Origin of the sequence: Psychrobacter nivimaris, assembly GCF_043419765.1 — a bacterium.
In the GTDB taxonomy this organism is placed as follows: Bacteria; Pseudomonadota; Gammaproteobacteria; order Pseudomonadales; family Moraxellaceae; genus Psychrobacter.
Genome location: NZ_JBHOFX010000001.1, coordinates 498,386 through 556,056 on the forward strand (window position 1 = coordinate 498,386; position 57,671 = coordinate 556,056).

Annotated in this window: 46 protein-coding genes and 1 pseudogene (2 of these 47 running past the window's edge); 16 read left to right on the top strand and 31 right to left on the bottom strand. The window is 43.6% G+C overall.

Features of this window, described 5'->3' with window-relative positions; all coding sequences use genetic code 11:
- The 4 genes from ACHEVO_RS01715 to ACHEVO_RS01730 form a co-directional block, all read right to left on the bottom strand.
- Window positions 1–118 carry the beginning of a CaiB/BaiF CoA transferase family protein gene (locus tag ACHEVO_RS01715; protein ID WP_394123675.1) on the bottom strand. The gene continues 1,022 nt to the left of window position 1, outside the view, so 118 of the gene's 1,140 nt are visible here — the first part of the coding sequence; the start codon lies at window positions 116–118; its stop codon lies off the left edge, out of view.
- Entirely contained in the window at window positions 111–2,300 is a 2,190-nt protein-coding gene (locus tag ACHEVO_RS01720; protein WP_394123676.1) for a 3-hydroxyacyl-CoA dehydrogenase NAD-binding domain-containing protein, read from the bottom strand. The genes ACHEVO_RS01715 and ACHEVO_RS01720 overlap by 8 nt, the downstream gene beginning before the upstream one ends.
- A gap of 72 nt (window positions 2,301–2,372) precedes the next feature.
- Entirely contained in the window at window positions 2,373–3,581 is a 1,209-nt protein-coding gene (locus ACHEVO_RS01725; RefSeq protein WP_394123677.1) for an acetyl-CoA C-acetyltransferase, read from the bottom strand.
- A 62-nt stretch (window positions 3,582–3,643) separates the two neighbouring features.
- Window positions 3,644–4,795, bottom strand: a complete 1,152-nt coding sequence (locus ACHEVO_RS01730; protein WP_394123678.1) for an acyl-CoA dehydrogenase family protein — start codon at window positions 4,793–4,795, stop codon at window positions 3,644–3,646.
- Window positions 4,796–5,175: 380 nt separating this feature from the next.
- Between ACHEVO_RS01730 and ACHEVO_RS01735 the strand changes: the two genes are divergently transcribed.
- Window positions 5,176–5,814: a TetR/AcrR family transcriptional regulator gene (locus tag ACHEVO_RS01735; RefSeq protein ID WP_394123679.1), complete on the top strand. Its 639-nt coding sequence runs from the start codon at window positions 5,176–5,178 to the stop codon at window positions 5,812–5,814.
- A 178-nt stretch (window positions 5,815–5,992) separates the two neighbouring features.
- On the opposite strand, the gene ACHEVO_RS01740 is transcribed toward ACHEVO_RS01735, so the two are convergent.
- From ACHEVO_RS01740 to ACHEVO_RS01760, 5 genes and pseudogenes are all read right to left on the bottom strand, one after another.
- Entirely contained in the window at window positions 5,993–6,628 is a 636-nt protein-coding gene (locus ACHEVO_RS01740; protein ID WP_394123680.1) for a hypothetical protein, read from the bottom strand.
- A gap of 396 nt (window positions 6,629–7,024) precedes the next feature.
- A pseudogene (gene acuI / locus ACHEVO_RS01745) lies at window positions 7,025–7,984 on the bottom strand (acrylyl-CoA reductase (NADPH)); the annotation flags it as partial.
- 104 nt (window positions 7,985–8,088) lie between these two features.
- A complete protein-coding gene (acuR, locus tag ACHEVO_RS01750) occupies window positions 8,089–8,721 on the bottom strand; it encodes an acrylate utilization transcriptional regulator AcuR (RefSeq protein WP_394123681.1) in 633 nt (210 codons plus the stop codon).
- Window positions 8,722–8,818: 97 nt separating this feature from the next.
- Window positions 8,819–9,403 (bottom strand): alpha/beta hydrolase family protein, encoded by a 585-nt coding sequence (locus tag ACHEVO_RS01755; RefSeq protein ID WP_394123682.1) that lies wholly within the window; start codon window positions 9,401–9,403, stop codon window positions 8,819–8,821.
- Window positions 9,404–9,460: 57 nt separating this feature from the next.
- Complete coding sequence (locus ACHEVO_RS01760; RefSeq protein WP_394123683.1) at window positions 9,461–10,375, bottom strand: hypothetical protein; 915 nt, start codon at window positions 10,373–10,375, stop codon at window positions 9,461–9,463.
- 721 nt (window positions 10,376–11,096) lie between these two features.
- Between ACHEVO_RS01760 and ACHEVO_RS01765 the strand changes: the two genes are divergently transcribed.
- The 3 genes from ACHEVO_RS01765 (at window position 11,097) to ACHEVO_RS01775 (ending at window position 16,119) form a co-directional block, all read left to right on the top strand.
- The gene (locus ACHEVO_RS01765; RefSeq protein WP_394123684.1) at window positions 11,097–12,296 is read left to right on the top strand and encodes a sugar transporter; all 1,200 of its coding nucleotides are present in this window, start codon (window positions 11,097–11,099) and stop codon (window positions 12,294–12,296) included.
- 367 nt (window positions 12,297–12,663) lie between these two features.
- Window positions 12,664–13,941 carry an MFS transporter gene (locus ACHEVO_RS01770; RefSeq protein WP_394123685.1) on the top strand — a complete coding sequence of 426 codons (1,278 nt, stop codon included), beginning with the start codon at window positions 12,664–12,666 and terminating at the stop codon, window positions 13,939–13,941.
- Between the two features lie 324 nt (window positions 13,942–14,265).
- A complete protein-coding gene (locus tag ACHEVO_RS01775; protein ID WP_394123686.1) occupies window positions 14,266–16,119 on the top strand; it encodes an autotransporter domain-containing protein in 1,854 nt (617 codons plus the stop codon).
- 150 nt (window positions 16,120–16,269) lie between these two features.
- Here ACHEVO_RS01775 and arfB read toward each other — a convergent pair whose 3' ends face one another.
- The 6 genes from arfB to ACHEVO_RS01805 form a co-directional block, all read right to left on the bottom strand.
- Entirely contained in the window at window positions 16,270–16,683 is a 414-nt protein-coding gene (arfB, locus tag ACHEVO_RS01780; protein ID WP_201570157.1) for an alternative ribosome rescue aminoacyl-tRNA hydrolase ArfB, read from the bottom strand.
- Between the two features lie 357 nt (window positions 16,684–17,040).
- A complete protein-coding gene (locus ACHEVO_RS01785; protein WP_394123687.1) occupies window positions 17,041–17,883 on the bottom strand; it encodes an HpcH/HpaI aldolase/citrate lyase family protein in 843 nt (280 codons plus the stop codon).
- A 218-nt stretch (window positions 17,884–18,101) separates the two neighbouring features.
- Window positions 18,102–18,863: an SDR family oxidoreductase gene (locus ACHEVO_RS01790; protein WP_101205627.1), complete on the bottom strand. Its 762-nt coding sequence runs from the start codon at window positions 18,861–18,863 to the stop codon at window positions 18,102–18,104.
- Between the two features lie 174 nt (window positions 18,864–19,037).
- Window positions 19,038–19,820 (bottom strand): SDR family NAD(P)-dependent oxidoreductase, encoded by a 783-nt coding sequence (locus ACHEVO_RS01795; RefSeq protein ID WP_394123688.1) that lies wholly within the window; start codon window positions 19,818–19,820, stop codon window positions 19,038–19,040.
- Between the two features lie 3 nt (window positions 19,821–19,823).
- Window positions 19,824–20,831 carry an NADP-dependent oxidoreductase gene (locus tag ACHEVO_RS01800; RefSeq protein WP_394123689.1) on the bottom strand — a complete coding sequence of 336 codons (1,008 nt, stop codon included), beginning with the start codon at window positions 20,829–20,831 and terminating at the stop codon, window positions 19,824–19,826.
- 22 nt (window positions 20,832–20,853) lie between these two features.
- Entirely contained in the window at window positions 20,854–22,659 is a 1,806-nt protein-coding gene (locus ACHEVO_RS01805; protein WP_394123690.1) for an acyl-CoA dehydrogenase, read from the bottom strand.
- A gap of 181 nt (window positions 22,660–22,840) precedes the next feature.
- Here ACHEVO_RS01805 and ACHEVO_RS01810 point away from each other — a divergent pair, with 181 nt between their 5' ends.
- Entirely contained in the window at window positions 22,841–23,863 is a 1,023-nt protein-coding gene (locus ACHEVO_RS01810) for a GlxA family transcriptional regulator (RefSeq protein ID WP_114700239.1), read from the top strand.
- Between the two features lie 19 nt (window positions 23,864–23,882).
- Here ACHEVO_RS01810 and ACHEVO_RS01815 read toward each other — a convergent pair whose 3' ends face one another.
- Window positions 23,883–25,160: an LD-carboxypeptidase gene (locus ACHEVO_RS01815; protein WP_394123691.1), complete on the bottom strand. Its 1,278-nt coding sequence runs from the start codon at window positions 25,158–25,160 to the stop codon at window positions 23,883–23,885.
- A 203-nt stretch (window positions 25,161–25,363) separates the two neighbouring features.
- Between ACHEVO_RS01815 and ACHEVO_RS01820 the strand changes: the two genes are divergently transcribed.
- Window positions 25,364–25,843, top strand: coding sequence for a YkvA family protein (locus ACHEVO_RS01820; RefSeq protein ID WP_394123692.1), 480 nt, complete (start codon window positions 25,364–25,366; stop codon window positions 25,841–25,843).
- A 109-nt stretch (window positions 25,844–25,952) separates the two neighbouring features.
- Here ACHEVO_RS01820 and ACHEVO_RS01825 read toward each other — a convergent pair whose 3' ends face one another.
- Together ACHEVO_RS01825 and ACHEVO_RS01830 are read right to left on the bottom strand one after the other, a co-directional pair.
- Window positions 25,953–26,258 carry a hypothetical protein gene (locus tag ACHEVO_RS01825; protein ID WP_394123693.1) on the bottom strand — a complete coding sequence of 102 codons (306 nt, stop codon included), beginning with the start codon at window positions 26,256–26,258 and terminating at the stop codon, window positions 25,953–25,955.
- A 103-nt stretch (window positions 26,259–26,361) separates the two neighbouring features.
- A complete protein-coding gene (locus ACHEVO_RS01830; protein WP_394123694.1) occupies window positions 26,362–26,907 on the bottom strand; it encodes a hypothetical protein in 546 nt (181 codons plus the stop codon).
- 349 nt (window positions 26,908–27,256) lie between these two features.
- Between ACHEVO_RS01830 and dnaQ the strand changes: the two genes are divergently transcribed.
- The 8 genes from dnaQ (at window position 27,257) to ACHEVO_RS01870 (ending at window position 36,555) form a co-directional block, all read left to right on the top strand.
- Entirely contained in the window at window positions 27,257–28,915 is a 1,659-nt protein-coding gene (gene dnaQ / locus ACHEVO_RS01835) for a DNA polymerase III subunit epsilon (RefSeq protein WP_394123695.1), read from the top strand.
- A 147-nt stretch (window positions 28,916–29,062) separates the two neighbouring features.
- Window positions 29,063–30,745, top strand: coding sequence for a hypothetical protein (locus ACHEVO_RS01840; protein ID WP_394123696.1), 1,683 nt, complete (start codon window positions 29,063–29,065; stop codon window positions 30,743–30,745).
- A 267-nt stretch (window positions 30,746–31,012) separates the two neighbouring features.
- Window positions 31,013–31,957, top strand: a complete 945-nt coding sequence (gene nudC / locus ACHEVO_RS01845; RefSeq protein ID WP_394123697.1) for an NAD(+) diphosphatase — start codon at window positions 31,013–31,015, stop codon at window positions 31,955–31,957.
- Window positions 31,958–32,214: 257 nt separating this feature from the next.
- Window positions 32,215–33,060 carry an RnfABCDGE type electron transport complex subunit B gene (locus ACHEVO_RS01850; protein ID WP_394123698.1) on the top strand — a complete coding sequence of 282 codons (846 nt, stop codon included), beginning with the start codon at window positions 32,215–32,217 and terminating at the stop codon, window positions 33,058–33,060.
- A gap of 120 nt (window positions 33,061–33,180) precedes the next feature.
- Complete coding sequence (nth, locus tag ACHEVO_RS01855) at window positions 33,181–33,876, top strand: endonuclease III (protein ID WP_394123699.1); 696 nt, start codon at window positions 33,181–33,183, stop codon at window positions 33,874–33,876.
- 489 nt (window positions 33,877–34,365) lie between these two features.
- Complete coding sequence (metK, locus tag ACHEVO_RS01860; RefSeq protein ID WP_057760687.1) at window positions 34,366–35,532, top strand: methionine adenosyltransferase; 1,167 nt, start codon at window positions 34,366–34,368, stop codon at window positions 35,530–35,532.
- Window positions 35,533–35,608: 76 nt separating this feature from the next.
- Window positions 35,609–35,965 carry a DUF3144 domain-containing protein gene (locus ACHEVO_RS01865; protein ID WP_102078350.1) on the top strand — a complete coding sequence of 119 codons (357 nt, stop codon included), beginning with the start codon at window positions 35,609–35,611 and terminating at the stop codon, window positions 35,963–35,965.
- A gap of 233 nt (window positions 35,966–36,198) precedes the next feature.
- Window positions 36,199–36,555 carry a hypothetical protein gene (locus ACHEVO_RS01870; RefSeq protein WP_394123700.1) on the top strand — a complete coding sequence of 119 codons (357 nt, stop codon included), beginning with the start codon at window positions 36,199–36,201 and terminating at the stop codon, window positions 36,553–36,555.
- A gap of 143 nt (window positions 36,556–36,698) precedes the next feature.
- Here ACHEVO_RS01870 and ACHEVO_RS01875 read toward each other — a convergent pair whose 3' ends face one another.
- The 13 genes from ACHEVO_RS01875 to ACHEVO_RS01935 form a co-directional block, all read right to left on the bottom strand.
- Window positions 36,699–38,351: a BCCT family transporter gene (locus tag ACHEVO_RS01875; RefSeq protein ID WP_057760694.1), complete on the bottom strand. Its 1,653-nt coding sequence runs from the start codon at window positions 38,349–38,351 to the stop codon at window positions 36,699–36,701.
- A gap of 242 nt (window positions 38,352–38,593) precedes the next feature.
- On the bottom strand, window positions 38,594–40,246 hold the full coding sequence (locus ACHEVO_RS01880) for a BCCT family transporter (protein ID WP_394123701.1): 1,653 nt from the start codon (window positions 40,244–40,246) through the stop codon (window positions 38,594–38,596).
- Between the two features lie 243 nt (window positions 40,247–40,489).
- On the bottom strand, window positions 40,490–42,133 hold the full coding sequence (locus tag ACHEVO_RS01885) for a BCCT family transporter (protein WP_394123702.1): 1,644 nt from the start codon (window positions 42,131–42,133) through the stop codon (window positions 40,490–40,492).
- A gap of 189 nt (window positions 42,134–42,322) precedes the next feature.
- Window positions 42,323–43,579, bottom strand: a complete 1,257-nt coding sequence (locus ACHEVO_RS01890; protein ID WP_394123913.1) for a PQQ-dependent sugar dehydrogenase — start codon at window positions 43,577–43,579, stop codon at window positions 42,323–42,325.
- 228 nt (window positions 43,580–43,807) lie between these two features.
- Window positions 43,808–46,405, bottom strand: coding sequence for an ATP-dependent chaperone ClpB (gene clpB / locus ACHEVO_RS01895; RefSeq protein ID WP_394123703.1), 2,598 nt, complete (start codon window positions 46,403–46,405; stop codon window positions 43,808–43,810).
- Between the two features lie 309 nt (window positions 46,406–46,714).
- Entirely contained in the window at window positions 46,715–47,296 is a 582-nt protein-coding gene (locus ACHEVO_RS01900) for a L,D-transpeptidase family protein (RefSeq protein WP_394123704.1), read from the bottom strand.
- A 110-nt stretch (window positions 47,297–47,406) separates the two neighbouring features.
- Window positions 47,407–48,198, bottom strand: a complete 792-nt coding sequence (locus ACHEVO_RS01905) for an SDR family NAD(P)-dependent oxidoreductase (protein ID WP_394123705.1) — start codon at window positions 48,196–48,198, stop codon at window positions 47,407–47,409.
- A gap of 77 nt (window positions 48,199–48,275) precedes the next feature.
- The gene (locus tag ACHEVO_RS01910; protein ID WP_394123706.1) at window positions 48,276–49,997 is read right to left on the bottom strand and encodes an AMP-binding protein; all 1,722 of its coding nucleotides are present in this window, start codon (window positions 49,995–49,997) and stop codon (window positions 48,276–48,278) included.
- A 304-nt stretch (window positions 49,998–50,301) separates the two neighbouring features.
- Window positions 50,302–51,432: a DNA topoisomerase IB gene (locus tag ACHEVO_RS01915; RefSeq protein WP_394123707.1), complete on the bottom strand. Its 1,131-nt coding sequence runs from the start codon at window positions 51,430–51,432 to the stop codon at window positions 50,302–50,304.
- Window positions 51,433–51,646: 214 nt separating this feature from the next.
- Entirely contained in the window at window positions 51,647–51,931 is a 285-nt protein-coding gene (gene ppnP / locus ACHEVO_RS01920) for a pyrimidine/purine nucleoside phosphorylase (RefSeq protein WP_394123708.1), read from the bottom strand.
- 61 nt (window positions 51,932–51,992) lie between these two features.
- A protein-coding gene (prfB, locus tag ACHEVO_RS01925) for a peptide chain release factor 2 (RefSeq protein WP_102078362.1) occupies window positions 51,993–53,088 on the bottom strand; the annotation gives its coding sequence in 2 pieces (ribosomal slippage) (window positions 51,993–53,015 and window positions 53,017–53,088; 1,095 coding nt in all).
- Between the two features lie 124 nt (window positions 53,089–53,212).
- Window positions 53,213–53,914 (bottom strand): HAD family hydrolase, encoded by a 702-nt coding sequence (locus ACHEVO_RS01930; protein ID WP_394123709.1) that lies wholly within the window; start codon window positions 53,912–53,914, stop codon window positions 53,213–53,215.
- Window positions 53,915–54,072: 158 nt separating this feature from the next.
- On the bottom strand, window positions 54,073–54,609 hold the full coding sequence (locus ACHEVO_RS01935) for a gamma carbonic anhydrase family protein (protein WP_160021317.1): 537 nt from the start codon (window positions 54,607–54,609) through the stop codon (window positions 54,073–54,075).
- Between the two features lie 502 nt (window positions 54,610–55,111).
- On the opposite strand from ACHEVO_RS01935, the gene carA reads away from it, so the two are divergent.
- Both carA and carB read left to right on the top strand, forming a co-directional pair.
- The gene (gene carA, locus ACHEVO_RS01940; protein WP_394123710.1) at window positions 55,112–56,353 is read left to right on the top strand and encodes a glutamine-hydrolyzing carbamoyl-phosphate synthase small subunit; all 1,242 of its coding nucleotides are present in this window, start codon (window positions 55,112–55,114) and stop codon (window positions 56,351–56,353) included.
- 153 nt (window positions 56,354–56,506) lie between these two features.
- On the top strand, window positions 56,507–57,671 hold the beginning of the coding sequence (carB, locus tag ACHEVO_RS01945; RefSeq protein WP_394123711.1) for a carbamoyl-phosphate synthase large subunit. It continues 2,099 nt past the right edge of the window; 1,165 of the gene's 3,264 nt are visible here — the first part of the coding sequence; it begins with the start codon at window positions 56,507–56,509; its stop codon lies beyond the right edge, outside the window.

Consider the following 57,671-nt stretch of genomic DNA (forward strand, 5'->3'; position numbering starts at 1 on the left):
AATCTGCTAGCAAACGTGTGGCAAAAGGCCCAGGTAGGTTACGAGTCAGATCGACCACTCGTAACCCTTGTAGACAGTCTCCCATTTGATCATGATTTGATACATGCACATCAGTCATCAGAGAACGCCTCACCTTTGGCTGCCATATCTAGCAATATCTGAGCAGGCTCAAAACGCTCGCCATATTTCGCCGAGAGCTCACGACTACGTTTGATGAATTCATCCATGCCCATTGCATTGATAAACTGTAGCGTACCACCATGCTGCGGTGCGAACCCCCAACCAAAGATAGCGCCTATATTGGTATCGGCAACTGAGCGTACGACATTTTCCTCATAGCATTTAGCAGATTCATTGGCTTGAATAAACATCAAACGATCCACCAGATCTTGCTGCGACGGTTGCTCTGATTTTGGTGGGTATAGATTTATCAGCTCAGGCCATAGATGTTTATCACCCTCTGTTGGATAGTCATAAAAGCCCTTGCCATTTTTCTTACCTTCGCGCCCATGCTCATTGACCAGTGTTTTTAGTATGTCATAAGAAGGACGCACTACGATTGGTTTACCTTCGGCTACCATATCCGCTTGCTGCTGCTCGCTGACATGTAATGCTAAGCTTAATGACACCTCATCTTGCAATGCTAGCGGCGGCATCGGCATCCCTGTTTTTAGTCCGGCGACTTCGATGCTACGCGGATGCACACCCTCTCCTAGCATCGCAATGCCCTCTGACACATAGGTACCAAATACCCGCGAGGTATAAAATCCGTGGCTGTCATTGACGACGATAGGCGTTTTACCTATTTGCACGACATAGTCAAAAGCTTTGGCCAATGTTGCATCGTCGGTTTGCTCGCCCATGATAATCTCAACGAGCGGCATCTTATCTACGGGAGAGAAAAAATGTAGACCGATAAACTGGTTTGGTCGCGTACTGGCTTTTGCCAGTCCAGTAATAGGTAGCGTTGAGGTATTAGATGCATAGACGGCAGTGTTTGAAATCACTGCTTCACTTTGCTGGGTACACTTGGCTTTAATTTCTCGGTTTTCAAACACCGCCTCGATAATAAGATCACAGTCTGATAAATCACCATAAGAAACTGTTGGCGTGATGCGTTCTAAGAGAGCTTGTTTTTTCTCTTCGGTAGCACGCTTTCGGCTAATGTCTTTATCCAAAATACTAGCAGAATACGCTTTGCCTTTTTCAGCATTGGCAATTTCTGTGTCCAATAAGACAACGTCTATCCCTGCTTTGGTAGTGACATAAGCAATGCCTGCGCCCATCATGCCAGCACCCAAAATACCAACCTTTTTAGTTCGGGTTCGCTCAAACCCTTGAGGACGAGACTGACCTTTTTTGATGCTATTTAGCTGAGTCCATAAGGTGTTGATCATGTTTCTAGATTCAGTGGACAGTACGCAAGCGGCAAAATAACGCGACTCAATTTCAAGCCCTGTATCAATGTCTACTAAGCACCCTTCAAACACACAAGACATAATATGAGTGATCGCTGGATAGTTGCCATGTGACTTTTGATTGGCCATGGCTGGGGCGATAGAGAATATAGGCACTACCTTTGGATGCTTACTATCGCCGCCAGGAATTTTAAAGCCTCTCTTATCCCATGGCTGCTGCGCACTTGGATTATTTTGAATCCAGTCTTTTGCTTGCTTCAGCATATCTGCTTGATCAGTAGCTGTTGCATCAATAAGCCCGATGTCTTTTGCGGCAGCAGCGCGAAGTTCTTTGCCTTGCGTCATCAGCTCCAGTGCTGCTTGAATACCGACCAATCGCGGTAAGCGCTGAGTACCACCGCCGCCAGGTAGCAAGCCCAGTTTCACCTCAGGCAAACCAAGCTTGGTCTTAGGTGTATCAATGGCAATACGATAATGACAGCCAAGTGCAAGCTCTAAACCACCGCCTAATGCGGTTCCTGTCAGAGCAGCGACGACAGGTTTACCTGACGTTTCAAGCTTGCGCAAACTACCTTTTAATTCTTCAGTCAGTGAAAATGCTTGCTCAGCTGTTTTTATCTGGTTCAATTGATCGATATCTGCGCCAACCACAAAGGTTTCTTTGGCCGATGTGAGAATTAAGCCTGTGGCGGCGTCATCATTGATGAAACTATCAACTATCGTGGCGAACGACTCCGTAAAGCCGTCACCGATGACATTCATTTTGCGTTTGCTTTGGTCAATTGTGACAGTGACGATACCGTCGTCATCACGCTGGGCAGAGAAGTTATCTAATTCATTAATGGCTGTTACGCTATCTGCTGTCTGGTTATTTGTCATCATTTTTATCCCTTAAATGATTCTTTGTATACTGCGTTTTAGTCTAATTAGTTTTTAGGTCCATTTTAGAAAAAGTTAAACACGCTCGATAATAGTGGCAATTCCCATACCACCGCCTACACATAGCGTAATCATCGCGGTCTGTAGATCGCGTCGTTCTAGCTCATCAAGGACGGTCGTCATGAGCATCGCGCCAGTTGCTCCAAGCGGATGACCCATGGATATCGCACCACCGTTGACGTTGACGATATCAAACGAGATGCCAAAATCATCAGCAGTATTCATCGGCACAGCAGCAAATGCTTCGTTGATTTCCCAAAGGTCTATATCAGAAGCTTGCATGCCTGCTTTATCGAGGGCTTTTTGGCAAGCTGGCGTTGGACCTGTGAGCATAATGGCAGGCTCTGAGCCAATGACTGAGGCCATTGTGATTTTGGCGCGTGGTTTTAGCCCTGCTTTTTGACCAGCTGCCGCGCTACCGACCAAACAAATAGCAGCCCCATCGACAATGCCTGAAGAGTTACCCGCATGATGCACATGATTGACGGTTTCAATCGTGGTGTATCTGTCCAAGATAACGCTATCGAAGCCCATCTTGCCTGGCATGATAAAAGAAGGTTTTAGACCCGCTAAGGTTTCGACATTGGTATTAGGACGGATGGTTTCATCTTTATCTAACAGCATCATGCCATTGATATCGGTGACAGGAACGACAGACTTATCGTAATAGCCACTCTCCCATGCCTGTGCCGCGCGGCGATGCGACTCGGTGGCAAAGGCATCGACATCACTACGACTAAAGCCTTTGAGCGTTGCGATGGTATCTGCACCCACTCCTTGTGGCACGAAATGCGTCGCTTCATTCACACGCGGATCCATGTACCAAGCACCGCCATCAGAGCCCATCGGCACACGGCTCATAGACTCCACACCGCCTGCCACTACCATGCCTTCCATACCTGACATAACTTTTGCAGCAGCTAAATTAATAGACTCTAAACCAGAGGCACAAAAACGAGACAAGGTTAATCCAGCCACACTCTGTGCCCAGCCAGCATCGATAGCAGCAATGCGGGCAATATCAGAGCCTTGCTCATCCACTGGCGTCACACAGCCAAGTACCACATCATCGACCAAACTGGTATCTAAATTATGGCGCTGCTGCATCTCTTTTAGTAAAGTTCGCGTCAGCCAAATCGGTGATGCCTGATATAAGGAGCCGTCCTTTTTTCCTTTGCCACGTGGCGTGCGGATCGCATCATAAATATAAGCAGTCTCAGTCATAAAAAATCCTTTTTTTATTTTTTAAATAAACAATAATTATCGTAGTCTTATAATATAAGCATCTACATAAAGCGTGACGCCAGCTCTTTCATAATCTCATTGGTGCCGCCATAGATTTTTTGCACGCGCGCATCAGCATATAAACGTGCGATAGGATACTCTGTCATATAGCCATAGCCACCAAATAGCTGCACGCATTCGTCGATGACTTCGCACTGTTTTTCAGTGACCCAATATTTGATTAATGAGGCATGTGGTACAGATAGTTTGCCATCTAACATCGCATCTACTGCCGCATCACACATGGTGCTAGCAGCTAGATAATCGGCATAGCATTCTGCCATCTTAAAGCGGGTATTTTGAAACTTCCAAATAGGTTTGCCAAAGGCTTCGCGCCCTTTTACGTAATCTAAAGTTAAATTGATCGCCAACTTCATCGAGCCAACCCCTGATAGCGCAATGATTAAACGCTCACGCGGCAACTCCTGCATCATTTGGATAAAGCCCATACCTTCTACCGTACCCAGTAGATTTTTTTGTGGTACACGGACATTGCTAAAGAAGAGCTCTGAGGTATCCTGCGACGTCAGACCAATCTTGTCGAGATTGCGTCCACGCTCAAACCCTTCTACTTTGTCCGTTTCTACGATGATAAGTGAGACGCCTTGTGCGCCTTTTTCACGGTCTGTTTTGCATGCTAATAGGATAAGATTGGCGTGTTGACCATTGGTGATAAAAGTCTTAGAACCATTGATAATGTAGTCATCACCATCTTTTACCGCATAGGTTTTGATGTTTTGTAGGTCGGAGCCAGTACCAGGCTCGGTCATGGCGATGGCACCGATATATTCACCTGTTGCCATTTTTGGTAGCCATGCTTGTTTTTGTTCCTCAGTACCATGGTCTAAAATATAAGGCGCGACAATGCCTGAATGCACCATACCGCCAAACCCCGATTGGTTGGCCTCAGTCTGTGCGTAGATAAGCGCCGCTTCGTGACCGAAATCGCCGCCGCCGCCGCCATACTCGCTTGGTATCGCTGCACACAGAAACCCCATCTCGCCTGCTTCTTCCCACGCAGCGCGATCGATCATGCCATTTTTGCGCCATTGCTCATCTTTGGGATCCCAAGATTGAAACATTTTTAAGGCGCTGTCATACACCATCTGATGCTCTTCGGTCATCCAGTTTGGGGTAAATTTTTCGATACTCATGATGTCTATCCTTGACAAGGTGGAGTGAATAACAAATATATAGTCAAGTCTATATAAATCCGCTACATCGTCATCCTCGCTAAGCATACTAATGTATAACCTGCACTCGGTTTCCTTGTATCGAAATTATATTGAACTGACTATAGCTAAGTCGCTTTAAAAAATTTATGGTAATTTATATTACCATTATAGATATACTATAAATTCTTTGTATTTATTAATATACGAGTCTTATACTAGGCTACGAAAAACCACTTCGCAATCAATTAAATAAAAATGGTAATATTCATTACTTATTGAATTAATCACGTTAAATTATCGAGCAAATCATTTAACTGGTAGAACGTATCAAATAACCAATACTTTAAGAAGTGATAAATATGAAAACCTCTCATCATTCAGATAGCCTCACGCAAACTCGATCTCTAGCGCCCCTATTCGATATGCGGCCCGCAACTTTGGATAAAATTGAGCAAGCTGTTCGTAAAGTCTTTGCAGGATTTGATGCTAATGAGGTAACGATGGCGCAGATTGCAAAGTCTGCAAACGTCTCTTTGCAAACGCTCTATAAGTACTTCGGGGATAAGCAAACGCTGTTTTATACCATTATGGATATTGTGCTTGGCAGATTGGCCGCTAGAATTATGGATCATCTGCAAGGGATTGATAGCGTACAAGATCGTCTACGCAAGACACTGTGGGTCTGCTTTGATTTTGTAGACTCGCACCCAGATGCGGTGATGGTGCTGTCTTCGGTCTCTGCCTCGCGTATACGCAATATCGCAATCTATGAAAACAAAGAGTTAATTGGCGCGTTTTTGGCGGTATTAGAAGATGGACAAAATCGTGGAGTGCTCAATGACACTGTCCCACTACACATACTCTTCGATGTGTTTATGGGGTTTATCAGTCGCCTTGGTTTAATGCATACCATTCGCCAAACAGAAACACCGTTAAATGCAGAGTTTGACGCGCTATTTGTGATTTTATGGCGCGCCATCTCTAAACCTGAAGCCTAAAGCTTAAAATAAATTTTATAAAACTGATATTTAGCAGTTTCGACTCTTACAAGAAAACATAACGTAAAAAACCAAAAAGCCCCACGATAAAGTGAGGCATTTTTATATTTTTTTCGGTCAATGTGATTATTCAATCAATGTAATTAACAGCTCACGCTACTTATACGCTCAAAAAATTTTAGATACTGCTAGATTTTGGCAATCCATACTTTGCATGGTCGACCACGTGGTTGTTTTGTTCAATAGTCAGTCGATAGCCTTTGATGATACCATCGTATGGCAAACTGCCCTCATACTGCTGATAATGCTCGCAGATGCTGTCTTGAATCACTGATTTACGTGCAGCATCGTCTAATTTGGCAAAACCGCTAGGCAGATGTACTTGCGCAAAACGTGAAGCCGCGCCACGAGACATCCAGTTATCAGCACTCGCAAATGTGAAATCTACTTCCGCTCGTAAGCTATATCTAGGTAGCGTATTAGAGTGGTTCTCCAAGTCGTATTTAATTTGCGCAATATCCTCTGCGAATGGCTGATACGGTATCTCAAGTACGGCAAACAGTTTTGCTAAAAACTCATCAGCGGTAAAATGCTTGTCCATATAGCTACCATCAAGCCCAAGGAATTTGCTCGATAGTACATGGCGCAGGCGGTCATAGGCTGGAATAGTATGTTTAAGAGGATAACCCATTTGCTTGACGATATCTTGCGGGCGCAGCTCAAGCGACTCTATTTGATTGATAATATATTGCGCTAGAGAATGACGTGGATGATAACGACGGGTATATTTAGATGGGTTAGCAATGTGGCTCATGATATTGAACACCTTAGACTCCTGTTACTCCGACGAAAAAGTATGATATACGCCCAAATAGGCAAAAAATCAGGCACAAATGAGGTTGTCGGAGTACAGGCTCATGCGCTTTACCAGAGTTGTTTTATATCGTGCTGGAAGTTGCAAGGTTTGTCACGCCGCCATTAGACTATTGTCATGGTCGGCAATAACAAAACTGTTAAACCCACGATAGTTCGTTCAACGATGATAGCACATCAGATGACAAAAAATAAATACCGATATTTGTGACCGTTTGTGAATAATTCTTTTTCATGTTGATCATTCAATCTTAGGCTTTTCGATGCATCATTTATTCATGTATCAAATAAAGGCTCAACATCGAAACTTTAACGTTGAAGTATTAAAAATTAACGCTTAGCGATTGACGTCAACGACTATTCGACCACGAACTTTACCATCCAACAATTCACTTGCTGTCGGAATGACTTCGCTTAGACCAATCTCTCTGGTGATTGCATTCAATTGCGTTATATCCAAGCTTGTGCTCAAACGCTGCCATGCTTCTACACGCTCATCATAAGGTCGCGTCACGCTATTAATACCAAGTAAACTAACACCGCGTAAAATAAAAGGCGCAACAGTAGCAGGGAAATCCATGCCTTGAGCCAATCCACAAGTAGCGACTAAACCATCTTCACAGGTACTGGCACAAACGTTGGCCAGCGTATGACTACCAACAGAATCAATTGCGGCAGCCCATCTCTCCTTACCAAGAGGACGTCCAGGACTACTCAGTTCCGCACGGTCAATGATCGTCGTTGCACCGAGGCTCTTTAAGTATTCGGCTTCTTCTAGACGTCCCGTAGAGGCGGTGACAGAGTAACCTTGGTTTGCTAGAAGTGCGATGGCAAAGCTACCAACGCCACCATTAGCACCAGTCACCAATACTTGGCCACGCTCTGGTGTGAGTCCATGACGCTCTAATGCGATTAGACAAAGCATCGCAGTATATCCTGCTGTGCCAAGTGCCATCGCCTGACGTTCAGTCATCGATTCGGGGAGCGGGATAAGCCAGTCACCGTTTAATCGCGCTTTTTGTGATAGACCGCCCCAATACTTCTCGCCCACACTCCAACCATTCAACAACACTTTGTCACCAGCTGTATAGCGAGGATGGCTACTTATTTCGACGGTACCCGCTAAATCAATTCCTGGAACCATAGGGAATGTGCGTACCACAGGGCTACGACCCGTGATGGCCAATCCATCTTTGTAGTTAAGTGTGCTATATGCCACACGAACCGTAACGTCCCCTTCTGGCAATTGCGTGTCCTGTATCTCAGTCAGATTGGACTGAGATACATCATCATTTTTTCAATTAATATTGCATTAAACATAGTAGCTCCTATTTAGACCAATCGTCTATAAATTAGTAAAAAATAATTTAGACCGGTCGTCTATAAATATAGATAAAGAAATTACTTCTGTATTCCTGCTACAAAACCTCGGAAAAAAGTATCTAATGGGCTGACATCTTGTACTAACTTAGCACGCAGAACCGCACCTTCCCAACCAATCCAAAAGAAAGCAGCCAGCTCATCACAATCACTATGAGAATGTATTTGTCCTTGTTGTACTGCAAGCCGCAAGCAAGCCGCTAAACGCTCCTGCCAATCAAGTAATACACCTTCTAACTCACAACGAAAACTCTCAGGCAACACGACAATCTCTTGACCCAAGTTGCCTACCAAACAGCCGCGGCGAAATTCATGCTTGATCATTCCTGACTTTGCATCTTCAACGAAGTCACTAATACGCTGCATGGGAGATACTTGTTCGTTTAAAAAACAATGATCTAGCTTGCGAGCAAAATACAACGCATACTGCCGTAATACTTCCTGTCCAAATGCTTCTTTGTTTTTGAAATAATTGTAGAAAGAACCTTTAGGCACATTGATACGTTTGAGTATGGCATCGATACCAGTGGTCGCAAAGCCTTGCTCTGTCAGCATCTCCATCCCAGATCTCAAAAGAGCTTCACGGGTATCCGTAAACTCTCGTTCGACATTGGGTGGACGCCCTCGACGGGCTTTTGGCTTAGTAATCGTCATGCACAAATATTATGACCGATCGTCTTTAATGTCAATCAATTATTTTTAGCGGTTCATTTATCCATCAGTCGCGACAGTTTTTTGAATGTCTTTGCTATTAATCTTCATCATGATACGTCGCCTCATCCATCCAAACGATAGGATCTTCGCACAAATGCATTAAGTGATACCAGATATCACTACTACGAGCGATACGGTGATGACCGCCTGCAAAATAATCGACGTCCCAGCTATCAGGTAGATTAACTAAGGTTCGTCTAGCCACTGCCACATCTAAGCTTTCATCATCGACTTCTACCATAACTCGTACTATCTCGGTATTGGTCGTGGGGAAAGACAGCTTCATATCAGCCACTACTGGGATACGGTCAACCAATACCTCACTTGGATAGATACAAGGCGCAATCAACAGCGCGCGCAAGTTATATTTATGGGCAAAATGATTGGCAAACCAGCCGCCAAGCGAATGCCCTGCCAACACTACTCGAGGATACTGTGACATTTTCTCACGAATCAAAGCATCATAAATCTCAAATATTTCTGCAAAACTCTCTCTATAATTGACCGTTTGGCAATATTTAGGCTCACGTGTGATACAGGTATATTTACTGGTCTCATTGCTTGAATCAAGGCCATGAAAAAACAATAAAAACGTATCATTATTTTCGATAGGGCACATCATAAGGTTCTCCTTTTTTAATTATTATTTAGGTTTTTTCTTGATAATTTGGCTTATAAATTAAACCGATTTTTGGCTAGCAATCTGCGCTTGATACAGGCTCAAAAGCTCCTCACAAGCCTGCATTGAGATATTTTTTGCAAAGCCTTCATTAAACCAAAAGTCATAAACCGCTTGGACAATAGCTTTCACCGCTTTTGCATTTTCTGACTTTTGTTCTGTTAGTTTCATCGCAATGTCTTGCGCCTGTATATCCGACTCGCTATAAGGCGCGCTCCAGCCCACGCCATAACGATAAAGCACATCATTTATCGCTAATATGAATATGGCGTTTGATATGCCAAATGACCCGATAAGCCTGTCAAGCATTGCACAGCGCTCTTCATAAATACTGGCCTCTATCGGCATATCAGCCCGCTCAGACAGACAGTCACAACTCACCATGTGCGAGGGTTTACTAAAATCATCCCACAACAATGGATAAGTTCCTCGAATCCCGCCCTTTTCCACTACATTAAATTGCCAAATTGCATAATGCGTATCTGGCCCCTTATAGGGCACATGTATAAAACACTGCATCATCGCATCACTGTCATACATGATATGAGTACTACCAATTCGCACGCCCTGCTTAGGTAATACATCCTGATATATGCTGTTCATGTCATCACTATAGACCGTCACTTTACGTAAGTTTTTATCACTGGTATCACCTAACTTTGCTCTTGCTTCCTCTATGTTTCGATACGGTTTAAACGGCGCTACCCAACTGAGTGTCTTATCGGTATTGTTAACAAAATAAACATCATCTTCATAACTGTCTATAGAAACCGCTTCGAGGTAAAACAATGGCTGTTTTCGTACTCGATCTTTCTCATCACTTGCCAGCGCCGTTATCCCAGAAAGTTTTGAGCCATCCGACCACTTAAAATTATCTAACCGTTTTTGTTCAAACTGATACGTTAATCTCGTCATATTTATATCCTTATTATTTTGATTTTAGTTTGCATGTCGCTTCATTTTTATTGTCTGGTCTGAATGCTTATTTCAAGCCAGCCGAATCTATTCGCCATTGTTTAAATGACGTCATTATCTATAAAGTTAAGTAAATTAATCGACTTGGTAAGGTAGTAGGCTTTAATTCTGATAGGCTTTTTAGCCACAGTTTTTCGCTGTTACATTGCTAATATTTTTGCAACGCCAACGAGCTTTTTTCTGCTAGGTTTTTTGTTTATTAATAAATATGGTTTTTTGGGCTTGTACAGGCGAAGGTGTTTAGGATTAAACAAAAACAACATAACTAAAATAGTGTGTTAAAGACAGCTCTGTTAAGAAGTGAAGCGTTGCGCTCCGAGGGTTAACTGTTTGCCCTGTTATTTTTGCTTGACTCAATAACTATAATATAAACCCCTATAAAAATAAAGCCGCTTAAAACCTTCTACGACAACTGGTGTCGCTTCTTTTTAAATGAATTGTAGTTTGGTCATTAGCAAGTATCCCAACGCATTAAATATGATTAACGATAGTTTCATATTACTCAAGTATCCTCAATAAACGTCCAATTAACAATCCTTATCAAAAAACACCTTTCACGATCGACGTGGGCTTGCTATCTTGCCCTGCAACTCTTGTATTCTAATTAAGCTTGCCCCACTTTGACCTATCACACGTAGTATTCGCATCTGTATTGGATTTTATGACACATAACCTTGAGGCTAGCTCAAACGCTCGCCGAACTCAGTATTTTCAAGTATTTTTGATGGGCGTTAGTGCCTTTATTATGAACACCACAGAATTTGTCCCTGTGGCGCTGTTGAGCGACATTGCCCAAGACTTCTCCATTACGACGGCAGAGACTGGCTGGATGTTAACACTCTATGCTTGGATTGTCGCTGCGATGTCATTGCCACTAATGCTATTGACCAGTCGATTTGAGCGCAAGCGATTGCTCTTGGGTCTTTTTGCCGTATTCATTGCCAGTCACGTACTGTCCGTATTTGCATGGAGCTTTGACGTGCTGCTCATTAGCCGAGTTGGAATTGCGTTATCTCATGCGATATTCTGGTCAATCACAGCTGCAATCGCGATACGCGTCGCACCTGAAGGCAAAAAAGCCATGGCGCTTAGCGTACTAGCAACGGGTACGTCATTAGCGATGGTATTGGGTGTGCCATTGGGTCGTTTGGTTGGGCAATGGTTTGGCTGGCGTGCGACCTTTGGCGGTATTGGTGTCATCGCCTCAATTGTATTTATTCTACAAGCAAGGCTATTGCCCACGTTGCCTAGTATGTTTGAAGGGTCTTTTAGAAAGATTCCAGAACTCCTTAAAAACCCTTTATTGGTTTGTCTATACTTGCTTATTTTATTGGTCTTTACAGCACACTATACGGCTTATTCTTATATAGAACCATTCATGCGCCAAGTCGGTAATATCAGTGAAAACGCTGCGACTTTTGTACTGTTACTATTCGGTGCAGCTGGAATTGTAGGCAGTGTTATTTTCAGTCGTTGGGGCGATCGGTTCAATACCAGATTGATGCTAATATCGACCATACTGATGCTCGTGTCTATGCTGACGCTGTTGCTAGCAGTGACCTCTGTATGGGCGCTCAGCTTTATTGCCTTACTGTGGGGCGCGGCGCTCATGCTACTGATTATCTCCATGCAGGCCAAAGTCATCATGGTCGATGTCAATGCACAAGACATGCTGATGTCGATGTTCTCAGGTATTATTAATTTGGGAATTGGTACGGGTGCACTATTCGGTGGTTATGCCGTGACACACATCTCACTATCTAGCGTAGGATATACAGGTGCGGCTATCGCAGTTGTGGCGTTACTATTAATGCTGTTTATGATTAAACGCTTTCCTGAATTGAGTAAACGACTTGGCTAGCTAATAAGTCGCTATTAAAGGATAGCCAAAAATAGCAGTCGGGAAGGAACCGTTAGAATAATAAGCAGAATGCCAGCCATATAAATGGGCCGGCATTTTTTTTGTTTGTGAATACAACACTGTAGCCTATGAATCATAACGATGATTGCTTAGATACTCATTGAACGAACGTTCAAGTACAGTTATACTAATTTTATTGGACATGAGTATGCTTAGGCTATAAGTATATTTAATAAAGGCCTGATAGGGATTAAGCACAAAAGGATGAGTGTGAAATGGATAATATTCAACACAAGGAAGTCATTACCACCGGTCTAAATTTGGTGACGGTATATATTGCGAATTTTCAACTTGTTGGAGATTCGTGATGCCTGATGGAATGACTCAGCAAGACAGTCCAGATCAAGGAAATCAAGATAACACTGCGCCTCTTAGGCTAGGCAGGTTACATTATGCTTGGATCGTTGCTGCGACAGGCTCTATAGCAATGTTCTGCGGACTTGGGTTAGGACGATTCGCATTTGGCATGTTACTGCCGTCCATGTCGGCTTCTTTAGGGTTAAATTATACTCAAAGTGGAATCTTGGGATTCACTAACCTGATAGGATATCTGGTTGCAGTGCTTCTAAGCCCTTTTATTCTACCTTGGTTGGGTACCCGAACGACTGCGACGGCAAGTCTCCTCCTCATTGCTGTCTCTATGCTCGGTATGGCTTTTACCATCAGTTTTCCAATACTCTGCGCACTCTATGTGCTGACTGGTATCGGTAGCGGCGGCGTGGTCTTACCAACGATGAGCGTCATGTCGCATTGGTTTTTTCCTTCGCACCGCGGGCTCGCTTTAGGATTAGTCATGGCGGGACCCGGCTTTGGTATCATTTTATCAGGCTTCGTCGTACCCAAACTCTTACCCTTCTCTACTCTATTGTCTTGGCAAACAGGTTGGCTAATTTTCGCCGTGATTAATATTGCGGTAGCTTGGCTTACTTTTACTTTGATTCGCAATCATCCAGACGATGTCAGACAAAGCCCTTTTGGGCGCGCACCTACCTTACCTGTTAAAAATAAGAAAAAGCTAGAACGTAGCAATATTAAGCTACTCGTACATCTAGGTGTCATCTTTGCTATTTATGGCGCTACTTATATGGTTTACGTTACCTTCATCGTGACCAGCATGGTTAGCTCGTATCAGCTGAGTGAAGCGATTGCTGGTGGTGTTTGGGCATGGATTGGACTGCTTAGCATGTCCTCAGGCATGTTGTTTGGCTGGATTTCTGACCATATTGGTAGACGCCTTGGTCTGGCGTTGGCTTTTTTCTTCCTTGCCATCGCTTATCTGTTGGTCGGACTTACTGATTGGAGTTTGGGACTGTATTTGTCAATTATACTGTTTGGCTTAGTGGTGTGGAGTGTGCCTGTCATTATGGCAGCTTCGGCGGGCGATTATTTCGGGCCTGCGGCGGCGGCAAGTGCGCTCGCAGCGCTGACCTTTGCTTTTTCAGGTGGGCAAGCTCTTGGGCCAGTAGCCGCAGGTTATCTTGCAGAAATCACTGGAGATTTTAGTATCAGTTATATGATATCTGGTATAGCCGCTTTTGTAGCGCTTGGACTTGCCTTATTATTACGTCCACAAAAACAAGCTTAATTTCAGTTTTCATAGTATTGGATACTGTTAGCTATACTTACTCTTGCCACCAGTGACGTCTGTATGCGCATTTGGCCTGATTATCTTATTATGGAATGCTGCTTTGATACTATTTATGATTGAGCAGTTGCTTAGGCTAAATAAGCAATTATGTGAGCGAGACAGTATGATTTCTCAATACTTGAACACCCCTTTTTTATGCTCTAAAAACTTGTTTAAATAAGGCAATATTCTTGCAATTTTGCAATCAAAACGATTGCTAGCTTTCTAAAAAGTGGTTACACTCGGTTGACAAACTATTACATTGATGACAAGGAAGTCGCTATGCCTCGTAATACCTCACGTTCTAAAATTAGCCATACCACTCTTAAAACTTTTACCAAAAGCATGCTTGCTATCAGCCTATCTATCGCTGGTATTTCTCACGCAAATGCTTATGACAGTGTCACCTTTTTCGGTGACAGCCTGACCGATGGTGGCTATTTTAGTCAAGTTGTACCAGGTCCTGCTCAGTTTACCACCAACCCTGACAACACCTGGGCAACCTCATTCGCTGAGCAGCTAGGTACCACAGCTGTTCCCGTTGTATTCGGTAGTCCTCAAACTGGTAATAACTACGCTATCGGCGGTGCAAGAGCAGGCGAAGAAGCTGTCTTCCCTGGTGGTATTCCTATTGCTTCTGCCAATAGCCAAGTCGATAGCTATCTCGCCAATAACAAAGTAGATCCTAATGGGTTATATGTGGTGTGGGCAGGTGCAAATGACTTGCTTGCAGCGGCTGAAGATCCTGCTAATGCCCAAGCGACCATACTTGGAGCAGTAGCTAGCCAAACCGAAACGATTAATGCATTAAAAGACAATGGTGCTAAATATATCTTGGTACCTAATATTCCCGATGTCGGTCTAACCCCTAGAGTTATTGATCAAGGGCCTGTAGCACAGGCGCAAAGTACTGGTGCTACTAGCCTATACAATCAATTCATGCTTAGTGCCGCAGCAAATACTGGCGCTAATATCATACCGCTAGATATGTTTAGCTTAACTCAAGAGATCATTGCCTCTCCTGCTCAATATGGTTTCACTAACGTCACCGATGAAGCTTGCGGTGACAACAACAGCTCTCTAACTTGTGGACCTGATACTCTTGTAGAAGCAAATGCCAACGAAACCTACTTCTTCGCTGATGGCATACATCCAACAGGTGCTACTCATCAACTGATCGCCGACTATGCAAATGCTGTTGTCACTGCGCCTAGCTTAATCGGTGTGCTGCCACATATTGCAACGACAACCGGACTTGCAACCAATGAGCGCTTACAGTCACACGTAAACCAAATCCAAAGCAGTGAGCAAAAACCTGCCCGTGCACTATGGGCCGTCGGTGAAGTCGCTAACCAAGAAATTGCAGGGTTTGATGGTGATAATAATACCCAAGTATTGCTTGGCGTAGATTTTGCTCATCCTAACTCAGCCAATGCAGTGACAGGCTTATACGGCAACATCACTCAAAAAGACTTTGAAAACTCAGACGTTGGCACAGGTTTGAGTGATATTGATCTAGGAGAGTTCGGTTTTGGTGTCTATCATAGCAACAAGTTTGGCGGTTTACAGATCAATGGTGCTGCAGGATTTGGCAACATGGATGTCGATGTCACACGTGCTGTCACACTTGGTAGTAACCAACAGCAGTTTAAGTCAAATGCTGATGGCAAGCGCTTTTATGCCAACTTGCAGGCAGGCTACCCAATGCAAGTGAGCAATATTGCCGTTACGCCTTATATCGGTGCCACAGCGAGCCGCGTAAAAATTGACGGACTCAAAGAAAAAGAGATGTCTGGCATTGCTATGCAGTTCGATGAGCAGAAATACTCTACGACATATGGCAAGCTTGGCCTCAAAGCCAATCATAGCTTGATGGAGAACCTAAACTTATTTGGTGATATTCATTACCAAAAGCAGCTGAGTGACAATCGCGAAGCGGTAACCGCACGTTTAAATACGCTACCAAATATCAGCTTTGAGACGCCTATGGTCGAAACTGATGATGATAACGTTGCTATGACACTTGGCCTATCTAGACGCTTTGGTCTATTGAATGCTAATGCTGGTGTCACACATTCACAAGGTAATGACGACGACTCAACCAGCTTATTCGTTGGACTTAATGGTGCATTCTAAATAAGTCGTTAATCTAGAAGAATGGTATAGGCAATTAATCGCCTATACCATTATAAATTCAAAAACCTCTGCAATATACTATATTGCTTTTGCTCTATAAATTTTCTGCCGCACAACTTGTCAACGACAAAACCTACTATCACAAACTCTCTAAAAATCTACTTTACCGCGTAAAGCCTTTGTCTTACCGCGCTGGGTCTTTTTATCCACCCGTTTACGTTTGGCATTTCTGCTTGGCTTGGTCGGCCTTCTCGTTTTATTAACGTAAGTGGTTTTGGTGATAAAGCTTTGCAAACGCTCAAGCGCATCTATTCTATTGCGCTCTTGCGTTCGAAACTGTTGCGCCTTGATAATCAGCACGCCTTCCTTAGTTATTCGGCTATCTTTACTATTTAGCAGTCGCTGCTTGTACTCATCGCTCAGACTTGAGTTGTTAATATCAAAACGCAGGTGAATGGCAGAAGATACTTTGTTGACATTCTGCCCACCTGCGCCTTGCGCTCGTATGGCGCTGATCTCTACCTCATTATCATTGAGGCTAATATTATTATTAATAAAAATCATAGTATGCTGTTATCGAATGTGAATGGATATGGTTTATGATAAAGCATTATATAGTCAATCCCATATAAATTAGGTACGGTGTCAGTCTCGCTTAGTATACTGCTTGTAATACTTTCACTCGGCTTTCTAGGGCGTGTCCTCATTTTAAAAATGGGAATAAAAATGAGATAAATCGCAGTCAAACAAGGAAAATAGCGCAGATAATATCGAGATATTAGTCAGTTATTTGACGCCATTTGGCAAGATTTAGCCATTTTTAACCCAATTAGATAACTATCGATTGAATTGAGGACACGCCCTAGTATCCAAATTATATTGAACCGACTGCTTATATTTAACTAAACATGGACTGGTCTGCTACTTTGCCAACAGTTGACGACTGCGTTCAATCACTGGCGCATCTACCATTTCGCCATCTATTTTGAATACTGCTTGCCCGCTGCGCTCATACTCCTCAACTACACGCTGTGCAAATAACAAAGTCCCATTTGTTGGTTGCAATGCTTGCTGGACGACAGCCACTTGTTTAGGATGAATACACAGCATTCCTGACATGCCCATTTGTGACCATAGCTGTACTCGCTCGCTCAGTCCAACTTCGTCATTAAAGTCAGGATAAATAGTATCGATAGGCGACGATAACTGATGTACTTTTGACGTCAGGATTAGTTGATAGCGGATTTGATTGGCGATGATATCAGTAGCAGGCGTTCCTACTTGCACTTGCAAATCATTGCACAGATCTAAAAATCCATAACTAAATGCAGCCAAGCCGACTGCTGTTGCCATACTATCGATTTGATACAACCCCATCGCACTCTCAATCAGTGCAATCACGGGTAAATTGGTAAGCTGATGCACGCTTTCTATATCATCTACTTGCTCAGCTTTGGCCAAAAACACACCAGCTAAATTAGGCATCTTCTGACAAAGCACTATGTCTTTAAAGAATTCTTCGCTACCAGCCTTATTAATACGTATCCAAATCGGCTGATAACCTGCACTGTCGTGATATTGCTGTAATGCTTCGCGTGCGGATGCTTTATCTTCTGGCGCCACGGCATCCTCTAAATCTACAATAACCGCATCTGCTCCACTAGCAAATGCTTTTACCACTCTATCAATGCGAGTCGCTGGCACAAACAGCCATGTTTTATTTTGAGATATTGTATTTATTTTATTGTTGATAACTGAATTCATGCGTGACTCCATCATATTGTCCAAGTAGCTATTAGCATATTTATTATGCCACTATACAGCTGATGCTCATTTAAAATTAGCAATTTATTCGATAGTGCAAAACCAAGATTACTTAAACATTCCATCAAAAAACCAAATCAAAAAAACCGCATGAAAATAAATCTCATGCGGCTCTTCATAGTAAGTTACTCTTGAACTTATATGCTGTATTTTGCTAATTAAGCTAACATACCACCATCGACAACGATTGTCGCGCCTGTGGTATAGCTTGAGGCATCCGACACTAGATACAATACGGTACCAGCCATTTCATCAGGCTCAGCCACACGTCCTAGCGGAATCGAGTGTAGTGCCATTTTTAAGACTTTATCGTTAGTAGTCAATGCAGAGGCAAACTTAGTATCCGTCAAACCTGGCAATAGCGCGTTGACACGGATATTAAGTGGACCACATTCTTTAGCAAATGCTTTGGTCATGCTAATGACTGCCGCTTTGGTAATTGAGTAGATGCCTTGCTTATCGCCTGCTACTAAGCCGTTAACCGATGCAGTATTCAAGATGACACCGCCGCCCTGCTCTTTCATCATTTTGCCAGCAGCCGTTGACATAAAGAAGTAACCACGGATATTAACTTCAACCGTTTTATCAAAAGCTGCTAAATCTGTATCTAAGATATGGCCATAGTAAGGGTTGGCTGCAGCGTTATTAACTAAGATATCGATTTGACCAAATTCACTTTTGATATGCTCAAAAATTGCGTCAATTTGCTCCATGTCTCCTACGTGACAAGCAAAAGCACTGGCCTTATGACCGTCAGCTTTGATGCTATCAGCGACTGCTTGGCAAGCATCAATCTTACGACTAGAGACAATCACATGTGCGCCTCTTGATGCCAATAGACGGGCAATAGACTCACCAATACCACGGCTAGCACCAGTTACTAGAGCCACCTTACCGGTTAAATCAAATAAATCTTTCATCGTTATTCCTTATATTTTTATAAACTTTATATTTTCAATAATTTTTGAGCGCTAAATTCATATATTTAAAACGTGTATCTAAAATCAGATAACTAAACGCAGATAATCGCTGTCATAACTAACAGCGATTATCGAGCACTAATGAACTGAACAAAGAGCACTCAACGATCACGGTTACGCTAGCATACCACCATCTAAGGTGAAGGCATGACCATTCATAAAGCTGCTTTCATCGCTGGCAAGCCATGCAATCGCACTAGAGATTTCACTGACGTTTCCTAGGCGGCGCAGTGGACTGGCCTTAATCGTTGCTTGCTGCGTACGCTCATCCATGGTTGCCATGGTATTGCGTACCATTGGCGTATCAATGAAGCTTGGGCATACCGCGTTAAAACGGATATTGGCACGAGCATACTCATGGGCAGCGGATTTGGTCAGACCCATAACCCCATGTTTGGCTGCACTGTAAGCTGAGATCATAGGCGCTGAACGCAGGCCTGCAATAGATGCGACATTGATCACATGACCACCACCGTTAGGTATCATACAATTGACCGCAGCGCGCATACAGTGCCAAACACCTTTTAAATTCACGGCGATATTGCGATCAAAGTCGTCATCGCTCAGCTCATGCATTGGTGAAGGCTTGTGGTCGATACCAGCGTTATTTACCACAACATCTAGGCCACCAAGCGTTTCAACTGCAAAATCAAACAACGCACGTACTTCATCACCACTGGTCACGTCTACTTTTTTAAAGACGATACTGTTGCCAGTATCTTGACCTTGTTTGGCAACTGCTTCGCCCATCTCTTCTGCCATATCACCAATGACGACTTTTGCGCCGCGACTGGCTAGTAGTAATGCACTTGCTGCACCGATGCCTGACGCACCGCCCGTGATCAAAATTCGTTTGCCAGCTACATCTGATGCAATTCCATTTGTATTCAGTGTCATGATCTATCCCTCTACCTTAAGTACTAGTTTGCCGAAGTTTTCACCGTTAAAGAGCATCATTAGAGTATCAGGGAACGTCTCGATACCTTCAACGATATGGTCTTTCACTTTCATATCACCTGACTGAATCCAGCCAGCAATCTCTTTCATAGCGATTGGGTATTCTTTGATATTATCAAACACCACGATGCCTTCCATACGAGCACGATTGACCAATAATGATAAATAGTTCGATGGGCCTTTTACTGCTGTGGTGTTGTTATATTGGCTGATAGCCCCGCAAATAACGATACGCGCATGCAAATTGATCTGAGTAAGCACGTCATTTAAGATATCACCGCCTACATTATCAAAGTACACATCGACGCCGTCTGGGCAGGTTTTCTTTAGTGCTTTTTTCACATCTTCGTTTTTGTAATCAATCGTCGCATCAAACCCAAGCTCATCGACTAAAAATTTGCATTTCTCAGCGCCGCCCGCGATACCAACGACACGGCAGCCTTTAATTTTGGCAATCTGACCAACTAAGCTACCAACTGCACCAGCAGCTCCTGATACCACTACCGTTTCGCCTGCTTTTGGCTGACCCGTTTTTAGAAGACCAAAATACCCTGTCATACCCGGCATACCGAGCACGCCTAAGTAATAAGATAGCGGCGCTAGGCTTGGATCAACTTTATGCAGGCCTGTACCATCGCTGACTGCATATGACTGCACGCCGTCGTGACCTGCGACATAGTCACCTACTGCAAATTTCTCATGCTTACTTTCAATCACTTCACCCACAGTACCGGCGCGCATCACTTCACCAATTTGTACTGGCGCGATATAAGATTTGGCATCGTTCAACCAACCACGCATCGCCGGATCGATAGAGATGTATTCAACCTTAATCAGTAGCTGACCATCGGTAATACTCGGTATTTCTGTCTCGGTATAATCCCAAGTTTCAGCGCTTGGCTCACCTACTGGTCTTGCTTTTAATCGCCATTGTTTGTTTATCGTTGTCATGTCTCTTTCCTTAGAGTTGTCCTTAGAACCAGTCCGCTTGCATGTCAGTGCAAACCGAGTTGGTGTTGGTTAATAATTCGATGTCGCGTTTAACTAATGGTAGTTCCCAATCGATGAAGTATTTGGCCGCTTGTATCTTGCCTTTGTAAAAGTTTTGCTGCTCGACATCTTGCGTCGTACTTAGCAGCTGCTCAGCTTTACTGGCTTGGCGAATCCAAATCCAGCTCAGTACAATTGAGGCAAAAATATTCATTAGTGCTTGAGCATTACCAGTCAATGTCAGCGCTTCTTCTGTCTGCAACACTTTGCCCAAATGCACGAGCACTTCATGCAACTGACCCATATAAGGCATCAGCTTGCCTGCAAGTTGCGCGCTCTCAGGCGTAGTGATGCTTTCTAAATCTTTTGTAATTTCACGTTTTAGGATTTGAATGCCTAACCCACCTTTTTGCCATAACTTGCGGAATGACAAATCTAGCGCCTGCACACCGTTTGTGCCTTCATGGATAGGATTTAGACGATTGTCACGCCAAAATTGCTCAGCCTGATATTCACGCGTATAGCCTGCGCCGCCCAATACTTGAATACCTAAGTCATTGGCTTTTGGGCCATACTCAGATGGCCATGCTTTTAGCACTGGCGTTAGCAAATCTAATAGTTCGGTTAGCTCATTTTTTAGCGTTTCGTCTTCACAGGTATTGATACGGTCAATTAGGTTTGAACCATATAGACATAATGAGATGCCGCCTTCAGAGTAGGCTTTTTGCGCTAATAGCATGCGCTTTACGTCACCATGCTGAATAATGGCCGTTGCATCATCTTCAGGCTTATTGTTTGGCGCAATGCGACCTTGTGTACGGTCTTTGGCATAATCTAGCGAGTACTGATAGCCGCGATAACCAATCATAGAAGCGCCAAAACCAACTGCAATACGTGCCTCATTCATCATCTTGAACATATAGCGCAAGCCAAAATGCTCTTCGCCGATTAAATAACCATGACAATCGCCTTCGTCACCGAAGCTCAATGCCGTAGAAGTCGCACCTCTATAACCAAGTTTATGAATCAGTCCAGTCAAATGTACATCGTTACGCTCGCCAACAGACAAGTCACCGTTTAAACGATACTTAGGCACAGCAAATAAAGAGATACCTTTGACGCCGCCTGGGCCGCCTGGTACTTTGGCCAATACCAAATGCACGATATTGTCAGACAGCTCATGATCACCTGCTGAGATATAAATCTTGCTGCCTTTAACGCGATACGAGCCATCGTCTTGTTTTACGGCGATGGTTTTGATATCGGCAAGCGATGAGCCTGCATGTGGCTCGGTCAGTGCCATGGTGCCAGTAAATTCACCTGTCAGCATGCGCGGCATAAAGGCTGCTTTAATCTCATCACTAGCAAAATGCGAGATGACGTTGATTGCCGCAGTGGTCAGAAATGGATAGGCAGTCGTTGATGGATTGGCTGCCATAAAGTAGCCTGCCACAGCAGTCATCACCGTCTCAGGTAACTGCATGCCACCATCTTCGAAGCTATAACGACCTGCGACAAAGCCAGACTCACGGAACGCATCAAAAGCGACTTTCACATCGTTTATCATGCTGACTTTTTTACCATCGAACTGCGGCTCGTTCTTATCTGCAATATGGTTGTGCGGTAAAAATAAATCTGTCGCAATCTTATTTGCCGTCTCTAATACAGCATCAAATGTCTCGCGGCTATGTTCGGAGAACTTCGCGTGCTCGGTGAGTGATTCCGTGCTTAGCACATCATACAATTGGAAAGGTAATTCAAAATCGTTTAGGAGGGTATCTGCGGCCATAGTATTCTCGTTAACTGATTAAATGTGGTTATCAATTGATATTAGTCTAATTTGATACTTGTCCGTATTGTCATTTATGACATAATTATGGTCAAATAAGACACAAACAGAGTATCTAAGCAGTTGAAATCAACCAAGTAATGGCTATTTTGGTAAGCACAGCAAAGGAAACGAGTGACCTATGCCCTATTTCAAACCTTTTAAAATGATTATTCTTGGCTTCGATGGTGTACTTGGCAGCGTACTATCTGGCGCATTGGACTTGTTTTCATTCACGGGGGTCAGCTGGCAGCGCTTTTCGAATGAGTCTGTAGAGCCTAGATTTAATGTACAGATTGCAAGCTTGGGTGGCGGCGATATTAGGTGCAGCAATCGGTTAATCATGCAAGCCCACTGTGATATTCGAGACGTGACAGAGTGCGACTTATTGCTTGTGCCAACCATTGGCGATTCTATTGATAAGGTGTTGACGCAAAACAGTGAGCTGCTGCCACACTTAGTACGACTTGCGAATACCAAAGCCGATATAGCAAGCAATTGTAGCGGTGCATTTTTTTTGGCAAAGGCGGGATTGTTAGATCATAAGATAGCCACCACACACTGGGGCTATGCCAATAAGTTTAAGGCAGACTTTCCATTGGTGGACCTACAAGAGAATCAGTTTGTGACCCATTCAAGAAGCGAGTCAACGAACCAGTCAGGCAATATATTTTGTGCAGCTGGCGGCAGCGCCTTTTATGATTTGGGGCTATTATTGATAGAGCGCTACTGCGGACGTGAGATCTCTACGCAAGTGGCAAAAACCCAAATTATCGATAGCAAAAGAGGCAGTCAAAATAGCTATACCAATGTGACCTTGCACAAGCCGCATTCCGACCATTTGATTAAACAAGTACAAGAATATATCGAAGAGAACTTTCAGCATTCTTTACAGGTCAGTAGTTTAGCCGCTATGGTAAATATTACCCCGCGCACTTTAAACAGGCGCTTTCAGTCCTGCGTGGCGATGCGACCGATCGAGTATATTCAGGCCGTCAGGATTGAACAAGCCAAACGCTTACTTGAATTGGGCGATGTATCGATAAAGTCACTTGCCGATCAAGTAGGTTATGATGATATCTCTTCATTCACGCGTCTATTTAAACGTGCGACAGAGCTGACACCTAAAGAATATCAAGATAAGTTTTCGCGGTTGGCTATTTAAAAAGGACAGTGATTAACGTTTAAGCAGTCTGCCACAACCCTTCTGCGTGGATAGCATCAGCCTTGATCGTTGGATAATCGGTAAATGCCAACTGATAGCCGCCATTTGTATTAGGTATAAGCTGGCAAGTTGCTCCCAGCGGAAAACTGTATTTTTTGCCGATATGACCAAAAGGCATACCACTATATATTGGCAACCCTGTTAGTTCATGCAATTGACGAATGACTGTGGCGACATCATAACGTTTGTCATAACTGTCCTCGCCTGTACCAGACAATGCCCCAAATACAATCGCTTGCTGATTTTTAAAGACACCTGCGAGATATAAGTCATATAACATGCGCTCAATACGATACGCCTGCTCGCCGACATCTTCTAAAAACACAATGCCACCATCGATACGCGGTAAATACTCACTACCTGCTAGTGCCGATACGACACTTAGGTTGCCACCCCAAATCGTACCAGTTAATGGTTTTGGCTCACCCTTTGTCAGTATGGCAGGTAGCTGCTGACTGGTTAAGGTAGCATCCTGTATGCTGACAGTTAGATTAGGATTGGTCAGCACTTCAACAAACTGCTGACAGCTGACCTTATCAGGCGCAGTTTTGCCAAACTCGCTATAGAGCATCGGTGCGGCAAGCGAGCTCATTGACCCTTTTGCCAATAGCGCACACTGAATAGCCGTCACATCACTAAAGCCTGCGAGTATCGTGCCACGCTCCTTCATAATCCGTCCTAGTGTCGACCAGTCCACCATAGGCAATATGCGCATGGCACCGTAACCGCCGCGCACACCTAGCAGCAGCTTTGGCGCGGCTATTGCTCCAGTGGCAAGGTTTTGAAAATCGCTAGCACGCTGTGAGTCCGTTCCCGCAAAGCGTAAGTACTGACGATTGGTAATAGCAGGATTCTCTACTTTAAATCCAGCACAAGCCACACGATCTAATGCTAACTGATTACGCTCATCACTACCACCGACATTGGAGCTGGCAAAAAGTCGCGTCTCAATCGTAGGCGTGATACAACCTGCCTGCGTCAGTGACTCATGTGACATTTGTGATGATGAGTGTCCCTCTAACAACGAAGTTGGCAGATCATCTTTAGTCAGCTGCGTACTATGATTAGACTCGATAGGACTGGCTGCAAATGCTTGAGAAATACCTTGGCTCGCTAATACTGCTGTGCCTGCACTCACACCGATTCGACGTAAAAACTGCCGACGGTTTAGCCCAGATAATGTTTCAGTTGCATGACTATTTTTATTATCTGTCCATGCCTGACGCTTAATCCCCATATCTTACTGCTACCTTATCGCTTTTATTTTTATGACTTGTGTTTTTAGACCTTATGGCAGCATATTGTAGACGCTTTTCTGACACTGATGGTTGCCTAATCTTTACCGATATTTACTTTTTCGCTACTGAGACACACAATATAGGTCGATCATATTTGTTACTGTAAATACAAATTCATCGCAAAAAACAAAAGGTAATAATTATGTTTAATAAAAAAACCGATAAAAACAAGTCACTTGACTCTAATTTGGAATACTTGCTGGGCAAAGAAGACAAGCTAAAAGAAAAGTTAGAGGACAGCGGTTATCTTGAGCCGTTTAGTGATGATTTAATGCTATTTATGAGTCTTGTCAAAGACTATTATAAAGGTGACTACCGTAAGATTCCTTTTAAGACTATTTCAGCTGGCGTTATTGGTGCGCTCTATGTGCTAAATCCAATTGACCTCATTCCTGATTCTATTCCGTTTATCGGCCATATCGATGATGCGCTAGTACTTAAATTTTGTTTAAAGCAGGCCAGAAAAGATTTGCAAAAATATAAAGAATGGAAGCAGCAACAATTAGCTACTAAGGATAAGTTAGAAGTTAAGAGCGACACTAGTAAGACTGATAACGATAAAACTAGTAATGATGAGAAAGACAGCGACGAGACTGGTACCAATCTGAAGAAAGCCTCATAAATATTAATACTTTCAGCTATTAGAAAACTGCACTATCGAAAAAGCCACGACCTAGAATTAATACTTCGGTCGTGGCTTTTGTTATTCACAATTCATTCAATACTGTATTTTAATCAGGCACTTCATAATTAGCTTTTTCTGGATTGAGACCAAACGAGTAGACGAATGTCGCAACGAGGCTGTTGACAATAATGAAAGGTAAATCAATCGCAGCATGACCAAGTGCATAGCGACCAAGCAGCCAAGAGACGATCAACATGATAATAAAAAATGCACCCAAATATGCCAAAATCGCAGGGTGTTTTAGATTATGAGGCTGCTCAGGCGTTGGTTGTTTGTCTAATACATATGTCCTTACCGCCCAACCAGCTGCATAAGAAAACCCGCCTAACACCACGTAACTGAAAAAATTCATATTGCTTAACTCTAATGGTATGACTGTTTATAACAAAATACTGTCTATGCAAATATCATCGACTAACAATGATATTTATCTAAAGGCTATTATCAACGCTTACTTAAATACTTTCATCAACATTATCGATAACAAGATTAGCATGTGGGTTGGCTAAAATATCAGTATTCACCTCATCACATTCCACGCGGTAGATCGTATTCGCACCTCGGTAAATATACGACAAGTACTCACTGTCTAAGAGCGGATCAATATTTGCGTAAGCTGGTTTGACGTGCGCCAGTACCAGCACTCGATCAGGACGACCAATAACCGCATCGACATTGTCTGGATCGATAGAGAAGAACTGCGGTATGTCGCTATTTTCAATCACTTCTAACGGCTCTGGAGTATCCCAGACGCGCTTAGCAGTGACGGGTTCTTTCATCTGCATCACCCAAGTGTCGTCTTGCTGGCTGACCTTTATCTGAGCAGGCTCATCTTGACTCACCGTATAACAACCTTCAAAGACAGACAGATCGGACGCGACTTCGGTATCTGCTTGAGGGCTAGTATCATTACAAGCGCTCAGAAAAATCGCGCTGCTGGCAGTCACACTGAGCATCAAATAGGTCAGTCTCTTATTAAATAAATTCGAGCGTAAGGACATAATGGGGTTATCCTGCAATCATGCATTAAAAACTTTTATTAAGTGTACTATTGTCAAAAAACCATCAAATAGCAGATACGAAAAGTGCGCTTGGGCATCTTTGTAGCTAAGACAGCTCTGTCATTAAAAATCAGTGGCTTTCAGCGAGCTTCGCTATTTTAACAGAAAACCAAGACGTTACTATTATGTTATAAGTTACCGTAAGGGTTTTCTGACTTTGTGCGTCACGACTGCCCATATTTATGATAGATTTGCTATACTCACAACGTCATCATCATCGTTCGAATAACATAAACGAGATGCTCTAGTACTACCCTATGCTTACCACTTATCAGGTCCATACTCTTTTATGTCAGACAACCGTAATTCAATGCCAAACACTCATAAAGATAACGCGATTGATCCATTGGCTGCTAAAACAAATACCACTGTGGCCTATACTGATGGCGCCTGCAAAGGCAATCCTGGCGCTGGCGGCTGGGGCGCCCACCTTATATTTAGTGATGGCAGCACGCAAGATTTGTACGGCGGCGACAAAGAAACCACCAATAACCGTATGGAACTAATGGGTGCGATACAAGCCCTGACCCATAGCCCGCATGAGCATACTCTTGAGATTTGGACTGACTCCAGTTATGTCAAAAAAGGCATAACTGAATGGATTGAAGGTTGGAAGAAAAAGGGCTGGAAAACTGCCAGTAAAAAGCCAGTCGCCAATCAAGACCTATGGCAACAATTGGATAAGCTCTGCCAACAGCGTGATGTCAGCTGGCATTGGGTCAAGGGTCACGCTGGACATGCTGGTAATGAAAAAGCAGATGAGCTGGCAAACTTAGGTGTTACCTCAAACAGCGGGCATTCAGCCATACTTAGTGAAGCAGATACGACTAAAAAAAAAGACCACATAGCGACTGATATTAATCCTAACATTGATACTAATACTGACACTAACATTGATACCTTGCAAAAATCATCTAGCGCTGACTGGCTAAGTTTCGATCCATTGGGTTTAGATATGATAGAAGATGAGTTTGATGAAGAGCTCTTAGAACCTGAGCCGCTAAGAGAAGATAATCAGAGCACACCTGACAACCTTCAAACAAACGAAAACATTGCTGTAGAATCTAACAGCCATCAAGACAATACCTACAACCCGACGAGTACCAAAGCTATGCCAGATATTCAAACGCACCTAGATGATACCGTCGACAATGATATATTGCCAAGTGTAGAATCTGACGCCCCTAAGTTCGATGGGGATACTAGCCGTGCCAACCCATATTTCAAGCCGCTATTACCAAAGCCGATACACCGCCATGAAGCAGATCGTCAGCTTATCATGGATACAGAAACCACAGGGCTTGATGCACTAAAAGGCGATCGTATTATCGAGGTCGGTATTGTGGAGCTGGTCGGACGTAAGTTTACTGGTGAGAAGCTGCACGTTTATATCAATCCGCAGCGTGGCATGGATGACGAAGTCATTCGTATTCATGGTATCTCTGAAGCATTTTTGACCGACAAGCCGACCTTTGATCAAGTGGCTCAGTCTTTGTATGACTTTATGGACGGCGCTGAGATTATCGCTCATAACGCTACTTTTGATATGAACTTCTTAAATATGGAGTTTGCAAAAGTTGGTCTGAATGACTTTGCTAATCGAGTGCAAGTAACCGATTCACTGGCGATGGCCAAGCAGCAATACCCTGGGCAAAAAAACACGCTAGATGCCCTCGTGCGTCGCCTAGATGTTGGTAAGCAAGACCGTACTTTTCACGGAGCATTACTTGACTCAGAGATTTTAGCCGAAGTTTATTTGGCGATGACTGGTGGACAGGTCACGCTTGCCATTGAAGAGGATACAGATACCGATGGCGGACAAACCGCTCATGCAAGTTTCGCCAATTTAGCGAATTTATTGCTGGCATCAACGGCGGATGAAACTGCTGACCAAAGCTGGTATGCCGCTTTGGCAGAAGATTATCCTGCCCTAAAAGCTAGCATATAATTGTCGTTCGAATTTTTATTGAACCGACATTTGTATAATTTAGTCTTGATTATTATGATAGAAAGCGTTAAAACATCACTAGCTAATACTTTCTAAATCAACTTTACACCATTGCTATTCTCATCAGTACATTATGGAAAAATACTTATGGACCAGTCTGCGCAAATGAAGTTAACCGCCCCAACACTTAGTGTTACTGATTTTAACCTACCATCACTTCATTTATTGCATGATGAGGTTATAGCAACGCTTAAAGACACCGAGATTCATTTGAGTGAGTTCAACGATGATAGTAGTCAGGCACCTTTATTGTCGGACTCTATCGAAGTGCTAAAGCAGCTGTCTTGTATTTTCAAACTAATTTCTTTGGTCGGTGCAGAAGCATTGAATGATGCTATTGTTGGTGGTCTACAGAGACTGTATGACAATGGTGATAATAACGATACTGATTTGATCATGGATCTATCAGAAGCCATCATGACCTTGGATCGTTATGTCGAGTTTGTACTATTGACTGAATCGGTAGAGCCTACTCTACTGATACCTGTCATTAACAAGCTTAATGCGCATAGTCAAAAAGCTCCTATTACAGCAGACTATTTTTCTGCATTTGGTAGCAGTAGTGTCATCATCGCCAATCCTGAACAAAACTTTGAATCTCTAAGCGCACTTAATCTAGACACAGAGCTGCTGACCAACGCGTATCGTAGTGGCCTTGCGGTTGCACTACTCAATCAAGATGGCAAAATTGACTCTGCGGATCAGCAAAAGCTGGATGCTATGAGTGCAGCTTGTGCATTAATCGCTGCAAATACTGATAGTTTGTTTTGGCAAGCGGCGACTGCTGCCGTGACCGATATCGCAGCAGTATTACCATTAAACCTAAGTCAAAAGCACACACTTATCTATTTAGAGCAGCAATTTCAAAGCTATTTACCAGTCATGGATACCCGCTTTGCAGATTTAGTGAGCTTTGCCTGTCAACGTGATAACGAGCAAGCGCATCAACTACGTGAACAGTATGCAAGCAATCATTTAGAAGGTGCTCAGCTAGAACAAATGAAGCGCTTTTTATTCGGTCCTAACCGCGAACTTACCGATACGTTGAACACAATTATTCAAAATCAGATCAATAACATTAAAGAACACGTCGATAGTTATGCACGTGGCGATTCAATTAACCCTATTGACATGCAGACAGCGCAGATTATTAAAGAGCTGACTGAACTGAGTTCGGCATTACGTTTATTAGGTCTGTCCAACGCAGCCAATAGTCTTAGCGAAGCAGCAGAAGCTGTGAGCCATTGGCAAGCGCCTTCTCCTGAAGATTTTGATCATTTGCTACTAGCGCTAATGCATGCAGAGAATGCCACCATTGCTATGGCAGAGATGCATACACCAGGGGCAATCTATCTACCACTGAATAACCCGCATATCTCATTGCATCAGCTTAATACGGCCAATGATACTTTGATACAAGAAAGCCGAACTGCTATTGCTAGTGCTGAGCAAGCCATCAATGATTATTTGGCGGAGCCTGAACGCGATATGCTCAATATCCAAAATATTCCTGGGATGATGCGTCAAGTAGCAGGCGCGGTACGTTTCTTACAACTGGCCACACCTGCCAGCATGCTGAGTCAGCTAGCCAACTACATCGAACAACGTATCGAAGGCGGACGACGTATCGAAGACAGTACGTTAGCCTGCATCGCTGATGTTATCATGGCGGTCGATCATCACTTAGATGGTTTTGAGAATAATCGCCCTGTCAGCAAGCAAGCGCTTGATGTGGGTCAACAGAGCTTAAGCCATCTACTTGCTGCTTAACTTTTCTCATTGTCATGTCATGGTCATTATCTCTTAGCCATGACATCTCATTTACGTATAGATAACTCAAGATAATATAGGTACAAGTCAGGCATGTGAAAGCGCTACAGTCATTAGGTTAAACTAGCCTAGTCATTAGGCTGAACCAGCCTGACAATATATATGGATATCTGGGTATCTAGTTTATATAGAATTGATGATACTTTACTCTAAAACAGTCTGTGTCTACCTCGATGCGGACTTACTTTATAATGTTTGGAATTTTATATGGCCCATGCTTTTGTATTAAGTGATGACAGTATCTTATGCCGTCAAATGCCAGATGGTTGGTGGCCTTTACAAGTTCAGTTATCGCCCGATAGTAATGACTCAAATGAGCAAGCTTATCAGGTTGGTCACGTAACGCTGCACGAGAGCCTAGCACCAAATCATTGGTTATCAGACGACAGCAATAGCACTGGCAACCATGCAGATGATACGGTTAATGCCAATATGGCTCATAGCTTTACTGCCCAAGCGACGAGCGCCATGACTTATGACTATGCAGTTGCTCATAACGTGACGCTACCAATTATTGCTGAAAGTAGTGGTAACACTTTTGTTCCTTATCGAAAACTGATGACTCATTTGCCAGTCGCTTTGTCGGATCAGATTAGCCAAGCAATACAACTATTAAGCTGGCAAGCAGATACGCAGTTTTGTAGTCGCTGTGCTAGCCCTACTGTACATGCCGACCAAGGCGAACGTGCCATGGTTTGTCCAGTATGTCGATTGCGCCAATACCCTCGCGTACAACCGTGCGTCATTACTGCTATTACTCGGCCAAATCCAGTAACGGGTGAGATGCAAATCTTATTGGCTCACCATCATCGTCATGGACAGCAAAATTTGCCGCCAATGTATGGTTTGATCGCAGGGTTTGTAGAAATTGGAGAGAGTCTGGAGCATGCCGTAGTACGTGAAGTCGCAGAAGAGGTCAATATCAGCGTAACAGATATCCGCTATGTGAGTAGTCAGCCATGGCCATTTCCCTCTAACTTAATGCTTGGTTTTCGTGCATCGTATGCCAATGGCGATATTATCTTGCAAGAAGATGAGCTAGCACATGCTGATTTCTTTGATCTCTCAAACCTACCCAGAATCCCACCGAAGGGCAGTATCGCTCGCGATTTGATTGACCAAGTGGCTAAAGAACAAAATATAGATTTATAATCAGTACTTATCTATAAACACCACATTACGCTATAGTATTGTATTTTCAATCTCATCTCTTTAAAATCGCTGCTCCTGTGATAAGCGTTTTACTTTAAACTTTATTTTTTAATAAGTAACACGCTAACCTGAGCAGTAAAACGCTGACAGAGCAGATGCTCTTATAGATACTGTTTTACAAAGACCGCTTTCTCAACACTTTATCTCTATTTATACTAATACCTATTCTTACGACTGGTATTAAGGTCCTTAATTAAATGCAAAGTAGCACCAATATACGCTTAGTCAATCTACCCATCTTATTCGATGCATTACACATTGATACTTTGCCCGCTGACATACAGGCAAAAATTGCACGTGTGGATGCTTGTTTGCCACAGACGCAATGCGGACTATGTGAGCATCCAGATGGTTGCCTGCCATATGCCGCTGCGATTGTATTAGATGGCGAGCCGTACAATAAATGCGTGCCCGGTGGTCAGCCAGTCACGGACGCGATTGCTCAGACTCTCGATATAGACACTTCTAACGCTATGCTGACGGCAGTGCCTTCACAGTGGCCAATAGATGCTACTTCCGAACGTCCGACCGAGGTTCGTGCGGTTATCCGTGAAGATGACTGTATCGGCTGCACCAAATGCATCCCTGCTTGTCCAGTCGATGCTATCGTTGGTACTGGTAAGCATATGCATACGATTTTTACAGATTTGTGCACGGGCTGTGAGCTATGTATCGCGCCCTGCCCTGTTGATTGCATCGACTTAGTTACGATTGAGCGAGAAATATCTGAGCCTGAGCGAATAGCAGAACAAGAGGATTTGAGACAACGCTACCATACCCATTTGAAACGTGTCACAGAACAGCTTGCCGATACGAGCAATAGTAGACCTGTCGTTAGTATGGTAGAGGCCAAGCTCAATAATGCAGCAAGCCAGTCTCTAAACATCAGTGAGTCGCAAGCGAAAAATACCATTGCGGCTGCCAAGCTCCGTACCAAAATCAAAAAACTGGAAAAGCAACTGAGTGTGCGTGCAAACGATAAGAAACAAGCAGAACTCGAATCCTTACAAGCCGAGCTTGAGTCATTGCAAGTAGCGTTATAACGGTAATAGCTGATTACGCAATTAATGCGTTAATAAATTGATACTTTAATCATTAACATGAATGCTAGCGCTAGCATATAATTTGGCACCATCATTCATCAAAATAATAGTCAAAATGCCATGAGTAAAACGGTCAAACATAAAACAGCTGACACGCCGCCCTCTAGACGAATGCCCAATCGTAACGTGCGTCCATTCTTTGAAAAGCTGGCAGCGACTATTGATGAACCTGTCACCGAACTCAATTATGGCAGTAATTTTGAGTTACTTATCGCGGTAATTCTGTCCGCACAAGCGACTGATGTCAGTGTCAATATTGCTACCAAGCAATTGTACCCTGTGGCCAATACACCTGAGGCAATACTGGCGCTAGGAGAAGACGGTCTAAAATCCTATATCAAAAACATTGGTTTATATAATACCAAAGCAAAAAACGTCATCAAAACCTGCCGTGATTTGATTGAGAAATTTAATAGCACTGTTCCTGATAACCGCAAAGACTTAGAATCACTGGCAGGTGTCGGCCGTAAAACTGCCAACGTTGTGTTGAATACGGCCTTTGGCCAGCCGACCATGGCCGTTGACACGCATATCTTTCGTGTGGGCAATCGTACTGGGCTTGCCACTGGGAAAACCGTACTTATCGTCGAAAAAAAGCTGGTCGAGCGCATCCCAGAGGACTTCATCGTAGACGCCCATCATTATCTTATCTTACACGGCCGCTATACTTGCCAGGCTCGTACACCCAAATGCGGCGCCTGTCCTGTCTATGAAGAATGCATGTTCAAAGATAAAGCTGCATTTTTAGAGTTGTAACGTATTGTTCATTTCAAGCAGACGCTACTGCTAGCTAATCACTCAGCTAGCTAAACCGCTATCCAGTAACCAGCTTTAATTGCAGTGAACTGCTTGTTGAGCATTTCTTATAGTAGAGCAAGTGTTGCTCACTAGAGTTTTATAACGTTTCAAGGTAGAATAACCCTATTTTGCGTTAAGAGATTTTGGTCATTACCCTGCTTCTGATAAGGCAATCTGCACATTAGCGTTGTCTATTAGGGCAAGTACTGCTTCAACTCATTATCGCCAAGACCATATTAGAGCGAGGCAGTATCATTTTATATATTGATTAAATGATAGTCCGCTCACCCTTTGGTCATATTTATTAGCAAAGATTTTAGTCAAAACCGATTTTAAATTAAGAAATACCGATTATCTGCCGCGTAAATGCGTGGTCAAAATTAATTAGAGCAGCACCCAGATGTGCTGCTTTTCCTACCCTTATTGATTCAATTAAGCGATCCCATTATGCGTGAATACAACTTATTTACCTCAGAATCTGTGAGCGAAGGCCATCCTGACAAAATGGCTGACCAAATATCAGACGCTATCCTTGACGCTATCTTACGTGAAGATCTGCACGCACGTGTGGCATGCGAAACCTTAGTAAAAACAGGCGCAGTCATACTTGCAGGTGAAATCACCACAACGGCAAATATTGATTTAGAGCGTCTGGTTCGTGACACTGTAAATGGCATCGGCTATCACCATTCAGACCTAGGCTTTGATGGCGAGACTTGTGCAGTCATCAACATGCTAGGCAAGCAATCTCCTGAAATCGCGCAAGGCGTCGATCGTAGCGACCCAGAAGAGCAAGGTGCAGGTGACCAAGGCTTGATGTTTGGTTATGCTAGCAATGAGACCGAAGTCCTGATGCCAGCGCCTATCGAGTATGCCCATCGTTTGATGGAGCGTCAGTCGGAGCTGCGCCGCGCAGGTGAGTTGCCGTGGTTGCGTCCAGATGCCAAAGCGCAGGTGACCTTGAAATATGATGGTAATCGTCCTGTCGCCATCGATGCTGTTGTATTATCAACACAGCATGATCCAAGCATCTCGCAGTCAGATCTACAAGAAGCGGTGATGGAGTCTATCATCAAGCAAGTGCTACCAGCTGACTTACTGCACGCTGGCACACGCTATCATATCAACCCAACTGGTAAGTTTGTGATTGGTGGTCCTGTTGGTGATGCTGGTTTGACTGGTCGTAAAATTATTGTTGATACTTACGGCGGTATGGCACGTCATGGTGGCGGTGCGTTCAGTGGTAAAGATCCTTCAAAAGTCGATCGTAGTGCTGCTTACGCGGTACGTTATGTTGCCAAAAACATCGTAGCAGCAGGTCTTGCTGAGCGCTGTGAAGTACAGGTCAGCTACGCGATTGGTGTCGCTGAGCCTACCTCTATCTCTGTTAATACCTTTGGTACTAGCAAAATCAGTAACGATGAGATTATCCGCTTGATTCGTACTCACTTTGACCTACGTCCTTATGGCATTACCCGTATGTTGAACTTACTACAACCAATGTATCAGCAGACTGCTACCTTTGGACACTTTGGTCGTCCAGGTTCAGAGACTGCCTTTACGTGGGAAAAAACAGACAAAGCTGATATCTTAAAAGCAGACGCTGGTTTATAAGAGTCACTACTTTAAAACGTTTACCAACCATTTTCATATACTAAAAACTACTGACACTTATTATTAGGAGTTGCTTATGTCTCAAGACAATATTCAAGACCAAAACGCTGATGCTAACATCGAAATTACCCCTGAAATGCAGGCATTCTATCAACGTGCTGATGCTATCATTGGTATCGCCAACAGTCAGCTAGGTCCTGAAGCACATTCAGGTCAAGTAGGTGCTTCTTTATTGTATGCTGCAGCACGTTATAGCGCATCAGTTGCCTCTATTGGCTTCGTCAAAGGCGATGATTTCGCCAAAGAAAAAGACGATATCGTCGAGTTTTATGTCAAACAGTATCGCCAAATGCTGAGCGATAATTTGACTGATTATGCTCAAAACTTTGACAAGTACGTTCAGCTAAATCAAGACGACAAACCAGCTGAATAAGCGAATGTCGTTAGTCTAGATGTCTTTGATTTAGACATACTGTTGTAAAGTCAGTATTCGATTGCAGAAAATAAACCCCCAAGCTTAATTGAGCTTGGGGGTTTTTGTATGGTGTTTAAGTAGATAGCTACTGATAAATGAGCTACCATAAATGCTTAAGCGTTTAGCCTCAGTAGGCAAATCAATCATCGATAACAGGACGCTATCAAATATTATGAATAAGGACATTTCTTATGAAACAAACTCTATCCAATCGTCGATTTTCCACAATTAATCAATCTTCGTTCAAACCATCATCACTTGTATTGATATTAGTTCTAGCTTTAACTGGCTGTAGCTCTATGTCTGATATCGGTACGTCTGGTCAAACACCTACCCCATCCAGTCCTGATATCAGTCAGCAATTTGAAGGTGCTCTGACTCAATGTCCGCCCGCTAACCCTGCCAATAATATCTGTACGGCACAATATGAACCCGTCTGTGTAAAAACAAAAATTGGATCAGTGATCAGCTACCGAGCGGCTAGTAATGCCTGCTCAGCCTGTAATATCCCTGAGGCCGTTAGTTATGCAAAAGGCGAATGTAGCTGATCTACAAAGTAGTTGTATCGAAATCTGCTGTACTGAAAGCTGCTGTATTGAAAGCTTTTTTATTAAAAATATTGAACATCCATAAAAATACCCAGCTTATGACAAGCTGGGCATTTTTGTAGCCAGAAAATAAACTCTAAAGCTTAAGCATCTTTCTCAAGTGCTGGTGGGCCTTTTAGTAACTCTTCATCACGGAATTCATTGGCCGAGTTGTGCTCTGCTGACTCTTCTGTGGTAAACCATTGCTGATTACGATACAGTATCAAACGATCTCGACTGAGACCACGCAATAGAGAATACATCATCACGACGATCACAATAGCGAAAGGAAATCCTGAGACAATCGATGCCGCTTGTAGTGCACTCAAACCACCTGCTGCCAATAATACAGCTGCGATAACACCTTCAGAACCTGCCCAAAATAAGCGCTGAATCTTTGGCGGATTGGTATCACCACCTGAAGTCAGCATATCAATGACAAAACTGGCTGAATCTGACGAGGTAACAAACCATAATACAATCATCACCACAATGAGCAAGTTAACCGCACCCGTTAATGGATAAGATTCCATCAACTTAAAGATAGCGCTACCTGTATCGGCTTTGACCGCTTCGATCAGACCTGGACTAACTATGTTAGGGTCTGCTGCTGCCACCAACTCCATATTTACCGCAGAACCACCAAAAGCAGTAAACCACAGGAACAATATCGTGATAGGAATTAATAATACGCCTAATATAAACTCACGGATGGTACGGCCACGAGAGATACGTGCAACGAATACCCCAACGAATGGTGACCAGCTAATCCACCATGCCCAATAGAAAATCGTCCAAGAGGCTTGCCAGTTTTCTTCGCCTCTATAAGACTCTGTCCACAAACCTAATGGCACGATTTGATGCAAATAGTTGCCGATGTTTTCTACGAAGCTATTAAAAATAAACTGCGTAGGCCCAAAGATAATCACAAAACTTAGCAATATCACAGTGAACAATATATTGGTATCACTTAGACGCTTGATGCCTTTATCCAATCCCATAAACAGAGATAACCCTGCTAGCATGGTGATAAGGCCAATCAAAATAATCTGCACCGTAATATTATTGGGTATACCAAATAACGTCTCAAGGCCTGAGTTGATCTGTAAGACACCAAGACCTAACGTGGTCACTACCCCAAACATCGTACCAAATACGGCAAGTGTATCTACCGTATGTCCCCAACCGCCGTAGATTTTTTTACCCAATATTGGGTAAAGTGTCGAACGGATAGCCAGTGGCAAACCTACTCGATAATGAAAATATGCGAGCGATAGCGCAACCATGCCATATAGCGCCCATACATGTAGACCATAATGTAAAAACGAGATATTCATCGCTTGTTTGGCAGCGGCAACTGTCTCCGCCTCGCCTAATGGTGGTGCCATGAAATGATACAGCGGCTCAGCGGTGCCCCAATAAAGCAGCCCGATACCGATACCTGCTGAAAACAGCATACCAATCCAAGAAACCATATTGTACTCTGGCCTTTCATTCTGATGACCGAGTCTGATATCGCCGTAGCGGCTAAATATCATATAAATACTCATGACCAATGTTAAATTGACCACGACAATAAAGAACCAACCGAAGCGTAAAGAGACAAATGCTTTTGCTTGGTTAAATACGACTTCTGCTTGTTCATTGAATAAAGCGCCAAAAATAATGAACGCCAGTATCAAGATTGCTGAAGTCAAAAATACAGGTTTACTTACCCGCGGAAAAGGGCCTAATCGGCCAACTTTTACATGATCCATAGGTATATCCCCAAAAAAGTGCGTAACCATACCAAGGTATGAACGAATTATCAAATATAACACCTTGTAAATACTACCGAATGTATAGAAATGGTAGTAACATTTCGGTAATAATTTTCAACAATCCGAATTTGTCCTGAATAAATTTAAGTATTTTCACCCAATAAAGAAGCCCCAACTTAAAAATAAATTGGGGCTTCTTCTATCAAAAGCTTAAATAGCAGTCTTACTTTTGCCCACTTTTAGTCACCTTTAACAATCTTAGGTGGTCCTTTTAGTAGATGCTCATCAGCAAATTCATCTGCCGAGTTGTGATCTGCTGACTCTTCAGTAATATAGTGCTGCTGCGCTCTATATAATATCAATCGATCGCGACTCAAACCACGCAGTAGCGCATACATCATGGCAAATATAACCAAAGCAAATGGCAATCCTGCTACGATAGCGGCTGCTTGTAACGCGCTCAATCCACCAGCAGCCAACAAAACAGCAGCAATGACGCCTTCAGTGCTTGCCCAAAATAAACGTTGAATCTTTGGCGGATTGGTATCACCACCTGCGGTCAGCATATCAATGACAAAACTTGCTGAATCTGATGAGGTCACAAACCACAATATAATCATAATCACAATCATGAATGTGATGGGTTGCGCCAATGGATAGTACTCAACCAATTTAAAAATGGCACTACCAAAATCTGTTTGTACCGCCTCGACCAGTCCAGGACTAACCAACGCTGGATCAATAGCAGCGAGCAGCTCCATATGGATAGCAACACCGCCGAAAGTTGAAAACCAAAAGAACAATATGGTCATAGGGATAAGTAATACCCCAAGTACGAACTCTCTAATCGTACGACCACGGCTGATACGAGCAATAAACACGCCGACAAATGGTGCCCAACTTACCCACCACGCCCAATAAAATATCGTCCATGCTGACTGCCAGTTTGCCTCACCTTCATAAGACTCACCCCACAGACCTAATGGCACAACCACTGAAAGATAGTTGCCGATATTTTCTAGGAAGCTATCAAAAATGAAAAGCGTCGGCCCTAAGACGACCATAAAACCAAGCAGAATAGCCGTTAAGCCGATGTTTACATCGCTTAGACGCTTGATACCCTTATCCAAGCCCATCATGACAGAACATGCGGCCAAAGCAGTAACAAAGGCAATCAGAGCAATTTGTATTGTGAGATTATTAGGAATACCAAATAATTTCTCAAGCCCTGAGTTAATTTGCATCACTCCAAGACCGAGTGACGTCACCACACCAAACATCGTACCGAATACGGCTAAGATATCAACGGCATGACCCCACGAGCCATATATCTTTTTACCCAATATAGGATAAAGGGTTGAGCGAATCGATAGTGGTAAGCCACGGCGAAAATGGAAATAGGCTAAAGATAGCGCTACAATTGCATACAATGCCCAAGCATGTAAGCCCCAATGTAAGAAGGTAATATTCATCGCCTGCTTGGCGGCTTCTATCGTTTCGTTTTCACCGAGTGGCGGTGCCATAAAGTGATATAAGGGCTCTGCTGTACCCCAGTAGACAAGTCCAATACCGATGCCAGCAGAGAACAGCATGCCGATCCACGAAAATAGACTGTACTGTGGTGTCTCAGTTTGAGCACCAAGGCGAATATCGCCATAACGGCTCATAGACAAATAAACACAAAGTCCTAAGGCCACATTAACGAGAATAATGAAAAACCAACCAAATTTATCGGTAATAAAGCCTTGTAAAAAACTGAACAACGTACCGGCAGATTCAGTAAAAAAAACGCCAAGAACAATAAATGTAATAATCAGTAATGCTGAAGTTAAAAAAACAGGTTTACTTACTCGCGGAAAAGGGCCTAACCTGCCAACTTTTACATGATCCATAGGTGTGTCCCCAAAAAAGAGCGTAACCATACCAAGGTATGAACGAATCACTAAATATAACACCATGTAAATACTGCCGAATGTATAGAAATCGTAGTAACATTGCAGCAATAATATTTCAACAATCTGAATTTTCCTGAATAAATTTAAATATCTTTACCCAATAAAGAAGCCCCAATTTAAAAATAAATTGGGGCTTCTTTTATCAAAATCTTAAATAGCTGTCTTGATGCTATCTACTTCTTAGTCACCTTTAACAATCTTAGGTGGCCCTTTTAGCAGATGCTCGTCAACGAACTCATTCGCTGAGTTATGGTCTGCTGATTCATCCGTAATAAAGCCTTGCTGCGCTCTGTATAGAATCAGACGATCGCGACTCAAACCACGCAGTAGCGCATACATCATGACAAAGACTACTAAGGCAAACGGTAGTCCTGCTACGATCGCTGCCGCCTGTAGAGCAGACAGTCCACCAGCCGCTAGTAAGATAGCAGCGATAACGCCTTCTGTCGTCGCCCAAAATAAGCGTTGGATTTTCGGTGGGTTGGTATCGCCACCAGCAGTCAACATATCGATGACAAAGCTAGCAGAATCTGACGAGGTCACAAACCATAGCATAATCATGACGACAATCAGTAGCGTAATCGGTTTTGCCAATGGATAGTACTCAACCAACTTAAAGATGGCACTACCAGAATCTGCTTGTACTGCTTCAACCAATCCTGGGCTAACACCTGACACAGCAGAAGCAAGCTCCATATGAACAGCAACGCCGCCAAAGGTGGTAAACCAGAAGAACAAAATCAGCATTGGAATCAGTAGTACACCAAGCGTAAACTCACGGATAGTACGACCACGAGAGATACGAGCAATAAAGATACCAACGAATGGTGCCCAACTAACCCACCATGCCCAATAAAATATCGTCCAACTACTTTGCCAATCTGTCCCGCTATAAGACTCACCCCATGTACCTAGAGGTACAATCACAGTCAGATAGTTGCCGATGTTTTCGATAAAACTATCAAAGATAAATAGCGTTGGTCCTAAGATGACCATAAACGCTAATAAGACGATAGTGAAACCAATATTGATATCACTTAAACGCTTAATACCTTTATCCAAACCCATCAAGACTGAAGCTGCTGCTAGCGCTGTGATGAAAGCGATCAAGCCAAACTGTACGGTAAGACTGTTAGGCGTACCAAACAGCTTTTCGAGTCCAGAGTTGATCTGCATAACCCCAAGCCCGAGCGAAGTAACCACACCAAACATCGTACCAAACACAGCCAAGATATCGACCGTGTGTCCCCAACGACCATAGATCTTTTTACCAAGTAAAGGATACAAAGTAGATCGAATCGATAATGGTAGGCCGCGACGGAAATGGAAGTACGCTAAAGATAGCGCTACAATCGTATAAATCGCCCAAGCGTGTAGACCCCAATGCATAAATGAGATATTCATCGCTTGCTTTGCGGCTTCTACTGTCTCTGAATCGCCCATTGGTGGTGCCATAAAGTGATACAACGGCTCTGCTGTACCCCAATAAACCAGACCAATACCAATACCTGCAGAAAATAGCATACCAATCCAAGAGAACAGATTGTACTGCGGTCGTTCTGTTTGGTTACCTAGTCGAATGTCACCATAGCGACTCATTGCCAAGTATATACAAAGCGCAAGCGCGGTATTGACCAGAATAATGAATAGCCAACCAAACTTATCGGTAATAAAATTTTGTAAAAAACTAAAAACAGCCCCTGCTGTTTCGGTGAAAAACGCACCGAAAATAATAAAGCCAATAATCAGCAGTGACGATGTAATAAACACAGGTTTACTTACCCGCGGAAAAGGTCCTAATCTGCCTACTTTTACTTCTTCCATGTGCAAGTCTCAAATTTCAAGGAACGTTACCTTAACAAAATAGGTCTTAACTATCAATCTATTACAAAATAAAACTTGATAAAACTATTAATTTACTCTAAAAGAATTGAATAGTTTTATTAAAATAATTAAATATACAGATAGGTAACTACGTCTTTAATTTGATGTTTTTTCAATATTGTTTCGATGTTATTTGGGCAATAATCTAAGTAATTGTGCATCATTACCGTCTTCAAGTGTCCACACTTGCCCGTCTACTGCTAGCACACTGCGGATACGCTCTCCCATGTCATAACGGTAACGCTCAGCGGCGGTATTGTCGTCGTTTATGCCCACTACGATAAGCGCTTTAGACGATAGGCCACTGATAAGCGCATTGCCCTGCCAGCTAGGAAAGTCATTATGAGTACCAGCCACATAGATGCTCATAGCAGATGGTGATATGACAGGTGTCCAAGTAATTTTTGGTGCCGTAAACTCTGGCTTTGTGTCATGGTCAGGAATGTCTAAACCTGAATAATTGCGGCCATTGGATACCACTGGCCAGCCATAATTGTTACCCTTCTCAATAATATTAAATTCATCCCCGCCTTTTGGTCCCATTTCATGCGCCCAAAGCTGTCCACTATCATCAAATGCCATACCAAGCACATTGCGATGTCCGATGGTCCAAAACTGTTTGGCCAACTCATTATCAGTAAACGGATTGTCTGTTGGGGCGTTACCATCAGGACTCAACCGTATTATCTTACCCAGATTGCCATTCATGTCTTGTGCTGGGTCTTTGTCTTGACGCTCGCCTGAGCTGATATAGAGATAACGCCCATCGGGAGAAAACAGCAGGCGATGACTATAATGTCCTTGTCCTGTGACTTTCGGAGACTGTTGCCAGATAGGCGTGATATCTTGCAACGTAGGTGTGGCTGTCTCTAATCCTGAGAGTGTCGCTTTGATAACTTTAGCGCCAAATTTATTACTATCACTTCCTGTTCCTGCTTCCGCGTAGCTAAGATAAACGGTATTGGACGTCGCGAAATCTGGAGCCACGATGATGTCTCCTAAGCCGCCTTGACCACCGTAAGCGACTGTAGGCACGCCTTCGATTTTGGTTTTATTACCCGTCGCGGTATCTACGATAAATAGCTCACCTGTTTTTTGTGTTACTAGCAATTTTGGTGCTGTACTATCTGCAGTAGGTAACGCTGTCATAGCCCAAGGCTCATCAAAGGTAGCGATTGCCTTGGTGGTAAAGTCAGGCTTGCTAGTCTTTGTTTGTGTAGTGGTTTGTGTGACGGTTTGAGCATTGCTATCTGAAGTGGAAACCTCTTTAGACTCTGTTGCGGTACTTTTATTATTGCTAGGGCTTACTGCTGAAGGGTTGGAGCACGCGGCAGTGCTAAACAGCAATGCTGCAACAATTAGCGGCGAGGTTAAAGGTATATTTATACGTTCGATATGGGCTGTCATCGTTCTGTTTCTCCATTCAGTTGATACTGATACTATTAGTCTTTGATTTATTTATAGCATAGTCCTGAGACTTAAGAGATATTGAAATGGTAAAAAAACAGTAACGTAAAACGCGCCTTATAAATAAAAACCCCTTACCTACGATTGTAGATAAGGGGTTTATTTTAAACATACAGTTGGGTTATAAAGACGTCAAAGCCAATACGATTAGCTCATTCTAAGCTTATCAAAAGTTAGCTTGTCATCGGCACCTACATCGACTTTGATAATATCACCAGCGACGAAATCACCTGCTAATAGTTTCAATGACAATGGGTTTTCGATCTCTTGTTGAATGGCTCGCTTTAAAGGACGAGCACCATAAACAGGGTCATAACCCACGGCAACCAATTTATTCATCGCATCTGCTGACAGCTCAATATCCATCTCACGCTCTTGGATACGCTGACGTAATCGATCCAGTTGAATATCCGCAATACCTGCCATCTGCGACATACCAAGCGGATGGAAAACTACGATTTCGTCAATACGGTTGACGAACTCTGGACGGAAATGCTGCCCAACAGAATCCATTACTTCCGCTTTGATATCCTCGTAACTTTCACCTACCATTTCTTGAATTTTATGCGAACCCAAGTTACTGGTCATGATAATCACAGTGTTTTTGAAATCTACTACACGACCTTGCGAATCGGTTAAGCGACCATCGTCCAATACTTGCAGTAAAATGTTGAATACATCAGGATGCGCCTTCTCTACTTCATCGAACAATATGACGCTGTACGGCTTACGGCGTACTGCTTCAGTCAATGTACCGCCTTCTTCATAACCGACATAACCTGGAGGCGCGCCTACCAAACGGCTGACACTGTGTTTTTCCATATACTCACTCATGTCGATACGTACGATTGCATCTTCAGAGTCAAACAAGAAGTTTGCTAGTGATTTGGTCAGCTCAGTTTTACCAACACCAGTAGGTCCCAAGAATAAGAACGAACCAGAAGGACGATTTGGATCAGATAAGCCTGCACGGCTACGACGTACCGCATTGGCCACCGATTCGACCGCTTCGTTTTGACCGATGACACGCTCATGGAGTTTTTCTTCCATTGCGATCATCTTGTCACGCTCGCCTTGCATCATTTTGCTGACTGGAATACCAGTTGCGGCCGCAACCACTTCGGCGATTTCGTTGTCTGTCACCTTGTTACGTAGCAATTTGACACCGCTACCTTCACCTGTCTGCTCTTTTTGCTCAGCCAAATCAGACTCATGAATACGTCGTTCTAACTGCGGAATGGTTTCGTACTGCAGCTTACTCATGGTCTCATAGTCGCCTTCGCGGCTAGCTTTGTCATAGGCAATACGGGCTTTATCTAGCTCGTCTTTTAGCTGTTGACTGCCTTTGACCAGTGCTTTCTCTGCCTGCCAAACCTCGTTGAGATCAGCATACTCTTTTTCCAATTCCGCTATTTGTGCATCGAGCACTTTACGCTCGGCTTGTGCGCCTGCATCCTCTTCATTTTTTAGGACTTCGCGCTGCATTTTTAGCTGAATCAAGCGGCTATCGAGCTTACCTAATGATTCAGGTTTACTGTCCATCTCCATGCGCAAACGACTGGCTGCTTCGTCAATTAGATCAATCGCTTTATCTGGCAGCTTACGATCAGTAATATAGCGATGACTCATGCGCGCAGCAGCGATAATAGCACTGTCTTGAATATCGACACCGTGATGTAGCTCGTAACGCTCTTTTAGACCACGTAATATCGCGATGGTATCTTCGACCGTTGGCTCATCGACTAGTACTTTTTGGAAACGACGCTCAAGCGCTGCATCTTTTTCGATGTACTTACGGTACTCGTCTAGCGTCGTCGCTCCGACACAATGCAGCTCACCACGTGCCAATGCAGGTTTTAGCATATTACCCGCATCCATCGCGCCTTCAGATTTACCCGCACCAACCATCGTATGCAGCTCATCGATGAACAAGATGACATTACCTTCTTGCTTGGCCAAATCACTCAATACGCTTTTGAGACGCTCTTCAAACTCACCGCGGAACTTTGCCCCAGCGATAAGCGCACCTAAATCCAGTGACAGCACTTCTTTACGGCGTAGCCCTTCTGGTACGTCACCATTGATAATTTTTTGTGCCAAGCCTTCGACGATAGCCGTTTTACCAACGCCCGGCTCACCGATGAGCACAGGGTTATTTTTGGTACGGCGTGATAGCACCTGAATGGTACGGCGAATCTCTTCGTCACGGCCAATAACTGGATCTAGCTTGCCAAGTTCTGCTTGTTCAGTTAGATTTATCGTGTACTTGTTGAGCGCATCACGCTGATCTTCTGCGTTTTGGTTATTCACCGTATCATCGCCGCGTAATTGCTCAATCACCACTTTTAACTTGCTTGCCGTCACGTCAGCACTTTCAAATATCTTTTTGGTTTCGCCTTGCTCAGCGAGTGCCAACATCACCCATTCCGTCGCGATAAAATCATCGCCTTCTTTTTGCGCCTGACGATCGGCCAAGTTCAATATTTTGACCGAGTTTGGGTTTAGGTTAACGTCACCTGTCGGCTCCGAAATGGTCGCTTGATTATCCAATGCTTTGGCAACGCCATTTTTTAGCGCTGGAATAGAAGCACCTGCTTGTTGGCAGATCGATAAATTAGATTCATCTTGTAGCAACACGGCAAGCAAATGCACAGGATCGATACCTGTATGATCGCGACCTAACGCTAGACTTTGTGCTTCTTGAATGGCGGACTGCAGTTTTTGAGTAAACCTCTCAAATCTCATGTCTATATCCTTTTATAATTGGTATTCTCAGTCGCACCTCTAAGGATTATCTTAGTCTAGTGCCCACTGTTATCTGTCACTTATATAAGGTATATATACACCTATTTCAAGACGATTACCAAATAAAACCTTACTTAAGACAATGATATTTATTATTAATAAAATTTAAATGAGCTATTAATACCAGTTAAAGGAAGCTAGGAGATAGGAAACGCCATCTTATTGATATAAGTTAAAGAGAAATCTCCACTGAATATGGTAATAAGTAATACTCTTACTTAATCTAGACCCAATCATAATCCGACTATGCTACTCCACGATTTCGATAGGCGTACCAAGTGTCACCGCATCCATAATTTCATCCATCTCGTCATTAGTAACCGCGATACAACCATCTGTCCAATCGCGTCGTTGATTCAACCAGCCCAAATATCCAAAGCCATTCATTTGCCCGTGAATCATGATATTGCCGCCTGCACTGACTCCTAGTTTTTTAGCATATGCTTTATCAGTAGCATTGGGATAGCTGATATGAATAGAACGATGCGCAATAGAGTTCTCATTTTTGTAATCTAATGTATAAGCCCCAACTGGCGTACGCTGGTCGCCTTCTTGTTGCTTATGACCTGTTGGCCTGCCCCCTAGCGCAATACGATACGACCTAATAACTTTACCATTGCTCATCAGTTTTAAGACATGATCTGATTTGTCGACAAAGACTCTATCAATCACTATAGAAGGAGGAATGGGGTTTTTGGGTTTTGAGGTGCTTTTGACATAAGCAATAGCGCTGGTGCTGACAATGGCAGCAAGACTAAGACCAATAGTAATGGGCAGCCAAGGCGTACGCTGCTCATTTGATGAGTAAGATTTTTTATGAAAAAATGGCATAGACTCGATTCCCGTAATTAATTTTTTGTCATTAATCATATATATCAAAGCACTATGCCAGATTCTGTAGATACGTTTTGTGCAAAAGTGATGAATCACTCACTAGACTGCTACACCATGCGAATCGCACCATCTAAGCGAATGACTTCACCATTTAGGTAAGCATTATCGATGATATGAGTGACCAATTTGGCAAACTCATTGGGAGCGCCTAAACGTTTAGGATATGGCACACCTGCCTCTAGCTGCTCGCGTGCCTTTTCAGGGATACTGTCCATCATCGGCGTAGCAAAGACACCTGGTGCGATAGTCATCACGCGGATGCCATGACGTGCCAGCTCGCGAGCAAGTGGCAATGTCAGACCAACCACGCCTGCCTTGGACGATGAATAACTGGCTTGACCTACTTGACCGTCAAAGGCTGCGATAGACGCTGTATTAATAATAATACCTTGATCTACATTCTTCTCTACATAGTCACCTGTACTGCCATCACTCGCTATACGCTTGGCAATGCTAGCAGCGACCAAACGGGCAACGTTAAATGAGCCGACCAGATTGATATTGACCCCGCGGCTAAATGCCTCAAGGTCTGCCGGATTGTTATCACGATCCAGTAGCTTTTGTACCACTACGATACCAGCACAGTTGATTGAACCTTGTAGGCTACCGAAAGCTGACTCTGCCATTTCAACCGCTGATTGCACTTCATCACCGTTAGTGATATCACAGCGTACAAAGCGCGCATTATCACCCAATTCAGCGACCAATGATTGCCCAGCAGATTCATTTAAATCAGCGATGACGACGTTACCACCTTGACCTACAATCGCCCGAGCCACTGACTCACCCAAACCTGATGCACCGCCTGTGACCAAAAAGCTGTTTTCTTTAACTTGCATAATTATTCCTTTAAATTTTTGCTTCTTATTAGATATTTTTCTATTATATTTATAGACACTTTACCAACTCATTTCATTTATGCAGCAGACAGACTACGCAGCAAAAAGCGTTGAATCTTACCACTTGGCGTTTTCGGCAGTTCTGTCACAAACTCGACCTCACGCGGATAAGCATGAGTGGATAGGCGTTTGCGTACCAGCTCTTGGATTTCTTTGGCGATTTGCTCACTGCCTTCGATGCCATCTTTTAGTACCACATAAGACTTGATCGTGTGACCACGCACTTCATCTGGCACGCCTACCGCCGCAGACTCTGCCACTGCGTCATGCTCTAACACAGTGTTTTCGACATCAGTAGGCCCTACGCGATAACCTGCGGTAATAATGATGTCATCATCACGGCCTGAGAACCAGTAGCTGCCGTCACTATGACGCTCGACCACGTCACCTGTCAGATAGTAGTCATCTACAAAGGCTTGTTTTTCGTTCCAGCTATAACCCCGGAAATAAAACGCAGGTGACTGACTGACCACAACTGCTAGCTGCCCTTGCTCACCATCCGGTAGCACATTCATGTCATCATCTAGTACGACTAGCGTATGACCTGGGAGCGCCATACCCATCGAGCCAACAGGACAGTCATGTGCCAGTGCATGATGTGCACAGCAAGTCATGCCCGTTTCTGTTTGCCCATATTGGTCTTTTACTTGGCACGCTAGATAGGTTTCAACCCAGTTGACCACTTCGGTGTTCAGTGTCTCTCCTGCCGAGTTGGCACAGCGTAAAGCGAGTTTGGTGCTGTTGTCTTCAAGATCATCGTCATTGTCGTCTTTATTATCAAATACGCCGCTAGACTTCATCATTCGAAATGCAGTTGGTGAAGAGGCTAAATTGGTAATCTTATGACGCACCATAAAGTCGCGCGTATTAGTCGCGTCAAATCCTGCTTCATTAAAATAAGTTGTAATACCTAATAGCAGCGGCCCTGTAATGGCATAGTACAAGCCATATGCCCAGCCAGGATCGGCCATGTTCCAATACTGATCAGCTTCGCGTAGGTCAATGGCATAACGCATATATAGGTAAAAAGCAGGTAACGCAGCCAATGGAACGCTGACCCCTTTTGATTTACCAACCGTACCAGAGGTAAACATTTGTAAAAATGGCGCATCCGTATCGAGCATCACGGGTTCTATCGTTTGCGACTGTGCTGCCATAGACTGGCTATAGTGATCGTCACTCCATGTCTGGGCATCTTCTATACTTCCGACCAATACCATTTTTGTTTGCTCAGCCAAGTCTTCAAACTTGCTGCGATTTTCTAGGTTAGTAAAAACGACTTTGGTGTCGGCTTTGTCCATCCTATACTTGATTGAATCATAGCCAAAAGCAGTAAATAGCGGCTGATATACGGCTCCGATACGCCATGTTGCCAATACAACGGTTAGCAGCTCGGGCGTGCGCGGTAGCATGGTCGCTACCTTATCGCCCGCTTTTACCCCATACGACTGTAGCAAGTTAGCGATTTGAGCACTTGCTTTGTCAAGCTCACCAAAACTCATGCGCGTTATATTGCCTGCCGTGTCTTCGTGTACTAACGCAGCATTGTCAGCGCGGCCATCGCGTACATGGCGACCACAGCAAGCCATATAAGCATTTAGTCGATCGTCCACCTGCTCGCCAAATATTTCTGACAGCAGTGTATTCATATCAAAATTATTATAATAATCGGTGTAGTTTTTTGGTGTGACGGTAGTATCTGTATCAATATTCGTCGGAGTTTGAGAGGCGGTGTTCATAAGCTAATCCTTTAGCAATAGCAGGTAACTGGTAAAATGGTATTTATGATTGGAAAGCGGCTACATCCTATAGACCGTTTCATAGGTTCGTATTTATCATGCTCTATTAGTAACGCATTTTTACGTTTATTTCAATACATAACGTATCATTTTTATTTTATAGAAATAAAGATAATCCATAACTAATTATCATTAATTCGCTATAAGTCCACGAAGACACCTACAATAGCCAAAGTACTGCTACATATTTTCAATTTCCTATTAGAGAATTAACACCTCAATATTACTATCTAAAATCTCACACTTAAACATCAGCTCTTAAAAACCCTAACAATGCTTTTTCTTCACAACTTTGGTATTTTTTGGTTCGACCACGGCGCGCTTGTTTGTAAGTTTCAAAAAACTGTCCTGCCAAAAAACGCTCAATGACAATGGGATGAATATAAGAGGCACGGCAGACGGTTGGTGTGTTGCCCAGCTCTGCTGCCACACTTTTTACCATATCAGTGACTAATTGCTGACGCTCAGCGCTTTCTGGTGCACTGGCAAGTATGCTAGCACCTGCAGACGTTTGTAGCTCGTCATAAAGGTAGCTTGCCGCGAGTACACTTGCCATCCATGTGCGAAAATCTTTTGCACTGTATAGCTTACTTTCACAGTCCATCCCGCACGTATGCATCCGCAAGTAATCATTGATATCGCTACTGTCGACGACTTGCTTATGTCCGTTGTCATCTAGATATTTGAATATCTGATAACCTGGTAGTTCAGAGCAGGCCTGCACGATATCAATCAATCGCTCATCTTGTAGCTCAATATGATGCTCTTTTGCACTTTTTCCGACGAAATCAAACGCCAGTCCATTGTCGGTTTCACTGACATGCTTACTGCGTAGCGTACTCAGACCATAGCTTTTATTTTGCTTGGCGTAGCGGCTATTGCCAATACGAATCAAAGTGGTCTCTAGCAATTTAACGACGGCAGCGAGTACGTTGGTGCGTGACAATGACGCTGCTTCCAAATCTATCTCCACCTGCGCGCGTAGATTGGGCAATGCCTCTGCAAACCCTATCATCGCATCAAACTTTGCTTGGTCACGGATGTTGTTCCATGACGGATGATATAAGTATTGTTTGCGTGATTTTTCGTCTCGCCCTGTTGATTGCAGATGGCCTCGTTCATCTTGGCATATCCAGACCTCTGACCACATGGGCGGTATGACCAATGCATCAAAACGTTGACGCAATGCTTTGTCTTTGACCGTGTTGCCCGTTGCATCACGATAAGTAAAGCCGCGACCCCAACGTCTACGCTCGTAGCCTGGTTCATCGTCACTCACATAACGCAAATTGGCACGGCGGGCGAGATGCTCGTAATCATGACGCACGTCTTTGGTCATTGTCTGCTGGCTAGTCTGTAATTTTGCCTTTGTCATAAACCTATATACCTTTGAGAATTCATGGTTTTAGCATAATTAATGACGGTAGTTTTTGCTGTTTATTTGGCACAGACAAAGTGTAATGCTGTGTAAAACATGGTTTTCAGTATAATAGCTTAAAACTCATTCGAAATATGACGCCCACAAAAAAAACGCCAAGCATAAAATACTTGGCGTTTGTCGTTTTGATACTGCTATAACTTAGAAGTCGTTATTTGCCGTATACACACAGATAAGCGGTTTCGACGTCTAATTTTACTTGGAACTTCTGATTGGCTTCAACGGTAAACTGCTCGCCAGCGTTAAACGTTTGCCACTCATCACTCTCTGGTAGCTTGACAGTCAATGCACCACTCACCACACTCATGGTTTCAAATTCACTAGTGCCAAACTCATACTCACCAATTTCCATGACGCCGACAGTCGCAGGCTTGGTAGCCGTTTGAAAAGCAATAGAAGTCACTTTATCATCAAAATAATTATTAACGCTTGGCATAATTTTCCTTAATTAAATATTGGTTGCTATTTTAAAGCGGCTGCTTATTTAAAACAGCCTTTTACAGTCCTGCTTTTAGACTCGCTTCGATAAACTGATCGAGGTCACCATCTAGCACCGCCCCAGTATTAAAGGTTTCAACACCCGTACGCAAGTCCTTGATACGTGAGTCATCGAGCACGTACGAGCGAATTTGACTGCCCCAACCGACGTCAGACTTGCCATCTTCGACTGCTTGCTGTGATTCCATACGTTTTTGCATTTCAAGCTCATACAGCTTAGCACGTAGCATTTTCATTGCAGTGGCTTTGTTACCATGTTGACTACGCTCATTCTGACAGGTCACTACCACGCCTGATGGCTCATGGGTAATACGTACCGCAGAATCTGTCGTGTTTACGTGCTGACCACCCGCCCCAGATGAGCGATAGGTATCGATACGCAAATCCGCAGGATTGATATCAATCTCGACGTTGTCGTCAATCTCAGGCGAGACAAACACCGCAGCAAACGACGTATGACGACCATTATTACTATCAAATGGTGATTTACGTACTAGACGATGGACACCAATTTCGGTACGCAACCAACCAAAGGCATAATCACCTTTAATCTCAATGGTTGCCGACTTGATACCAGCCACGCTACCTGAGGACACTTCAATCACATCTACTTTGAAGCCATGAGCTTCTGCCCAGCGTGTATACATGCGCAGCAGCATTTCAGCCCAATCTTGCGCTTCAGTACCGCCACTGCCTGACTGAATATCCAAGTAGCAGTTGTTTGGATCCATCTCACCGCTAAACATTCGGCGGAATTCTAAATCAGCGACACGTTTCTCGGCGCTATCTAGCTCGCTCTGCACATCAGCTAGCAAGGACTCATCTTCTGCTTCGACTGCCAACTCTAGCATAGCAGACGCGTCCTCTAGTGTGGTTTCAAGAGAAACCACCACATCGATGACACCGTCAAGGTGACTTTTTTCTTTATTAATTTTGGTCGCGCGCTCTGGATCGTTCCATAGCTCAGGGTTTTCTAACTCTAAATTGACTTCTTCTAAGCGTTCTTGCTTACCATCGAAGTCAAAGATACCTCCGCAAGTCCTGCCCACGCTCTGATAAATCTTTAATCTGCTCTTGATACGGATTGATTTCCATAAATATTCCTGTTTTTCTAATAAAATAAATAACGCATGTGGCGCTATTTTATATGAGATTGATACTAAATGGTTCGCTAATTATCGCTGATGCCAATGTTGCTACTATTACTAGCTTAAATAATCTAGATTGACCAATCTTCTACTGCCCAGCGATGGGCCAAAGCATGCGCATGTAACGCATCATCAGGTGATACGCAAACGGCCACATCAGCCCATTCGAGTAACGGAATATCATTTTTGGAATCTGAATACGCATACGTTTTTTCAAACGTGATACCAGAGGCTTGCTGTTTATTTAGCCATTTATCCAAATGGTATATTTTGCCCGCTTGAAAGTTTGGTCTGTCAGTTAGCTTACCTGTATAGCGATTATCTTTGATCTCTAATGGCGTTGCCAATACATTGGCTTCTTCTACACCAAAACGCTTGGCAATGGCCGACACTACAAAATCATTGGTCGCAGAAATAATCACTACATCGTGCCCTTGCTCAATATGCTGACACAATGCTTCCATTGCTTTTGGGCGAATATGTGGCTCGATTTCGCTTTTGATATAGTCTTCTCTTAGCTCATCCAGTCTATCAAGCGGCAGACTGCTTAAAAACTGCGCGACGAATTCATTGTACTCTGTCGCGTCTAGCGTGCCTTCAATATAGTCATTATAAAATTTCTGATTGGCAGTACGGTACTGCGCCTCATCGACAAGGTCATGCTTTACGATATACTCACCCCAGAGATAATCGCTATCGACATCAAGTAATGTATGATCTAAATCAAATAGTGCCAGTTGTTTTTGTTTTGTTTGTGCTTGATTTGCCTGCATGGTGAGACCTTATCGTTGGTTGCGAAAAAATATGAATTGTTTAATAAAATTGGGTACAGTTATCTACTAAGGCTGACCGTATTAATTGAACAGTCTATCAATGAAATAAGTATGCGCCCTACCGTCTATCTATTTAAACTTAACTCGTTTACTTACCCTTAGTCAGGCATCGCTATTTCTGTTAAGCCTGTTTTAAATTTCTGACAACGCTCAGCATAATGTAGCGCTGACATTTTTAGCATGGCGGCTTGCTCATCTGTCAGCGTCTTGACCACTTTTGCAGGCGCGCCCATCACTAGCGAGTTATCAGGAATAACCTGACCTTCAGTAATCAAGGCTTTTGCCCCTATCAGACAGTTTTTACCGATTTTGACATTGTTAAGTACCACAGCGCCAATACCTATTAGGCTGTTATCACCGACTTCACAGCCATGTAGCATAGCCAGATGACCGATAGTCACGTAATTACCAATAGTGACTTTGATACCTGCATCGGTGTGAATCACACTGTTTTCTTGCACATTACTATAGTCACCGATATGGATACGATCGTTGTCACCGCGTATCACTGCACCGAACCACACATTGGCTTGATGGCCTAAATACACATCGCCCATCACTTGCGCTGAGTCTGCTACCCAACCGTTAAATGGTGCGGCAAACTCAGGGGTTTTGTCTAAATACTGATAAATCATAACGACTCCTTGTCATCTTCATTATTGTTATAACAAACGATCATAAAAATTGGGTCTAGCGCTGCGCTGTCCATTGTGGCAAAGCCAACTGCGAAAATCCAGCGCTATTAATACACGCTTGATGTCGAATTCGATAAAAGAGAAAGTAGTCAATATCTGCTTAGGCTATTTTATAAAGTCAATATCTTTATAAAGTCCTCATTATTAGCCATGAAATGACTATTAATCCAGTAAATCGGCTAGCTATAACCTTCTATTTTGTATATAATACGCAAAATCTGTGCCTAAGCGAGCGGACATGATGCAAGTTACCTATTCACTATCTAGTGGGTTTTGTAGTTTTCATCAATAATGTCTTCTCGCTTTTTTGTGGAAAATTTTTGTGTATCGCCCTTTTTTTACTTTTATATGACGACAGTCAAATGCCGTAAATAAAAGGATACGGAGCAATTTTAGACCAACAAAACATGATGGCACTCACCAATAACAGCGGAGGCAATCCTTGAATTCATCGGCAGAAATACAAGCAATTTTGGCACTAGCAGACGGTACAATCTTTCGCGGTGTCAGTATCGGCAGCCTAGGTCATCGTATTGGTGAAGTGGTATTTAACACAGCCATGACAGGGTATCAAGAAATCCTAACCGATCCAAGTTATGCCCGCCAGCTGGTGACTTTGACTTACCCTCACATCGGTAATACAGGCACCAATAGCGAGGACACAGAATCTGGCAATGGTTATAAAGTATGGGCAGACGGTCTTATCATCCGTGATGCCACTATGGCAACCTCTAACTTCCGTAACTCAGAGTCACTCAGCGACTATTTACAGCGTAATGAGACAGTGGCTATCGCTGAAATTGATACGCGTCAGCTAACACGTCTATTACGTGATAAAGGTGCACAGAACGGCTGTATCATGACTGCCTCAAACGGCGAGACGATCAGTAGCGACGATGAGCAAAAAGCGATTGAGTTAGCGAAAGGATTTGCAGGTCTAAAGGGCATGGACTTGGCAAAAGAATGCTGTACTAAAGAGAACTTCGAGTGGACAGCAGGCACTTGGGATCTGTCAGACACCCTACTCAACCGTGATATCCCTGGTAGTCATGATAGCGGTACTGGCGGCTTCTTTAAGCAACTCGGCACTCATATCAATTCTAAATACAACGTCGTCGCTTATGACTTCGGTAGCAAAACAAACATCCTGCGCATGCTCGTCGACCGCGGTTGTCACGTGACGGTTGTATCAGCACAGACCCCTATCGCAGACGTGCTAGCGATGAATCCAGATGGCATCTTCTTATCAAACGGCCCTGGTGACCCTGCAGCTTGTGATTACGCTATCGATGCGGTACGTCACATCATTGAGCAAACTGACGTGCCAACGTTTGGCATCTGCTTAGGCCATCAGCTGATTGGTCTGGCTAGCGGTGCAAATACCATCAAAATGAAAACTGGCCATCATGGTGCCAACCATCCAGTACAAGATTTGGCGACTGGCACGGTTATGATCACCAGTCAGAACCATGGCTTTGCGGTTGATGAAGACACGCTACCTGACAACGTTAAATCTACTCATCGCTCATTATTTGATGGTACGAACCAAGGTATCGAGCTGACCAACAAGCCTGTATTTAGCTTCCAAGGTCACCCAGAAGCCAGCCCTGGTCCACATGACTGCGCGCCATTATTTGATAAGTTTGCGGATATGATGGAACAGTCTAAAACTGCCCAAGCGTAAACGGTTGATTATAACTACATAATAAGTAAACGCTTGAATCGTCCATAGCGGTTCAAGCGGCACTAAATAAAGCACTGCAAGTATAAAACGCCATAAGCGTTATCAAAAACAAAGATTACTCAAATTATCACCCAAACGAAGGTAGCTCTAACTATGCCAAAACGTACCGACATAAAAAGCATTCTTATCATTGGCGCAGGCCCTATCGTCATCGGCCAAGCATGTGAGTTTGACTATTCAGGCGCACAGGCGTGTAAAGCACTAAAAGAAGAAGGCTACCGCGTCATCTTGGTCAACTCAAACCCTGCGACCATCATGACTGACCCTGTCATGGCTGACGCAACCTATATCGAGCCGATTACTTGGCAAACCGTTGAGCAAATCATTGCCAAAGAACGTCCAGATGCAATCTTGCCAACAATGGGCGGACAGACGGCTCTAAACTGTGCGCTAGAGCTAGACAAGCACGGCGTATTGACCAAGTATAACTGCGAGTTAATTGGCGCGTCCAAAGACTCAATCGAGATGGCAGAAGACCGCAACTTGTTTGATAAAGCCATGAAGCGTATCGGCCTTGAGTGCCCTCGCGCTGAAACGGCTGAAACCATGGAAGAAGCCTTTGCTACTCAAGAAAAAATGGGCTATCCGTGTATCATTCGTCCATCATTCACGATGGGTGGCTCAGGTGGCGGTATCGCTTATAACCGCGATGAGTTCATTGAAATCTGTGAGCGCGGATTTGATTTGTCTCCAAACCATCAACTGCTTATCGATGAGTCATTGATCGGTTGGAAAGAGTACGAGATGGAAGTGGTTCGTGACAAAAACGACAACTGCATCATCATCTGTGCTATCGAAAACTTTGACCCAATGGGTGTGCATACCGGCGACTCAATCACCGTTGCACCAGCACAGACCTTGACGGACAAAGAATACCAAATCATGCGTAATGCGTCATTAGCAGTACTGCGTGAGATCGGTGTGGAAACTGGCGGCTCAAACGTACAGTTCGGTATCAACCCTGATACGGGCCGCATGGTCGTCATTGAGATGAACCCACGCGTATCACGCTCGTCTGCCCTAGCCTCAAAAGCCACCGGCTTCCCGATTGCCAAAATCGCAGCGAAACTGGCCATTGGTTACACGCTAGACGAATTGCAAAACGACATCACTGGTGGCAAAACGCCAGCCAGCTTTGAGCCTGCGCTTGATTATGTCGTGACCAAAATACCTCGTTTTAACTTCGAAAAATTCCCACAAGCAGACAACATCCTATCGACTCAGATGAAATCGGTCGGTGAAGTGATGGCAATCGGCC

Coding starts and splice junctions, on each gene's coding strand:
- ACHEVO_RS01800 (WP_394123689.1), bottom strand. CDS start 20,831: ATGACAACGATAAACAAACAATGGCGATTAAAAGCAAGACCAGTAGGT.
- ACHEVO_RS01840 (WP_394123696.1), top strand. CDS start 29,063: ATGGACCAGTCTGCGCAAATGAAGTTAACCGCCCCAACACTTAGTGTT.
- ppnP (WP_394123708.1), bottom strand. CDS start 51,931: ATGCCAAGCGTTAATAATTATTTTGATGATAAAGTGACTTCTATTGCT.
- ACHEVO_RS01935 (WP_160021317.1), bottom strand. CDS start 54,609: ATGATTTATCAGTATTTAGACAAAACCCCTGAGTTTGCCGCACCATTT.
- ACHEVO_RS01805 (WP_394123690.1), bottom strand. CDS start 22,659: ATGGCCGCAGATACCCTCCTAAACGATTTTGAATTACCTTTCCAATTG.
- ACHEVO_RS01760 (WP_394123683.1), bottom strand. CDS start 10,375: ATGACGAGATTAACGTATCAGTTTGAACAAAAACGGTTAGATAATTTT.
- ACHEVO_RS01810 (WP_114700239.1), top strand. CDS start 22,841: ATGCCCTATTTCAAACCTTTTAAAATGATTATTCTTGGCTTCGATGGT.
- ACHEVO_RS01735 (WP_394123679.1), top strand. CDS start 5,176: ATGAAAACCTCTCATCATTCAGATAGCCTCACGCAAACTCGATCTCTA.
- ACHEVO_RS01755 (WP_394123682.1), bottom strand. CDS start 9,403: ATGATGTGCCCTATCGAAAATAATGATACGTTTTTATTGTTTTTTCAT.
- ACHEVO_RS01830 (WP_394123694.1), bottom strand. CDS start 26,907: ATGTCCTTACGCTCGAATTTATTTAATAAGAGACTGACCTATTTGATG.
- ACHEVO_RS01865 (WP_102078350.1), top strand. CDS start 35,609: ATGTCTCAAGACAATATTCAAGACCAAAACGCTGATGCTAACATCGAA.
- clpB (WP_394123703.1), bottom strand. CDS start 46,405: ATGAGATTTGAGAGGTTTACTCAAAAACTGCAGTCCGCCATTCAAGAA.
- ACHEVO_RS01825 (WP_394123693.1), bottom strand. CDS start 26,258: ATGAATTTTTTCAGTTACGTGGTGTTAGGCGGGTTTTCTTATGCAGCT.
- ACHEVO_RS01870 (WP_394123700.1), top strand. CDS start 36,199: ATGAAACAAACTCTATCCAATCGTCGATTTTCCACAATTAATCAATCT.
- ACHEVO_RS01875 (WP_057760694.1), bottom strand. CDS start 38,351: ATGGATCATGTAAAAGTTGGCCGATTAGGCCCTTTTCCGCGGGTAAGT.
- ACHEVO_RS01880 (WP_394123701.1), bottom strand. CDS start 40,246: ATGGATCATGTAAAAGTTGGCAGGTTAGGCCCTTTTCCGCGAGTAAGT.
- ACHEVO_RS01820 (WP_394123692.1), top strand. CDS start 25,364: ATGTTTAATAAAAAAACCGATAAAAACAAGTCACTTGACTCTAATTTG.
- ACHEVO_RS01770 (WP_394123685.1), top strand. CDS start 12,664: ATGCCTGATGGAATGACTCAGCAAGACAGTCCAGATCAAGGAAATCAA.
- dnaQ (WP_394123695.1), top strand. CDS start 27,257: ATGTCAGACAACCGTAATTCAATGCCAAACACTCATAAAGATAACGCG.
- arfB (WP_201570157.1), bottom strand. CDS start 16,683: ATGATTTTTATTAATAATAATATTAGCCTCAATGATAATGAGGTAGAG.
- ACHEVO_RS01785 (WP_394123687.1), bottom strand. CDS start 17,883: ATGAATTCAGTTATCAACAATAAAATAAATACAATATCTCAAAATAAA.
- ACHEVO_RS01815 (WP_394123691.1), bottom strand. CDS start 25,160: ATGGGGATTAAGCGTCAGGCATGGACAGATAATAAAAATAGTCATGCA.
- ACHEVO_RS01790 (WP_101205627.1), bottom strand. CDS start 18,863: ATGAAAGATTTATTTGATTTAACCGGTAAGGTGGCTCTAGTAACTGGT.
- ACHEVO_RS01725 (WP_394123677.1), bottom strand. CDS start 3,581: ATGACTGAGACTGCTTATATTTATGATGCGATCCGCACGCCACGTGGC.
- ACHEVO_RS01900 (WP_394123704.1), bottom strand. CDS start 47,296: ATGCCATTTTTTCATAAAAAATCTTACTCATCAAATGAGCAGCGTACG.
- ACHEVO_RS01910 (WP_394123706.1), bottom strand. CDS start 49,997: ATGAACACCGCCTCTCAAACTCCGACGAATATTGATACAGATACTACC.
- ACHEVO_RS01775 (WP_394123686.1), top strand. CDS start 14,266: ATGCCTCGTAATACCTCACGTTCTAAAATTAGCCATACCACTCTTAAA.
- ACHEVO_RS01765 (WP_394123684.1), top strand. CDS start 11,097: ATGACACATAACCTTGAGGCTAGCTCAAACGCTCGCCGAACTCAGTAT.
- ACHEVO_RS01795 (WP_394123688.1), bottom strand. CDS start 19,820: ATGACACTGAATACAAATGGAATTGCATCAGATGTAGCTGGCAAACGA.
- ACHEVO_RS01930 (WP_394123709.1), bottom strand. CDS start 53,914: ATGCAGGCAAATCAAGCACAAACAAAACAAAAACAACTGGCACTATTT.
- ACHEVO_RS01740 (WP_394123680.1), bottom strand. CDS start 6,628: ATGAGCCACATTGCTAACCCATCTAAATATACCCGTCGTTATCATCCA.
- ACHEVO_RS01915 (WP_394123707.1), bottom strand. CDS start 51,432: ATGACAAAGGCAAAATTACAGACTAGCCAGCAGACAATGACCAAAGAC.
- nth (WP_394123699.1), top strand. CDS start 33,181: ATGAGTAAAACGGTCAAACATAAAACAGCTGACACGCCGCCCTCTAGA.
- ACHEVO_RS01730 (WP_394123678.1), bottom strand. CDS start 4,795: ATGAGTATCGAAAAATTTACCCCAAACTGGATGACCGAAGAGCATCAG.
- ACHEVO_RS01905 (WP_394123705.1), bottom strand. CDS start 48,198: ATGCAAGTTAAAGAAAACAGCTTTTTGGTCACAGGCGGTGCATCAGGT.
- metK (WP_057760687.1), top strand. CDS start 34,366: ATGCGTGAATACAACTTATTTACCTCAGAATCTGTGAGCGAAGGCCAT.
- acuR (WP_394123681.1), bottom strand. CDS start 8,721: ATGACGATTACTAAGCCAAAAGCCCGTCGAGGGCGTCCACCCAATGTC.
- nudC (WP_394123697.1), top strand. CDS start 31,013: ATGGCCCATGCTTTTGTATTAAGTGATGACAGTATCTTATGCCGTCAA.
- ACHEVO_RS01885 (WP_394123702.1), bottom strand. CDS start 42,133: ATGGAAGAAGTAAAAGTAGGCAGATTAGGACCTTTTCCGCGGGTAAGT.
- ACHEVO_RS01850 (WP_394123698.1), top strand. CDS start 32,215: ATGCAAAGTAGCACCAATATACGCTTAGTCAATCTACCCATCTTATTC.
- ACHEVO_RS01720 (WP_394123676.1), bottom strand. CDS start 2,300: ATGATGACAAATAACCAGACAGCAGATAGCGTAACAGCCATTAATGAA.